Origin of the sequence: Hyunsoonleella flava (assembly GCF_004310325.1) — a bacterium.
In the GTDB taxonomy this organism is placed as follows: Bacteria; Bacteroidota; Bacteroidia; order Flavobacteriales; family Flavobacteriaceae; genus Jejuia; species Jejuia flava.
In genome coordinates this window covers 1-57,671 of sequence record NZ_SIRT01000013.1, presented here as the reverse complement: position 1 = coordinate 57,671, position 57,671 = coordinate 1, and the positions used below count along the sequence as shown (strand labels likewise).

The window sequence follows — 57,671 nt, the reverse complement described above, 5'->3', positions numbered from 1 at the left end:
GATTTTGTGAAATCTGCCTTTGAAGATGCCGATGTTTTAATTTATATGGTCGAAATTGGAGAACAAAATCTCAAGGATGAAGCCTTCTTTAAAAAAATAACCAATGCAAAAATACCAGTACTTCTTTTGCTAAATAAAATTGATACTTCTAATCAAGAACAATTAGAAAATCAGGTGCAGCTTTGGGCAGAAAAGGTGCCAAATGCAGAAATTTTTCCTATTTCAGCATTGCAAGGTTTCAACGTAAAAGAAGTGTTTAACCGTATTCTAGATTTACTACCGGAATCTCCTCCATTTTATCCAAAAGACCAGCTCACAGATAAGCCAGAACGTTTCTTTATTAATGAAAAAATTAGAGAAAAAATACTGCTTCATTATAAAAAGGAAATTCCTTATGCTGTTGAAATAGAAACCGAAGAATTTTTTGAAGAAGAAACTATAATTAGAATACGATCTGTTATCATGGTTGAACGTGAAACCCAAAAAGGTATCATTATAGGGCATAAAGGAAGTGCGCTAAAGCGTGTAGGCGTAGAGGCAAGAAAGGATTTAGAAGTGTTTTTTGGCAAGCAAATTCACTTGGAATTGTATGTGAAAGTGAATAAAAATTGGCGTAGTAATCAAAACCAGTTGAAGCGTTTCGGTTATAATAATAATAAGTAATGGTGCATCTAACGCTTTAAATTTAAACTATAATAATTACTTTTTGATTAGGTAACCTTTAGTTAACCTAAAAAATTAATATTTGTAAGTCTCAAAAAGTTAGTTTGGGTTAGTTAGTTTTTAAAGCTTTGGTTGATCCCCCTCAATTAAGGCTTTTTTTGTTGTAATACATTGTCCATTACATCCCTAAGCTGTATCATTTCTTTTTTACTAGAGTCTCTACCTATTCTGCCAGCGAAGTATAGAACAAACCAAATAATCACCATAAGTACCATAAGGCTTACTTGTATCATAAAGTCAGATTTTAAACTCCAGTTGGTATACGCCCAAATCCCAATAGCTATAAAAAGCGATGCTACTACAAAATGCAAAAACATAAACATGGTCCACACTGTCGGGTTTGGGCCATATAAACCATGTAATAAACTAGAACTTTGGTCAACCTCGTCAATCTCCAAATGTAGTTGGGGCGACCAAAAATGCTGGTCTTTCTTCGGGTATTTTATAAAAACATGATTATCAATTCTAGTGATGGTAAAGTCGGTTTGAGATGCTTTTAAATCTTCAAACCGCTTTAAAACCGTTTCGTTGTTTTCATTCAATTCAATTTTAAAGCGCGGCCTTAAAACAATGTCGTTAGTAGTTGGCATAATGTTTAGTTTGCTTCGTTAAATTACTGTTTTTTCTTCAATTTTATATAGTACCTTTGCACCCAATTAAAGAAGCATGGGAAATATAGTTGCTATAGTAGGAAGACCAAATGTTGGAAAGTCAACGTTTTTTAATCGTTTGATACAAAAACGAGAAGCTATTGTTGATGCAGTTAGTGGTGTGACTAGGGACAGGCATTATGGGAAAACCGATTGGAATGGAAGAGAGTTTTCCCTAATTGATACCGGTGGTTATGTTAAAGGAAGTGATGATGTTTTTGAAGCCGAAATTGATAAACAAGTGGAGCTTGCTATTGATGAAGCAGATGCCATAATTTTCATGGTGGATGTAGAAACTGGTGTTACAGGGATGGACGAAGATGTAGCGCGATTACTTCGTAAAGTTACAAAACCAGTTTTTTTGGTGGTGAACAAGGTTGATAACGGAAAACGTGCCGAAGATGCTGTAGAGTTTTATGCATTAGGATTAGGAGATTACTACACCGTAGCCAGTATTAACGGAAGTGGTACAGGAGACTTACTAGATGCGCTAGTTGAAGCACTACCAGAAAAAGAAGAAGTAATTGAAGAAGACTTACCACGTTTTGCTGTGGTTGGTCGACCAAATGCAGGGAAATCGTCATTTATAAATGCTCTAATTGGAGAAGATAGATATATTGTAACCGACATTGCAGGTACAACACGAGATGCTATAGATACTAAATATAACCGCTTTGGTTTTGAATTTAATTTGGTAGATACTGCGGGAATTAGACGAAAATCAAAGGTAAAAGAAGATTTAGAGTTTTACTCTGTAATGCGAAGCGTTAGAGCTATTGAGCATGCCGATGTATGTCTTTTGGTTTTAGACGCTAATAGAGGATTTGATGGACAGGTTCAAAATATATTTTGGCTTGCAGAACGTAACCATAAAGGTATTGTAGTTTTAGTTAACAAATGGGATTTGGTAGAGAAGGATCATAAATCGATGAAAGACTATGAAAAGGCAATAAGAAAACAGATGGAGCCTTTTACTGATGTACCAATTGTATTTATTTCAGCATTGACAAAACAGCGAATTTATAAGGCGATTGAAACTGCAGTTGAGGTCTATAAAAACCGTTCTAAAAAGATTAAGACCAGTCAACTTAATGAAGTATTATTACCAATAATAGACCACTATCCACCACCAGCATATAAAGGCAAATTCGTTAAGATTAAATATATCATGCAGTTGCCCACACCACAACCACAATTTGCATTTTTTTGCAACTTACCACAATATGTAAAAGATCCTTACAAACGGTTTTTAGAAAATAAACTTCGCGAGAACTTTGGGTTTACGGGTGTGCCGATAAGTGTTTATATGCGGAAGAAGTAGATTGTCCAGATTATTTATCGAAATTTTAAAATTCCACTTGGTGGACTAAAATATAAATGTATCTTTGTGTCATACTTAAATAGTACACTAATGCATTATGTATGATAGCAATCAATAATCTGTCTTATGGTTACAGTAAGCAAAAACCTTTATTTGAAGATTTAAACCTAAGCCAGAATAATGGAAATATAATAGGCTTGTTGGGTAAGAATGGTGCTGGAAAAACAACACTTTTAAAGCTTATTTCAGGATTATTGGAAATACAAAAAGGTGAATTGACGGTTAATGGTTTTAAACCTTTTAAGAGAGCACCTGATTTTTTGTCTAATATTTTTTTTGTAAGTGACGATCCCTTTCTTCCATCGTTAACTATTAAAGCTTACCTAAAAGTCTATGGTGCACTTTATAAGAATTTTGATTTTGAAAAAATGTACAAAATTATAGGTGCATTTGAGCTCAAAGCAGATAACAAGCTAAAAAATATGTCTTTCGGACAGCAAAAAAAGTTTATTATTGCTTTTGCATTGTCTACTAATTGTAGCATATTACTATTAGATGAGCCTACAAATGGGTTGGATATTCCTTCAAAAAAAATATTTAGAAAAGTATTGGTAGATTTTATTGAAGATGATCAATTGGTCATTATTTCCACACATCAAGTTAAAGATGTGGAAACCCTCATAGATAAAATTGTTCATATTGAAAATGGACGTATTGTTTTTGAAAAAGACGTATTCAAAATAACAGAGAAGTTTCAGTTTAAAACAGTAAATGCCATCAGTGGCTTATTAGATGTTAAATATTCTGAAAAATGTCCTGGTGGTTATAGGGTTATTATGCCTGTTATAGAAAACGAAGAAACAGAGCTGGATATAGAACTTTTATTTAATGCCATTTCCAATAATGTAGAAATTAATATATAAGCTATGGGTTTGCAAAAATATTTTAATTTAAATAGGTTTTATAAGTACTTAAAGTATGACTTGACTTTAAACGGAAAAACTTACGCACTAGCTTTGCTTGGACTATTTGTAGTTTTATTTATAGTAGATGTTTTTACATTGAGCACAGCAAGTTCTAGAGTGAATTTTAATAGAAACTATTACACTCCTATATTCATATTTTTTCTTATTTTAACGGGAGTAGTAAGTGCTGGTACATCTTTTTCAGCCTTGCGATCTTCCAAAACCAGCATACATTATTTACTTATCCCGGTTTCAAACTTTGAAAAGTTTATTGTTCAATTTCTTATTCGTATTGTGGGGTTTGTGTTATTGTTTTTACCGCTTTATTGGCTAACATTTAAACTTGCATATGGTTTTTATAGTCTTTTTGCGATAGTCTCAGAAAATGTTGAAAGTTACAATATGTTAAGCCCATTTCAATGGCAAGAAAATAAAGTGGATATATATATTCTTGTTTCTCTTGCCAGCGGATTGATTTTATTTGCTTTCTGTGGTGCGGCTAGTTTTAAAAAATATGCACTATTTAAATCTATTTTAACTTTTGCGCTATTTGTTTTAGCTTGGTTTTTATTGATGGTAATTCTGTCTCACATATTTTATGACCATGATTCTAAAGATTTATTAGAAATCAACTTAAGAAGTTATAAGCTTGAGGAAGGTGTTTATAATACTCAAATTTATGCTACGATTCTTTTTGCTGGATTAAGTTTGCTTTTATTACCACTAGCATACTTTAAATTAAAAGAGAGAGAAACCTAATATGGAGTTTAAGGAAAATAGAGGGATTTATTTACAGATAGCTGATAGCCTGTGCAATCAAATTTTAGACGGTAGGCTAAAACCTAATGATAGAGTGCCGTCTGTACGAGATTTAGCTGTGGAGTTAGAAGTTAATAGAAATACCGTTATGCGTAGTTATGCCCATTTACAAGACGAAGGTATTTTTGATAACAAACGCGGTGTTGGGTTTTTTGTGGCAGAACATGCCATTGAAAAAATAAAAGAAAAAGAGAAAACGTATTTTTTTGAAAACGATTTACCAGGTGTACTTCAAAAAATTAGACTTTTAAAATTAAACAGCTCTGAGCTAAAAAAACTCATACAGGAAATACATAAAAACGATTAGATGAAAACGTCAAAATATATACAAGTCGCTTTATTGATATTCATTTTTGCTACTACATTAGTGTTGTTTTTGGATGCTAAGACTATTACCATAACCCCAAAGTCACTGCATAAAGTAAAGGGCTATTATGACTCTAAATTGCTTGATGATTTTTCTGTGATTGTAGCCGAAAAAAACAGTAAATTCTGGATCAGAAATGATTCTATAAGTAGCGTTTATTACCAACATAGGGATAAGGATGGGCGCTCAAAATCAGATTTTGAATTTGAGTGTTTTAGTTTAAAGAATGACACCCTGTTTGTAAGTAGTGTAGATGAAAATTATTGGTTATATGTAAACACTCAATCTGTGAACAAAATTATTGGTAAAGAAAATTCAGAAATAGGATTATCCGGTTATTACAGTGATACCCTAAATATAACAATAACAAAAGCTAAAATTAAAGGTTCTTTAAGGAACGATTCCATAAACGTATTAAAAATTGATGCCAATAATCATTCTAATATTCTTTTTGGGAGAATCACAAGAAAAGTTATTGACAGCATTACCAAAGAGGAAAAATTCATACCACTTAATGACAAGTTAAAGGAAGCTGAGATTACTTTAAAAGATCATTCAACGATTAAAATAACAAAACCTCAAAAACTTATTATTGAATCTGATGATACTAGTCATTATACAATTTTCAATGGTAACTCCAACGGAAAAGAACTCATAACGACTTCGACATTAGAAATAGTTAATTAACATGCACAAATAAAACAAATTGAGATAGTTTTAGTATTAAAGTTAAATTTCACACAATTTATATCTTATTTAAGAATTTGTACACAAAATATCACTTATATTTAATGTCTATAAGATATTGCAGTTACTCCATAATGAAAAAATTAACCGTTCTATTATTGTTTATTGCCCTTTCAGGTTTTTCCCAAATACTTGAGCCGGTAAAATGGACTCCTTCCGTGAAAAAGATTTCTGAAAACGAATATGATATTGTGCTTACTGCTGATATTAAAAGCAGCTGGCATTTGTATTCACAACACCTTGCCGAAGGCGGGCCATTGCCCACAGTATTTAGGTTTGTGCCTAACGACAATTATGAATGTGAAGGCCAGCCATCAGAAGAAGAAGCCAAAGAAGTATATGAAGATGTTTTTGAAATGAACGTAAAATACTTTGAAAACAAAGCAGTTTTTAAACAGCGCATCAAAACGAACACTAAAAGGCCTTTAAAAATAGAAGGCGAGATCAACTATATGTCCTGTAACACCGAAAAATGTATACCAGGACACACAAATTTCGAGATATCAATCAAATAAACTATTAATTATGAAAAAACTCCTTTTTATCCTTTTTGTTGGGGTAATATCATCGCATATTTATGCACAAAAAAGCATTGAAAATCCAGAGTATGGGCTCGCCACATATCCAGGAGAAATTACAAAAATTGAAATGCTAGACACCACAACGGTTTTGCATTTCAAATTAAAAAAGTTGCCATGGGGTTACTTTCATTTGCATGAAGAATCATATATCCAAGATTTAAGCGGAGATAAAAAACTATTTACTACTAAGCTCACAGGAGCAAAATTCAAAAGAAATTTTTTTCCAAAATCGAGAGAAGTCACATATCAGTTATATTTTCCGCCTTTAAGCAAAACTGTTAAAACTATTGAGTTTGGTGTGGAAAAAGAACGTGGCGGTGGTATTTATGATATTGTAATACAAGAAGATGAAAATAGTATAATATTGCCAAAAGAGCTTAGAGGGAACTGGTTTTTAGCCGATGGTAGTAATCGTTGGGATTATGGGTTTAATTCGAAATATGCAATTGTAGACGGTATTGTTTGGAATTATAAATCTGTTGAAAGAAATGGTAAAAAATATACCATAACTCTAGAGAAAAATGGTGATATTAAAACTATAAATGCAAAATTAGGTAAAAACGAGATAGTAGGTTTTGGTAGTTCACCAAAATCACTTCAAGATTATAGTTTTAAAAGAGTATTTAATCCTGATTTTAAAACGAAAGGAGATGCGCCGTTTGAAAACATTGCGTTTGAAATAGGAGCCACTACATATTCGGGTATTATAAAAGGGTTTTCAGAAAAAATGAAACAAAAAACAGGAATGCTGTACGTTAATAACCCATTTAAAGGTAGTCAAGAATCTCATTTGGTTAAGATAAATACTGATGGAAGTTTTAAAGTAACATTTCCGTTAACACACCCGCAAACGGTATACGTTAAAATGCCTACGGGAATATATGATGTTTTTTTAGAACCTAAGAAAACAGCATTTCATTACATACATAATGACGAGTCTTTTTTTATGGGAGACAATGCAAGTGCGAATTCAGATTTGCAACAATTAAAAGGTATTAGGCTAAGGTTAAATAAGGAACAATACAAAAAAATGGGAGAAACGTCTCCTGAGGAGTATACACAATTGTGCCAAAAACTAAAGGGTGAATCTTTCGATAAGCTTAAAGCATTTCAAAAAGATAAGATCATTAGTGAAAAAGCACTGCAAATAAAAAGTGCAGAAATTGAATTAGGATTTTACAACATGCTCTTGAGTTATGATATGAATCGCCGTTCTATAGTTTCTAAAAATAAAAAAGCCAAAAAAGAGGAGGATAAAGTGCCGTACAAGGAGTTTGAGGTGAATGATAAATATTATCATTTTTTATCTCGTGATATTTTAGATAATAAGGCGTTGATCTTGTCGCATAGCTTTTACTTTTTCACGAATAGGTTAATTTATGCCCCTATTTTCAGAGAAGACCGAAACTTTAGTCAGCCATCAAAATCGGAAATAGCATTTTGGCTTCAAAAAGTTGGGGTAGAATTAACTGCTGAAGAATTAAACATGGCAGAATTGAGCAAGCAAATTGAAACTCCTGAAATGCTTGCTAAAAAAGAGAAATTTGAAAAGACTTATGGTGATACCCGACAAGCCTTCTATAAAAAATATAGAGAACATTTTAAGGATGCATCAGCATATTTAAAGAAACAAGACCAGCGCAAACACGACTTTATTCTTAATGTAGTAGACTATTTAAAAACCAAGGATATTTCAATAACAGAGAAGGAAGCTAAAATGGTAGAAGCGTTAAACGTTTTAAAAACACCTGTAGAAATTGAAGAAGAACGTTTGTTTAATAAACAATTTGCTAGTGCTATCAAGATGTTTAATACTAAATATATGGAGCATAGTTCTGAAATTTTTAGAGAACGGTTAAATAAAGTACGGGATGAAAAGATGCAAGCATTTTTTGGAACCCAAAATTCCTTTATGCAGGATGTAATGAGAATGCAAACCCTGTGTAAAAAGTTTGAAAATTACAAGTTTTATGAAGGTAATACGCTAGCTATTGCGCAGGAAGAGTTGCAAACCTCATTTTTAAAAGACTATTTGGCTTTTTGCAATCAGCAAATCAAAGAAAAGATAGAGCGCAACAAGACCAAAGGAGGATATACAGTACACAATGTGGAAAAAAGTGAAGGCGATGACTTATTTTCATCAATGCTTGAAAAATTTAAAGGGAAAGTAGTTTACGTAGATTTTTGGGCTACCTGGTGTGCCCCATGTAAATCTGGTATAAAAAGGATTGCACCATTAAAAGAAGAAATGGCCGATGAAGATGTCGTGTTTTTATACGTAACCAATCAAACCTCTCCTGAAGGCACATGGAAGAACGCTATCGCTAATATTAAAGGAGAACACTATCGAGTTTCAGACGATGAGTGGAATTATTTAGTGCAGAAATTTAATATTTCAGGAATCCCGCATTACACATTGGTGGATAGACAAGGAAATGTGGTAAAGCCAAAACTAGGCCACATGTCCAATAATGGTATAAAACGAATCTTAAAAGCGGAAATGGATAAATAGTGCTATTTCCTAGTGCAATAAAATAGAGTTTAAATAAAAAGGAGAGGTGATAATCTCTCCTTTTTTATGCGTTTATATAAAGTCTTATTATATCTGAATAGTTTTACCAACTCCCTCCAGCACCACCCCCAGAGAATCCGCCACCTCCACCGAAACCGCCAAATCCTCCACCAGAAGACCAACCACCTCCACCAGAACTACCACCCCAGCCACTAGAACCTTTGCGATAACTACCACGGCCCATATTGCTTAGGATAATAGCTTCTAGTAAATCACTACCATCAACACCCCCTGTTCTTCCACCGCTGCTGCCGCCGTTCCGTCGGTTTTTAGAAATAGCTAAAAGAATTATGATAAATACAAAAAAGAGAAAAAAGATAAGTCCAATTGGGATCCCATTGCTCTTACTCTTCCTTTTTGTGTTTTTATATTCACCACTAAGAACCTCGAAAATAGTGTTAGTGCCTTTGTCTAAACCTGAATAATAATCTCCTCTTTTAAATTCAGGAACAATTATATTTCTTATAATTTCCCCTGTTACACCTGCAGTCAGTTTATGTTCTACTCCATAACCTGGTGATATCCATATTTTTCTATCATCTTTGGCTAGAAGGATGAAAACACCATTATCTTCTTTTTCTTGACCAATTTCCCATTTTTGCCCCCATCTTGGCGCTAAAAGACCAATGTTTTCTCCTTTGGTTGTTGGTATGATAACAACTAGTATTTCAGTAGAAGTTGTATCGCTATAATTTTTTAGTTTATTATAAAGCGATTTAGATTCAAAATCTGTTAAAGTGTTGGTGCTGTCTATAACCGGAGGTATAAAACTTGGTTTCTTAGGAATATCATATTGCCCAAAAGCCTGCTGAAAAAAGCTAACCGACAGAAAAAAGAAAATGATTAAAAACTTTATTTTATAATTCAACTTTTAGATATTTCATTTGGTAACTCATTTTTATCATCACTGGCGTATGGGAAATGGTTTTTTAACTCTTTTCCAGCCATTAATATGCCTTGAACTAAACCCCTACAGAAGTCACCAGTTTTAAAATGACTTTGAATAGTATCCTTTGTGTTATTCCAGAAATCTTTGGGAACTACTCTATTTATTCCAGTATCTCCATAAATGGTAAAAGTGCGGTCTTCAACAGCAACGTAGATCAGAACTCCATTTTGAGCTTTGGTATTGTCCATTTTAAGAGCATGAAAAACTTCTAGGGATCGTTGATAAAGGTTTCCTTTAGAAGATTTTTCTATATGCACTCTTATCTCACCAGAGGTGTTTAATTCGGCCATTCTTATGGCTTCTATAATTTCCTCTTCTTCTAATGCGGAAAGGAAATTTTCTATTTTAGACATAATCGTTTAATTAAAGTCCATCTCCTCAACTTCCACAGGTTTATCAGCACCAACCTCTGATTCAAAATTTGGTTTTTCATCAAAGTTTAAAATACCCGCTAGAATATTTCCAGGAAATTGTCTTACATGGATATTGTATGGTTTTATAGCTTTATTAAAGCGCATTCTTGCTGTTTGAATTGTATTCTCAGTGCTAGTTAGTTCATCTTGTAGTTTTAAAAAGTTTTGATTGGCCTTAAGTTCAGGATACCTTTCAACTGTAACTAGTAAACTTTTTAATGCGCCGCTCAGGCCGCCTTGAACCTTATTATACTGGGCCAATTGCTCTGGAGCTACATTAGCTGGATCAATAGATATTGATGTAGCCTTTGCTCTAGCATTGATAACTGCTTCTAGGGTGCTTTTCTCAAAGTTAGCAGCACTTTTTACAGTATTTACCAAATTTCCAATTAGATCATTTCTTCGCTGGTAAGAAGTTTGAACGTTACCCCAGGCTTCTTTTACAGATTCATCTAGTCTTACAGCCATATTATTAAAATTCTTTCCCCAAGAATAAAGTCCAATGACTATAATTCCAATGATAATCCATGGCAAAAATTTCTTCATGATAATAGTTTTAATTAATATTTAGTGTTATTAGTTAGACTCAAAATTGATTGAAAAGTTACATCGTTTTTTTTTTGACTAAAAGTAATAAAATTAGGAGTAAGTAAAATAGTTTGGAGCAAGCAGTTTGCCTCTTTTTTATTGTTTTGTTTGAGGTGGCTATCTTAAAGATGATTCTTAATCTTAATCAACTGGCTTTTTATGCCCTCTAGCTTACTAACAATTTCAAAGTTGCTTAACGCTTGTTTTTTTTCTTCTTTCAAATGAATTTTAGCACCTTCTAACGTAAACCCGCGTTCTTTTACCAGATGATAAATAAATTTAAGGTTTTTGATATCCTCTGGTGTAAACTTTCTATTACCCTTAGCATTCTTCTTTGGTTTTAGAATATCAAACTCTTTTTCCCAAAAACGGATAAGTGAAGTGTTTACACCAAAAGCCTTAGCTACTTCGCCAATGCCGTAATATCGCTTTTCAGGTAAATCTATATGCATTAGTCGAGAGATTGGTTTTCTAAAGAAGCGTGCTCGAGCAATTTGCTAAATTCTTCAGCGGTTAAACTTCCGTAGTAAAAGTTAATCGGGTTAATGCGGTTACCATCCTTAAAAATTTCATAATGAAGATGAGGCGCTTCTGAGCGACCAGTGCTGCCTACAAAACCTATTAAATCCCCACGTTTTACTTTCTGGTTCTTTCTAACATTATACTTGTAAAGGTGTGCATACAAACTAGTATAACCAAAACCATGATCTATACGTATGTGTTTACCATAACCGCTGGAACCTGAATCTGCTCTTACTACTTTTCCATCACCAGAGGCATAAACTGGAGTGCCTCTAGGAGCAGTAAAATCCATACCCCAATGCATTTTTCTTGCCTTAGTAAATGGATCAGAACGCATACCATATCCAGATGCCATTCTGGTTAAGTCTTCATTACTTACGGGTTGTATTGCGGGAATAGCAGCTAATAATTTCTCTTTTTCCTCGGCTAAAATCGCTATTTCGTCAAGTGATCTAGATTGCACCACTATTTGCTTTTGTAATACATCCAAGCGTTTGCTTGTTTCAATAATTAATGATGAATTATCATAACCCTCTAAATTCTTATAGCGGTTTATCCCTCCAAAACCAGCTCGCCTTTGTTCTTCTGGGATAGGATTTGCTTCAAAATAAACGCGGTAAATATTGTTGTCCCTATCTTCTATATTTGCCAACACAGTTTCCGCTTCACTCATTTTTTTATTGAGTAAATCAAATTGCAATTGCATATTAGCAAGTTCTCGCTTAAGTTCTTTTTCTTTTGGAGATTCAAAATAATGGCCAGCAATAAAAACAAATAAAAAAGCAAAGAGTACCGAGGCCAATAAGAATACCATGATAAACTTAAAGGTATTACGTTTTTTGCGCTCTATTTTCCTATAGGAAAGTGATTCGGGGTCGTAATAATATTTTACCTTACTCATTACTTAAATTATGCTATTTTTGCAGCTAATTAGAGACAATAATAACACGTTAAATTTTATAGCTAAACGATTAAACCTACCAAAAAATTATGATTAGCCTAAGCTAATAATGATATAAAATAGGTGAGCTAACAAGAAAACTAAAAATATATGTTAGCGAGTAAAGATAAAAATTGTTTTACAAATACGGTAATTTAACGAGAAATAGCATGTTTATATAGATGAAATCTCAAGAAGTAAGGTCTAAATTCTTAAACTTTTTTAAAGATAAAAAGCATAGCATTGTACCGTCAGCCCCCATGGTATTAAAGGATGATCCTACCCTGATGTTTGTGAATTCAGGTATGGCACCTTTTAAGGAATATTTTTTAGGAAACGCCGAACCAAAAAGCAATAGGATAGCTGATACACAAAAGTGTTTGCGTGTATCGGGTAAGCATAACGATTTGGAAGAAGTTGGGTATGATACCTACCACCATACACTTTTTGAAATGCTGGGAAACTGGAGTTTTGGCGACTATTTTAAAAAAGAGGCCATTGCTTGGGCTTGGGAATTGTTAACCGAAGTTTATGGCATAGATAAAGATATACTTTACGTTACTGTTTTTGAAGGTGATGCAAAAGATGGTACCGATATGGATACCGAGGCTTATGATTTTTGGAAAGCTCATATAGCTGAAGATCGCATTCTAAAAGGTGATAAGAAGGATAACTTTTGGGAAATGGGAGACCAAGGCCCGTGCGGTCCATGTAGCGAAATTCATGTAGATATTCGTTCTGCGGAAGAAAAATCCAAAATTGATGGAAAGAATTTGGTAAACATGGATCATCCGCAGGTGGTTGAAATTTGGAATTTGGTATTCATGCAGTACAACCGAAAAGCTAATGGAGCTTTAGAAGTTTTACCTAATAAACATATTGATACAGGTATGGGCTTTGAGCGCTTGTGTATGGTTTTGCAAGGTGTACAGTCTAATTATGATACTGATGTGTTTACACCAATAATTAGAGAAATTGAAACCATTACTAACAAAAAATACGGAAAAGAAGAAAAAACAGATATTGCTATTCGCGTGATTTCAGACCATGTTCGTGCGGTAGCATTCTCAATAGCAGATGGGCAGTTGCCAAGTAATACAGGTGCTGGGTATGTTATTCGAAGAATTTTACGTCGTGCAGTGCGTTATGGGTTTACGTTTTTGGATAAAAAAGAGCCTTTTATTTATCGCTTAGTTGATGTGTTGAGCAAACAAATGGGAAAAGCTTTTCCTGAATTGAAAGCGCAAAAGCAATTAATAGAAAATGTGATTAAGGAGGAAGAGCAATCGTTTTTAAGAACCTTAGATCAAGGCTTAGTACTTTTAAATGGTATTGTTGAAGAGACTAAGGGTGATATGGTTTCAGGTGAAAAAGCTTTTGAATTATATGACACCTATGGGTTTCCAATAGATTTGACAGCTTTAATCCTTTCTGAAAAAGGACTAAAGCTAGATGAAAAAGGTTTTGAAAAAGAACTACAAAAGCAAAAAGACCGCTCCAGAGCTGCCAGTGAAATGTCTACCGATGACTGGACAATATTAGTAGATGATGCAGAAGAGGAATTTGTGGGGTATGATACCCTTGAGGCTAATGTGAAGCTAACCAGATATAGAAAAGTGTCTTCAAAAAAAGAAGGCGACATGTATCAATTAGTGTTTAACTTAACACCGTTTTACCCTGAAGGTGGTGGACAAGTAGGTGATAAGGGCTATTTAGAAGATACCCATGGCGATGTGGTTTATATTTTAGATACCAAAAAGGAGAATAATGTTATTATTCATTTCGCCAAAAACCTACCAAAACATATAGATGAAACCTTCAAGGCAGTGGTAGATACCAAACAACGCCATAGAACGGAATGTAATCATACAGCAACGCATTTGCTGCATCAAGCATTACGCGAAGTTTTAGGTGCGCATGTTGAGCAAAAAGGAAGTGCGGTACATTCCAAGTATTTGCGTTTTGACTTTTCTCATTTTTCTAAATTAACGGTTGAAGAATTGCGCGATGTAGAAAACTTTGTAAATAGAAGAATAGAAGGGAAGTTACCATTAATTGAAAAAAGAAATGTGCCAAAAGAGGAGGCAATTGCTGATGGTGCTATGAGTTTGTTTGGTGAAAAATATGGAGACACCGTCCGATCTATCCGTTTTGGCAAATCAATTGAACTTTGTGGTGGTACACACGTAGATAACACTGCTGATATTTGGCATTTTAAAATTGTATCAGAAGGGGCTGTGGCAGCTGGTATTAGGCGAATAGAAGCCATAACAAATGATGCGGTTAAAGACTTTTATCATGAAAACAACAGGGCGTTTTTTGAGATGAAAGACTTGCTAAATAATGCCAAAGAACCTGTTAAGGCACTTCAAAATCTTCAAGAAGAAAATTTCAACTTGAAAAAACAGATAGAGACTTTGTTGAAAGACAAAGCTAAGAACGTGAAAAATGAGCTTAAAAATGAGTTGCAAGAGATTAATGGTGTTCAATTCTTAGCAAAAAAATTAGATTTAGATGCTGGCGGATTGAAAGATGTAGCTTTCGAATTAGGGAGTCAGTTTGACAATTTGTTTTTGCTGCTAGCTACGGAGCAAAAAGGTAAAGCATTATTGTCTTGTTATATCTCAAAAGAATTAGTGTCAGGTAAAGATTTGAATGCAGGACAGGTGGTGCGAGAATTGGGTAAATATATCCAAGGTGGTGGGGGTGGACAACCATTTTTTGCTACCGCTGGAGGAAAGAATCCTGCTGGTATAGATGAAGCTTTAAATAGAGCTAAGGACTATATTTCGTAAATTTTGAACCTTCAAACCAAAATACCAGTACAAAAACAACCTAATTATCTAATAGATTACAACTCAAAAATTATATTATTAGGCTCCTGCTTTTCAGAGAATATTGGAAAAAAATTAGACTATTTCAAATTTCAAAACATCCAGAACCCCTTTGGAGTGTTGTTTCACCCTAAGGCGATTGAAACACTTTTGTCTAGGGCAATAAACGAAAAAAGGTATTTTGAAAATGATGTTTTTTTTCATAGTGAGCTGTGGCATTGTTTTGATGCTCATTCGGGATTAAGCGATATGTCTAAGGATAAATTAGTATCCAACCTAAATTCTGAATTAAAGAACCTCAGAAAATCAATAGTAAATACAACACATGTAATTATAACCTTAGGTACAGCCTGGGTATATCGTTTTTTAGAGTCAGATAAAATTGTGGCCAATTGTCACAAAGTGCCTCAAAAAGAGTTTAAAAAAGAATTGTTGTCAGTTGAAGATGTTTGCCAGTCTTTAGAAAATATAACATCATTACTTAAAAGAATTAATTCAAAGGCTACAATTATTTTTACCTTGTCTCCCGTTCGTCATTTAAAGGATGGATTTATTGAAAACACGCAAAGCAAATCGCATTTGGTTGCTGGGATTCATCAATTTTTGAATGAACAATCGTCAACTAATCATCAACAATCGTTCTATTTTCCTTCTTATGAAACTATGATGGATGAGTTGCGAGACTATCGTTTTTATGCCGAAGATATGATACACCCCAACCCAACGGCTATCAATTATATTTGGGAACAATTTAGGTCAGTTTGGATTTCAGAAGAAAGTTTTCAAATTATGGAAAAAGTAGATACGGTTCAGAAGGGACTTCAGCACAAACCCTTCAACCCAAATTCGAAAGCCCATAAAAAATTTCTACGAAAATTGGAAGTTCAAAAAGAGTCCATTTCTAAACGGTCTCCGCACATCAGATTCTAAGGTAATTGTTAAACTATAAATCAATCTTCGTATACACCTATAAATCAAAATATACGTAATTCTTCGTATTGATTCCCCTTCGTCATTGTTGCAGTTTTGTAATGTTATTAATCAATAAAATTATTCAACAATGAGAAATTTAAAACAAATTATGTTATTCGTAATGGTGGGATTATTACTAGCATTCACATCGTGTTCAAAAGATGATGATGGTAATGGCGGTGGTGCTGCCAATGGAGATGAGTTCGTAACCGTTAAAATTGACGGTGCAAATTTTTCTGCTTCAATGGACCCTGCATCTTTAATTAGTGCTGTCGTTAGCAATGGAGTCCTTGCAGTACAGGGGAGTACAAATGATGGGAAATATGTAACTATCAGAGTTTTTAACTACTCGGGTGCTGGAACTTATAGAACAGGTGACGCAGCTAGCAATGCCAGTACACTAATGTACGGAGAGGTGCTAACAGACCCAACAGATGGTTGGATTAGTAATGGTATTGTTGCTTTAGGAAATAGCGCGGCAACTGGTACTTTAACCGTTAATTCGGACGATGGCTCTACTGTGGAGGGGACTTTTTCTTTTACAGGTTACAATGGAAAAGATATGACTACAAAGTCTTTTACCGAAGGAAAGTTTAAAGCAGTAATAGAGTAAAACTTTTAGTGCGAGTACTCCAAAATTTTTGGGTACTCGTATTTATAAAACATTTTCAACAATGAGAAATATTAAAATATTTGTTTTTCTATTAGCTGGTACGCTAATGTTAAACGCGCAAAAAGCAGAAGCACCAGACCAGAGTTATGATCTTGGTGCAAAAATAGAAGAGATGACAATCTCAGACGGAGGAACGGTTATTTTGGCCACAAATGAAGGGTTGGCAGGCATTAAACCTGGGCAAGATGGTTTGTTGTTCAATTTTACCGATTACGGCAAAATAAACCCAGAAACAGAACTTGAAATAGTAACAGGTGCGCCTTACGCCATAGTAAGTAAGGCGGCATTTGGTGTTGGGATGGTTAAAAAAAGGTCTATAATAGACTATATATCTGGTGGTATAATTTTTAGTACAGAAAAAAATGGGTGGAAATCCGTTGGTATGACCAAGTTACTTATATCTCAAAACAGATTGATGGTAACGGGACAGCGTAAAGTAGGTAAGTTGTTTCCGCAGGCCTTAGTCATGTACGATTTATCTACAGGTAAAGAGTTGAGCCAATACATATTTAAAGGAACAAAAGCAGTTATGGGAATACCTTTAGTGCTTTCGGATGGTATTATTGTACCAACCACAAAAGGTTTAATGAAAGTTGATATGAACTCAGGGAATGTGCTTTGGGAAAACGAGTTGAAATATATCGGCTGGATGGTTGCAGATAAAACAGAAAAGGATATTTATGCCTTTGCAGCAACTTCAAATCGCAAGAACACAAAAATTTATAAGATAACCGCTAATGGTGCTTCGGCATGGGCAGATGAAAAAAAGGTAAAGGGTAATGTCACGAATTTTGAAATTTTACCACAAGGTTTGGCAGTAGTAAGTGATGTGGCCGACTCTGGAAAAAAAGGACTGGGCAAGTTGGCCTCTGCAGCAGCAGAATCTAAAATAACTTTACTAAGCGCTTCTACAGGAGATGATTTATGGGAGAAAGCGCCGAAAACCAAAGGGTATGTACAGCACTTTTATATTATGGATGATGGTATTCTCTTTGGGATTAAAGAAGGAGGCATTAACAAAGTATCCTTTGATGGGCAACCCCTGTTTAAAAAACCTTTAAAAACAGGGCCTAATATATTGACCATGGCAACAACACCCCAAGGTTTGATTTATATTACCTCGGAAGACGCCAATATTGTAAACCTTGAAACTGGAGATCAAGTTTGGCAAAAACCACTGAAGTTTAAAAGAGCCAACCTTGTATGCTCTGATTATGACAAGAAAGGCGATAGATATTTGATTTTAGCCGATGAAAAACTATTTAGTATTGATGCGAATTCTGGAACATCGGAATTATTGGCTGAAGCAGATTTTGAAGGTAAAGAGGATCCAACAGATATTGAAGTAAGGGATAGCGGTATTTTATTAACATCCGATCAAAATATGATGCTTTTGGATAGAAGTGGCAAAAAGATGTGGCATGAATATAAGCGAGCACCCGGGAAAAGTGCATTTGGAGCTATTTTGGCAGGTGCCGTGGCATTGGCCTCGGCAGCAGCCTCAGCCTCAGCAGCCTATGAAGCAGGTGGGGAGCGAAATTACATTGGACAGTATACGGCTAGGGGAGAACGATTAAACAATCTAGCACAAGGTATGGCAAATGTAAGTAATGCTTCTGTGCAGGAAATGCTAAAACGATTTAATGCCACCTCAGCAACTAAAAACGCTCAATTTGTGTTAACAAAATTGGATTCGGGTGTAGGGCTCGTAAAACTAAATAAAGATACTGGTAATGTAGAAAAAGAAATTTTGATAGAAGATAAAAAACCAGAGTATAAAGTAGATAAGTTCGGTGGTATGCTTTATTACAAGGCTACAGATAAAACTATTTACGCCTACGATCTAAAAAAATAAATCTTGTTGTTGAGATTTGTGATTGGGCGTGATAATCAGATTATTGCGCTTAATCTTTTTTTCTAACATTTGGTCGATAATTTAATAATCGTTTCACTTTTAATTGTAGATTTAAATTGCTATTAATCAGTTCATACAGAAAACATCAGTTACTTATTTTCAAGAAAAATTTAGGTGATTGGTGTTTTTTCTTTTTAGCAATCCTCTTCAATTTTTCGGTTAGCTTAAAGGTATTTTAATATGCTTACTAGTTTTATTGTTGCGGTTTTACTCGTGTTGTTAATCTTGATGTTTAAGGTTTTAATAGTTTCAAAAGATATGGTAGTTCGTTTTGAAGAAAGAAACAAAAGTCTTTTTGAAAGATACGTTCATCAAACCGAATTGCTAGATCAAAATAAAGAGCGGGTATATTTATTGAATTATCTACAAGATTCTATGTTTAAAAGGATTTTCAAGATTCTTAGGGAATTCGTTTCACTTCAAAAACCTATATTAGATAGGTAAGTATTGATATTATGAAAAATAAACTCCTCTTTATACTTTGTTTTTTAACGTTTATTAGTTGTTTCTCGCAACAAAATTTAAAACTAATAGATAGTTTAAAGCAGTTCCTCAAAACCAACCCCAATGATTCTGTCAAAATAAAAACATATAGTGATTTGTGCTGGTATTATGGACGTGTATCTAATGATTCTGCATTTCATTACGGGACTTTAGCATTGGATTTATCTAAAAAAACCAATAATAAGGTTGGAGAAGCACAAGCATATAACGATTTGGGGATAATTTATACCTACACTTCTGATTTTAAAACTTCTATGCAATTGTACAAAAAGGCACTAAACATTAGAAAAACACTTAATGATTCTATGGGTATTGCTAGTATTTACAATAAAATGTGTTATGTATATCACAAAACATTTCAAATGGATTCTTGTCTTACTTACAACCTAAAGGCATTGGATATTTACAGTGCATTGGGGAGCAAACAACATGTTTTTTTAAGTAAAGGCAATATTGCTGCTGTTTATGAGTCTATGAAACAATATGATAATGCTCTAAAATTTCATTTTGAAACTTTGGAGCTATCAAAAGAAATTAATGACTCTTTGGGGCTGGCCAACATTTATCTAAACATAGGCAATACATATTTGTCAAAAAAAGACACCATTACTGGGGTAGATTATTATAAGAGGTGTATGCGTATTTCAGAATTAAACGGGTATGATAATACACTTGCTGTTGTTTGTTTAGATTATGGAGTGATTTTAGAAAGTCAAAAAAAATATGGCGAAGCATTAAAGCTGTATAAGAAATCTTATGAGTTAAGCGAAAAGACAGATGATGCAATTGGTATGACAAATGCAATGCTAAACTTAGGGAATATGAATACCCTTGAAGGTAATTATAAGGATGCCAAAACAAAACTCTACCAGGGGTTAAAACTGGCGAAAATGCTAGATTCCAAAGAAGACGAATTAAAAGCATATGAATTTTTATTGCATTATTATTCCAAAAGAAGAAATTCTGATAGTGTAATTCACTATTATGTTACCCATAGAAGTTTAAAAGACTCTATTTACAGTAACCGAGTTACTAAGGAAATTGCCGATGTTCAAGAAAAGTATAATACAGCAGAACGAGAAAAAGAAATTCAGTCGCAACGCGCAGATATTGCGGAAAAGCAGCTTAATATCAACAAAAAAAACACGCAGTTAATAGGTCTAGGTTTAGTAGCTGTTTTACTTTCAATTCTTGGGTATTTGCTATATAATCAACAAAAATTAAAAAATCGTCAACTCCAAAAAGAAGCAGAATTAAAAGAAGCTATTGCGCGAATTGAAACCCAAAATAAGCTTCAGGAACAACGCCTAAGAATTTCCAGAGATTTGCATGATAATATAGGTGCGCAACTCACGTTTGTCATTTCCTCCATTGAAAATTTACAGTACGGTTTCAAAATTAAAAATGAAAAATTAACTGATAAATTAAAAGGTATCAGTGCCTTTACTAAAGACACCATATACGAGTTGCGTGATACCATTTGGGCAATGAACAAAAGTGAAATTTCTATTGAAGATCTAGAAGTTAGAATTTCAAATTTTGTAGAAAAGGCTAACGAGCATAGTAAAGATGTAAGCTTTAAATTTAACGTAAGTGAGAACGTTTCCAAGGAAACTATTTTCACTTCGGTAAAAGGGATGAATATTTATCGTATTATCCAAGAATCCATTAACAATGCTTTAAAGTATGCTCATGCAAACCACATTGGTGTAAGTATGAATGAAGTTGAAGGCAAGCTAAATGTACAGATTACTGATGATGGCAAAGGATTTAATGTTGAAAACATTGAACAGGGCAATGGGCTAAACAATATGAAGAAACGCGCTAAAGAAATCAACGCCAAAATTAAAATAGAAAGCGCAGAAAGTAAGGGAACATCAGTTACATTAGTTGCCTGATATAAAATATACGTTATTTTGCGTACTGGAGTACTGCAATTAAAATATCATATTTATACCAAATTAAAAATGATGACAATAAAAACAGCCATTGTAGACGATAATAGTTTTTTGATTTCAGCTGTAAAAGAAAAGTTGTCTTTTTTTGAGGGCGTATCGGTAAAATTTACTGCAATTAATGGCTCTGAGTTGTTGGAGTTATTGAATGAAAATCATAACCTAGATGTGATTTTAATGGATATTGAAATGCCTGTGCTTAATGGTATAGAGGCTACCGAAATTGTAAAACAAAAGTATCCGCACATTAAAATTATTATGCTTACGGTTTTTGATAATGACGAAAATATCTTTAATGCTATTAAAGCTGGTGCTGATGGGTACCTTTTGAAAGAAGTAAACCCCGAGGACTTACATAATGGTATTGTTGAAACATTAAATGGCGGTGCCGCTATGAACCCATCAATAGCACTTAAAACGCTGAAGTTACTACGTAATCCAATCCAAATTCAAAACGAAAAAGAAAAGGAGGATATTACACTCACTACTAGAGAAACCGAGGTTTTGGAACAGTTGAGCAAGGGCTTAAGTTATAATTCAATTGCCGATAATTTAATACTCTCAACTGGTACCATTAGAAAACATATTGAAAATATTTATAAAAAATTACAAGTACATAACAAATTAGAGGCGGTACAAAAGGCAAAAAAGAACAACTTAATATAAAGATTGATTAACGTTTATTTAATTTAAAGGTCAAAACATAATTTTATATTTGGCTTGTTATTTAAAAATAACACAAGATGCATTGGTTAGACTTCAACGTCGAAGGAAACTGATGTTTTTTTATGCCTAATGTTCATCTATAGCATTGTTTTTCAAATTATTTCTAAATTAGGGGATGCGAAAAATTCTATTTGGTGTTGTTGTAACACTAGTTATACTTTTTACTTTCAAATATTGTGAAGACAAAAAAGAAGAAAAAATACTTCTTAAGGAAAGTTCATCATTAATCAAAGAACAGGTAGATAATGTTGGGAAATTAGTGGTAACCGAAGGGCATTTCAGCGAGGTGTTTACTTATAAAAATTCTAAGGATGTTTTTGGAGATTTATTATCGGCTGAAAAAAAAGCTTTAGTTGTTGTTAATGCAGAGGTTACTGTGGCTTACGATTTAAGCAAGATTGAATATGATATAAATGAAACCACTAAAATATTAACGATAACAAACATTCCAACAGAAGAAATTAAAATACATCCAGATTTAGAGTATTATGATGTTCAGGCAGATTATTTAAATCCCTTTGAAGCAAAAGATTATAACAACATTAATAAGACCGTAAGACAAGCTTTGTCAAAAAAAATTGAGAATTCAGATATTAAGACCAATGCTAAGAATAGATTAATAAGTGAACTGTCTAAATTTTATATTCTAACCAATTCACTTGGGTGGACTTTAAAATATGATGAAACACCAATAATTGACCGAAATGATTTAGAAGCTATTAAGTTATAAGTAGTTTTAAATCTGCTAGTCCACCACCATTTACGGCTTCAATATTATAAAACTTTAAAAGTTTAGTGGCGCGTGCAGAACGAGCACCGCTCTTACAATGCGCTATTACAGGTTTGTTTAATTTTTTTAGATCATCTATATGGTCTTTTAAGTCGCTTAAAGGTATATGAATAGCATTTGTTATGTGTCCTTCTTTCCATTCACGTTGCGTTCTAACGTCTAAAATAATAGCGTCACGTTTTAAAAAATCTTTAACTTTTTGTGCGTTTCTTTTAAAGAAAAAACTTAGTAAACCCATCCGTTTTGCTTTTGGTAAAGTTAATTAATATTTAATTATTTGTTGATTGTAATTGGCGGTTAGTTAGATATTTTTTGGGTATCTTCAACTTTTAAAATAATATATATTTATGAATCCTTATGTTACCCTATCCATAGCGAATCACGTTGGATATATTGAGTTTTTTCATCCCAATAGAAACTCAATGCCTAGTGATGTGTTGCTTAAATTAACGCAAACCATAAAAGATGCAGGAGAACATGATGATGTAAAGGTTATTGTTCTAAAAAGTGGGGGAGATAGAACATTTTGTGCGGGAGCTAGTTTTAATGAAGTGATATCTATTGAAGATGAAATACAAGGAAAAGCATTTTTCTCTGGATTTGCGAATGTGATTAATGCGATGCGAAAATGCCCAAAGTTGATTATTGGTCGTGTGCAAGGAAAAACAGTAGGCGGAGGCGTTGGTTTGGCTGCTGCTACAGATTATTGTTTAGCAACAAAGTACGCATCCATTCGGTTAAGTGAATTAAGTATTGGTATTGGGCCTTTTGTGATAGAGCCAGCTGTTTCCCGAAAAATCGGAAAAATGGCAATGTCTCAAATGACTATTGATGCCGAAACTTTTTTTTCTTGGGAGTTTGCTAAGGATAAAGGTTTGTATGCTGACGTTTTTGATACTACCGAGGATTTGGATATAGCCGTTAAAAGTCTAGCTGAAAAATTATCAAGTTATAACCCGGAAGCGTTGGTCGAAATGAAAAAAGTAATTTGGAAAGATACCGAAGATTGGGATACGCTTTTAGCTGAACGTGCAGAAATAAGCGGTAAATTAGTATTAAGCAAATTTACTAAGAACACCTTGAAACGTTTTAGATAGACTAGTGTTTATCTGTTATGGCTTTTCCTAATCTTTAAGTCTTTCGTTTTAAGATTTAAGCACTAATTTTAGAGTTGATAATTTCCAATCCATCATCTATCAAATGCCCAAACTCAGGATTGTTTTGTTTTATGTTTTCTAAATGCGATACTATTTTTTTTGCAAGCTCGGTTTCGTTATCCAATTGCGATAATTCGTAAAGTTCAATAGGGAGCAACCAATCATTAGGGTGGTTTTCAATAAGCGCTTCTAAAACTTTGGTTCTCGAAGTGGTATTATTACTACCCTCTCTGTAATCTCTAACCTGCTGGTACAATGCTTCAAGAGCTATTCGTTCTTTAGATTTTTTTATATGAATGGTTTGCGTTGAAGGCACATGGGTAATTAAATCAAAACTACTAAAATCTGCAGGTCCTGAAAATGCCGAAACTACTTCCTTTCCAACTGCCATATCGTAGATGCCCCATTCTGGCTGAAATAAAACAGATTCTTTGTACCTAACTGAGCAGTTTTTAAAGCTTATCAAGATTATTTTTCCCTTTAAGTTACGTTTGCCCGTGATTATTTCGCCAGAAACTTTAATACCGCCTTCAAATTCTAGGTTTACGGTTTGCCCTTCATAAATATCATAGGCGGCTAAATCCCGAGGACTCATGTCTTCTATTGATATATTGATGCCTCTTAGTTTTCCAATTGGAGCACCAAAACCATCACGATGGGTATCTGTACCATGTCCCACTAGCTCCTTTTCCCTGTAGGCTAAAGCTGTTTTACCAGTAGTTTGAATGTAAATGGGTTTGCCTTCATGAGCAATCACATTGTTGAATACCCCAGAAATTTGTAAACCAGTGCTGAGCTCTACAGAACCTAATGCTTTGGAATCAATCAATTTATTAACTCCGGAAAGCCCACCTCGTCTTAATGCCATGGTATTGGCAAATTCTTCTAAAATTAAACTTAAATGTGCAAAATCGGGAGTTACAAAAAGCTGTGGTTGGGGTTTTGTAATGTCAAAATTCTTAAATGTGGCATTTATATTGTATGGCAATTTTTCAACTTCATCGGTCATGCACCATGCGCTTTCACCTATAGATGATAGTAATCCAGCGCCATAAATTTTAGGGTTATCAATACTACCTATTAATCCATATTCTACGGTCCACCAATGTAAATTTCGTATTAGTGCCATTTCACTAGGTTCGCCCATATTTTCTTGTAGTGATTCTACCTTTTTTTCTGCAGAAATAATGTCCTCTTTTTTAGAATTTGGTGCTTCTTTAATGATAGATAAGTGGCGCACAGCTTCATATAGCTCATAATCTTTTGCTGATGAAATAGCTTTACAGCCTATTTCTCCAAAACGTCTTAAATACTCGGCATATTCAGGATTAGCTATAATTGGCGCGTGTCCTGCGCCTTCATGAATTATATCTGGAGCAGGCGTGTATTCTATATGTTCTAACTGTCTGATATCGCTGGCAATAACCAGTACATTATACGCTTGAAACTCCATAAAGGCATTTGGGGGAATAAACCCATCAACCGCAACAGCAGCCCAACCAATATCCTTCAAAATCCGGTTCATGCCATACATGTTTGGAATGCTATCTATTGAAATACCAGTTTGTTTTAAACCTTCTAGATAGGAATCATGGGCCACCGTGCTTAAAAAATTCACATTTTTACGCATTACATACCTCCAAACAGCTTGGTCTATGGCAGAATAGTCCTCATAGTTTTGCGGTTTTATAAATTGTTTCAAATGCTCAGGTAGCTTTTGAAGTATTTCGTTAGACTCAAATATCTCCGACATCTCTAAAATTTATATGTAAAACACTCTTAAAAATACGAATTATTCATCAAAATTGCATTTTTTTAACTTTTTTTCAAAAATTAGATACTTGGTTAGAGGGGAAAGTAGCTAGGAAGATTTCCATATATTTAAGCATAACTTCAATAGCTTAAACATGTATACCAGACGTATTTTTCCCATAAAAGGTGTGATAAGATGGACACGCCGCCATATTTTTTTGTTTCTTTTACTGGCGCTAATTCCAGTTGTTTTATTCGATATTGTTGGTTTAAAATGGTTACATGTTCCATGGTTACCTTTGGGGGCTTTGGCCACAGCAGTTGCTTTTATTGTTGGATTTAAAAACAACGCATCTTATGACAGGCTCTGGGAAGCCAGAAAAATTTGGGGTGGTATTGTTAATAGTTCTAGGTCTTGGGCTATTATGGTGAAAGATTTCATTAATAACGATCACGCAAAGACGAAACGCACTGATGAAGAGTTGAAGGTAATTGTAAGGGAAATGATACACAGGCACGTAGCGTGGTTAACTGCTTTACGATATCAATTGCGAAAGGATAAGCCTTGGGAGATGCATCTGAAGAAAGGAAAATCAAATAAGGAATTTAGAGCAAATCATTACAAGGTTTACGAAGGTGTTGAGCCTATAGAAGGAGCCATAAAGCCCTATATATCTGAAACAGAGTACAAAGAAATATTTGCCAAAGGTAATCAAGCATCACAGTTGCTAGGTATTCAGTCTAAACGATTAAGAGAATTAAAGCAAGAAGGATTGATAGAAGATTTTAGACATATGGAAATGGCAAATCTATTAGTTGAATTTTATACGTTACAAGGTAAGTGTGAACGCATTAAGAACTTTCCTTATCCAAGACAATTTGCCACTCTTAATTATCTTTTTGTTTGGATCTTTATAATTCTACTTCCTTTTGGAATCATGGAAGGTTTTGAAACTATTGGAGATCATATTCTAGAGGATTTAGCAAATCATAAGTCTCATACTTCGCTTGGACATCAAATACAGGAGTTTATCGCAAAACATTTTGTTTGGTTTTCTATTCCCTTTAGTGCGTTAATTGCTTGGGTGTTTCATACCATGGAAGCTATTGGAGAAAATACCGAAAATCCTTTTGAAGGAGGGCCAAACGATATACCTATTACCGATATGAGTAGGAGTATTGAGATAGACATTCGTCAACTTATTGATGATACCGATATCCCAAAACCTTATGAATGGAAAAATGATATTGTTATGTAAGTGATATTTATCATATTTTCATTTCGGAATTATCGTACTTTAGCGGCGAACTTAAAACCAAACTTATGAGAATTTTTAAAGTAGCTGTTTTATCAGTTATTATTGCATCAGTATTTAGTTGTGCTTCAAGATATATTGCCATTAGCCCAAGTACAATCAACTATGTTTCTGAAAACAAGTCAGAAGGTCTCAAATTGGAATACAAGTATGACTTGTTAGATAAAAAATATGCTAAAAAAGAAGAAAAGAAGGGCGTAAAATTAGTTGCCGTAAAAATTACTAATAATACTGAAAGTGATTTAGTTTTCGGTAAAGATTTTACTTTAGGTTACGCTAATGGTAGTGATGTGCACGTAATGGATTTAGAAACAACATTTAGATTATTAAAGCAAAGTCCTGCAACCCACTTATTTTATTTATTGTTAACCCCAGTTAACCTTTACACCACAGAAACAAGTAATGGTGTTCAGGAAACTACAAGTTCCACTCCAATTGGATTGGTTCTAGGTCCTGGATTAGCAGCTGGAAATATGATTGCAGCAGGATCAGCCAACACAAAGTTTAAAACCGAAATGCAGGATAACAATGTTTATGGAGCTACTATTAAATCTGGGGAAACTAAAGTTGGTTTAGTGGGTATCAAGTCCTATTCATACGATGCTTTAAGCATTAAATTCAACTAGTTTTAAATTACAAATAAACATAAAAAAAGCGACTCTCATAGAGTCGCTTTTTTAATTTATTTTGCTTCAGCTTCTGGAGGATATTGTTCCATAATCTTGGTGACAAACTCCTTAATGCGTTGTTCTTTTTTCTCTGATTTTCGTGTAAGGAAACCTGTGCCCATACCTTGCCAAATCAATTCCTTTTTCTTCGCATTGATTAAATCAACAAAAAGAACACCTTCGGTGCGCGTAGAAACTGCAGGTTGATTCCAGCCCCAGCCGCCCCAGCCCCATGGACCCCAGCCGCCCCAACCCCAGGCACCCATGCCCCAGGCGTTGTTGTAGACGTCAACACGTTGATTGGATTTTGTAAATATGCTGATAAGAACATCTGGGTCTTCAGACTTTGTAAAGCCTTTTGCCAAAAGTTCTGCTTCAATGGCGCGTAAAATTCGGCGTTTGTCAATATCATTAATTTCTGCTTTATCAATACCTGTTTTAAAAAACGCAAATGTTTTAAACTGGTTGAAATCTGTTTTTCTGTCGAAATCTGTTGAAACACGCACAGAAGAACATGAGGTTGCCAATACAAGAAGGGCAATAAGCGGTAGAGTTTTAAAAATTTTTTTCATAACAGTTATATTTATTTTGAATCTTAGTCACACCAAGAGTTATCACTAACTTTAATAGGTTTTTAGCATCAATAATCATACCATAAATAGTAGAATCCTAGCGTTTTATGGAGTTGGTCTTTTTATTATATCCATAAGGACAATGCCTGCATCCACTTTCACAACAATATCCTCGTTTTAAGTGGTATTGTTCGGTAAAACAACGGTAGCCTTCAGGGGTAAAGTAATAATCGCCTTCTTCAATGGGAATAACCTTCTTCATAGTTTTACAAAGATAATGTAAAATCAACATATTCTTTCTGTGATGTTTTACATCAAAATTTCCATAAATTGTCGTGTTCAATATATTGGGAATCCTAAAAAAGGTTTCTTGGATTGATTTTTGAGTTACAAATGTTATGATTCTTATTTCAAAATACATCGTTCCGAAAGGTTACACGGGCATTGCTCTATATCCGTTTATTTTTTTAGTGAATTCAAAGTTGAAATTGAATAAGACTCTAATCAATCATGAAAAGATTCATTTAAGACAACAACTGGAGCTGTTAATTGTGTTGTTTTATGTTTGGTACATCATCGAGTTTTTGGTGAGACTTATGCAATATCGTCAATGGAATATCGCCTATAAGAACATTTCTTTTGAGCGCGAAGCCTATATAAACGAGCATAATACTACTTATTTAAAAAACAGAAAATTTTGGGGTTTTTTGAAGTATCTTCGTGTTGAATGAGCTTTGATTTTGAACATACTATCAATCAAGAAATCGCACTTGATAAAACAGTTGGGGTACGTCTATTTTTGAAACGAGAAGATCAACTGCACGCATTTGTTTCAGGAAATAAGTATCGAAAACTAAAGTACAATTTAAAAGAAGCTGATAAAAAAGGTTATAGCACATTACTCACCTTTGGCGGTGCATTTTCAAATCATATAGCTGCGGTGGCAATGGCTGGAAACATCTTAGGTTTTAAAACCATTGGTGTAATTAGAGGTGACGAACTTCAAACGGATATTGAAAAGAATCCCACATTGCGTTTTTCTCAGGAACATGGTATGCAACTAAAGTTTATTTCGCGACAGGATTATCGAAATAAGACTTCTAACGCCTTTATACAATCGTTGAAGAATGAATTTCAAGATTTTTATTTAATACCAGAAGGAGGGACTAATGCATTAGCTGTTAAAGGGTGTGAGGAGATTTTATCTGGCAAGGATAAAGATTTTGATGTTATATGCTGTCCCGTTGGTACCGGTGGTACAATTTCAGGCCTTATCAATTGTTCAAAACCTAGTCAACAAGTTTTGGGTTTTCCAGCTTTAAAAGGTTCGTTTTTACATAAAGATATTAGTAAATTTGTACAGAAGACCAATTGGGATTTAATTACCGATTATCATTTTGGGGGATATGCCAAAATAAATACAAATTTGATTGCTTTTATCAATCGATTTAAATCTGAGAATAATATCCAGTTAGACCCAGTGTATACAGGAAAAATGATGTTTGGTATTTTTAGCTTAATTGAAAAAGGATTTTTCCCTAAAGGGTCAAAAATATTAGCTATTCATACAGGAGGTTTGCAAGGTATAGATGGAATGAATATGGTTTTAAAGCGAAAAAAATTACCCTTAATACAAGTTTGATGAAACGAATTCTAATTATAATATCAATTAGTTTTTTTGTGTTTAGCTGCGGCTCAAAAAAAACAGTGGTTACAAAAAAGTCTAAAAAGGAACCTACCGAGAAAGTAGTGGTTAAAAAGAAGGCACCTGATGAAAAGATTGAAGTAGAAACCAAGGGGTCCAATATGACTCCTACTGAAGCTTATATTGAAGCTTATAAAAGTATTGCACAAAAAGAAATGACGCTGTACAATATTCCTGCAAGTATTACTTTAGCTCAGGGTATTTTAGAATCTGCTTCTGGAAAAGGTAGACTTTCGGTAGAAGCAAATAACCATTTCGGTATTAAATGCCATACATGGACTGGGGCTAAAATTTATCACGACGATGATAAAAAGGGCGAATGTTTCAGAAAGTATAACAGTCCTAAATATTCCTTTAGGGACCATTCCTTGTTTTTAACCTCCAGAAAGCGATATGCTAGCCTTTTCGATTTAGATGTTACAAATTATAAGGCTTGGGCAAGGGGCCTAAAAGCAGCAGGTTATGCTACTGATAGGCAATATCCCAAAAAGTTAATTGGTTTGATTGAGCGTTATGAGTTGTACAAATATGATGATGAAGTTTTGGGGCGCAATCCTTCAGAACGAAAATTTGATGATACTGTTGAAGTGGATAAAGCATTTCACGTTGTAGCAAAAGGCGATACATTATACAATATTTCAAAACGTTATAACTTGACCGTTAAAGAATTGCAAGCTTTGAATAATATTAAAGGAACGAACATTGCAATTGGTCAAGAACTGAAAGTAAAATAGAATAAATTCCAAATGATTTATAAACGCAGTAGTGCATTATTTGCCGAGGCTGAAAAGGTAATCCCTGGGGGTGTAAATTCCCCAGTAAGAGCATTTAAAGGTGTTGGAGGGACACCGATTTTTGTAAAAGAAGCCAAAGGTGCTTATTTGTTTGATGAAGACGGTAATAGGTTGATAGACTACATTAATTCCTGGGGTCCGATGATTTTAGGTCATGCTTTTGGCCCTGTGGTGGATGCGGTTGTTGACAAAGCTAAAAAAGGAACTTCCTTTGGAATGCCAACAGAGATTGAAACCAAAATTGCAGAATTAGCAGTTTCTATGGTGCCTAATATTGATAAAATTCGTTTTGTGAATTCTGGTACAGAAGCTTGCATGAGTGCTATTCGTTTGGCGCGTGGTTTCACTGGAAAGGACAAAATCATAAAGTTTGCAGGGTGTTATCATGGGCATTCCGATTCGTTTTTAATACAAGCAGGTAGTGGTGCAAGTACTTTTGGAACACCAAACAGTCCTGGAGTCACACAAGGTACAGCAAAAGACACGTTGCTCGCTAATTATAACGATATTGATAATGTAAAAGCTTTAATTGAAAGCAATAAAAATGAAATAGCTTGTATTATTATTGAGCCAGTTGCTGGTAATATGGGGTGTATTCCGCCAAGACAAAATTTCTTGGAAAGTTTAAGAGCTTTGTGCGATGAACACAATATTCTTTTGGTGTTCGATGAAGTAATGACAGGCTTTAGATTAGCCAAAGGAGGTGCGCAAGAGCTTTATGGTATTGATGCCGATATAGTGTGTTTTGGAAAGGTGATAGGTGGTGGTTTGCCTGTTGGTGCTTTTGCGGCCAGAAATGAAATCATGGATTATTTGGCTCCTGTGGGTCCTGTGTATCAAGCGGGAACATTAAGTGGAAATCCTTTGGCAATGGCTGCTGGTTTGGCAATGCTTAATGCTTTAGATAATGACGCTGAAGTCTTTGACAGACTAGCCCAAAAAACGGCATATTTACATAAAGGTATTTCCAAAGCGTTACAGGAAAACGCGGTAAAAAATACTATAAACCGTGTAGGTTCAATGATTTCTGTACATTTCGATGAAAATCCTGTTTTCGATTTTCATACTGCAGCAAAAGGAAACAATGATACTTTTAAATCCTTCTTTCATGGTATGCTAAATGAAGGTGTTTACATCGCACCCAGCGCATTTGAAACTTGGTTTATCACCGACGCATTATCTTATGAAGATTTAGATTTTACGATAAATGCAGTTAATGAGGTAGCAAAACGGTTATAAAAAAACACCTCCAGTTTGGAGGCGTTTTCAACTAAATAAAAAATCACTAATAAATAAAACTCAAACTTTATTTATGCTTTCTTGCGTTTTTTGCCTTTAAACTTGTCTTTCATTTTAGTTTGTCTTTTGGCCATCATACGCTCCCATCTTGTATATTGTTCATCGTTTAAAATGTTTTTCATTTTAGCTTTGACTTCAATCATATGATCTAATCTTTTATTAGCCATTTCTAAACGTTGTTCTTTCGTGGGTTTTTGAACTTCTCCACTTTCTCTTTTAGCTTTTCTCTCAGCCATGTGAGCCTTTCTTAATTTGGCATTTTCTAGGTTTATTTCATAAATGTCTTCTTGTTGAGCATCAGTTAAATCTAAAGCCAAAGTCATTTTTTTGGTTTGAAGAGTGGCCATATCTTCAGGACTCATATCCATTCCTTTTTTTCCTTTATTAGGACCTTGGGCGGATGTAATTTGAATTGCGCAAAGCGTCATTACAACTAAAACTAGTTTTTTCATGATGATGTTTTTTTTGAATGTTTGGTTCTTTGACTACAACACTTCAAAATAGTTTAAAATAGAATTTGATTTTAACGGAAGATTAACAAAAATCAGTAAGTTTTATTTCTGGATAATAGGAATGGCTAGAGAAATACCCGTCTGAAAATCAGGAGCATTATTTACCTCAAGATCTTGCTTTATAAAAAGTGAGAGTTTGTAATTTCGTCTACCATAGGTGTAAATAAAATTCCAATCAAGAAGCGTATGGTATAGCGTTGCCACTCCGTTTTGCCATCCGCCATTAATTTCTCTCCATTTTCCTAGCAATTTGTAGTACCCTTCTTCTTCCTTTTGGTTGAACCTGGTTTGTATGTGATGGTTAATACCAAAAGCATGGTAGTTTCCACTTTCGGTATATTTGGTAAATTCTGCATGAATCTCGAAACTGCCTAAGTATGTATTGTTTCCCAAGTCAATGTTATCACTTTTAAAATTGATGAAATTTTTATGCAAAACACTTGCGCCTAAGCCAAAGTTAATTTCGTTTTTATTTTTCAGGATAAGCCGTTTAACACCGTTTAAAGAGATACCGTAATCCAATGCGCTATTGAATTTTGAAGTGTTGAGTCCTAAATGACTTCCAAAATTAACGTAAATGTGCTTTTTGTCGTTTCTTAGGAAGGAAGGATAGTAAAAATGATTGAACTCCAAACCTCCAACAAAGAAGTCGTTGGCGTTAAGTTGAAGTGTTCGCCCATTTCGGTCTTCATATCGAAAGTTTACTTGGTTTAAACCATAATAGCGTCTTCCAAAAGGGTCTTCTCCTCCAGCAACATTGCTATGAAACCATTCTATAGTTTCATCACTTGTAAATAAGGAAAAGGGGTGCTTTCCTTTTGTGATAACATAGCTTCTAAGTGTTAGCCCAATTTCATGTTCTTTTGATATTGGAATGTTATAATTAACCCTAAACTCTTTAATTACGGCATCAATCACAATATTCATATAATCTGCGGGCGTAGTTTCTTGGTTTTCAAACTTAAAAACCCTCCAACGCTCATACCAAACATTTTGACTCATTTGTCTTCTTATATTGGGGTCTTTAGGAAAATAGGCTTCAACAAAGGGATGAAAATGATTTCCGCTAGTGTAATTTATTGAAATGGTACTGTTTTGGGGTGGCGCAATTTTAAAATTTTGGTTTATTCTACTACTAAAAATTCCAAACTGATGCGTGGACAAAATACTTGGGCGGTCAATACCATTTTTAAAGGAAATACTATCACGCTCCTGGGCAAATAGGCAAATAGAAAGCAATAGAGAAAAGAATATTGAGGCATTTTTAAACATTGCGTAAATATACTGTATTTTAGGTTTTTGCTTGCGAAAGGGCAATAAGTTCCATGGTGGTATTATAAAGCGAAGTTTTATGCATTTTACTTTTTAGCCAAGCGTAAAAGCTCATGACGAATATATCTTCTTGTTCCGGTTTTACCCAATCGAAAGAAGTCTCAACCTTGTTTTTAAATGCTTCTGAAGTAATCTGCTCGGGCTTATTTAAATAATCCTGTACCAAGTTCATGTAAGTAATGGCGCGATGTTGATTTATAGTTTTTAAATAGTTAAAATGGTGTCTTTTAAAACTCAATAATTTTGACTCAACTAAATTAACATGTCCTAAATCGATATGTAATAGTATTTCCATCAAGTTCTTTTTTATAACCCATTCGTTGCCTGCTTTTTCGGTATACCAATTATCGCTATGGTAAAACTTAGAGAACAGTTGATGTGCTTTTTTTAGTTCTTGGTTTTGAAAATAGAACATAATCAGGCTAAGTCGAATATCTAAAACCGATTCTGTATCAGGATGTTTTACATTGGCCAGCGGTTCTAAAAGCATAATCGCCTTCTCTTGACGTTTGGAGAAATTGTAGTTTAAGCTTAAAAGCAAATTATATTTTAGCTTAAAAGTGTTGTAATACTTCTTTTTGTGCTGCAACATTAGTTGGTGCATTTGGTCCAAATAAGCTTGTGAAGCTTCAAATTTTTTATTTCTGAACAAGGTATTTGCAATATGATATAAAATTTGAATGTGATAATAGGGCTGCTTTTCCTTGTCTTTATAGTTTAAAATAGATTGATAGGTTTTTATCAAAAACGATTCAATATTGAGATAATCATTGGATGCAAAAGCTGAAACAGTAACGATGGTAATGAGCTGATACAGCGATTTAAAGGATAACTTATCTAGAATATTCAGATTGAATTCACTAAGCGTATTCTGGAGCATGGTTTGGAAATCTGAATGGTCTCCATGGGACAGTTTATATTTTAATTTTGAATATACAATGTTTAGTTGGTCTTCCAATAGGTGCTTTTCTTTGTTATTGTTGAACTTTTCAATCAAACTGTCTAAATCCCTTGTAGGGCTTGCATAAGCAAACTGAATTTGTGTATGGTAAATTTCGTTAAGTAGTGGGAATAAGTGGTGTTCTATAGCCATAACTTCAGCTTTTTTTAAGATGCTAAAGGCAACCTTGAATTGTTTTTGCTGCAAATAGTTGCGGGCAGCCAAAATATATTTTATCACTTCCATTTGAAGTGAGTTCTCATCTTCTAAACTAGAGTTGGCCGAAAAATGGATAATGGATTGGAACAAACGTTTTCTTAAAGCATGATAAGCGTCGTTGCTTTTAGTGCCGTAAAGTTTAAGACAGACGTCTTTTGAGTTTAATTCGTCATTTCTTAAAAGTTTAAAGAGCTGGATATTTTTAGTATCCTGCCGTTTGTTCTTTTTCTCTAAAAACGCGATAAAACGCTGTTGTTCTTCCTTTGAAAATGAGGAAACCATAGTGTTTAAGTCATTCATTTAATCATCAGTAAATTTTAATAAAAGTATTAAAAAACGGACATACTTGTTTATTAAATTTAAAATATATCGTCAGTTTTAATTAAAAATTGTTTTTAAGTTTTCAATGTGTTGGTGCAATTTTGTGTCATCATTAAAACAAAAATTATGAATTATCAAACAACAGTTTCGGTTGATGAAGATTTGAAAAGTTCTAAATCGAAAAAAGAAAAGAAAGTATTTGATCAAAAACCAACGTCAGCATTTATCGGAGCATCTTGGTCTGCGCTATTAATAGGAATGGTGTCTTATTGTACAGGATTGTGGAACGCAGATATGATGCTTAACGAAAAGGGCTACTACTTTACAATCCTCCTATTTGGATTATTCTCGGTTATTTCAGTTCAAAAAGCTGTACGTGATAAAATGGAAGATATTCCAGTAACTGATATTTATTATAGTATCAGTTGGTTTACAACGATTACATCAATTGTCCTTTTAGTTATTGGGCTATGGAATGCGGATTTATTACTGAGCGAAAAAGGATTCTATGGCATGTCTTTTCTGTTAAGTCTATTTGCAGCTATTGCAGTTCAAAAGAATACTAGGGATGTGCAATATATTGATAGAAATATAGGGGAAGATGAGTAATATTCAATATAAAATCAAAACAAAAATTAAAAGGGTTGTTTTGATGGTTGGTTAGTAACCCAAAGCCTCGTAACTTTTATAGCTGCGGGGTTTTAAACTATTTCAAAAGTGAAACCAAAACTTACTACAGATTTAATAAAGTTTTCCAAAACTACGTTAATTTCAGAAAGAAGACGCATTTTAGAAATAGCTGTAGTAATCCTTACTGCGATTGGAAAATTTGTTTTTATGGATATTTTGGACTGGAGATTGCCCTATGTGGTAATCGCTGTCTCTGCTTGGAGTATCTACATCTATCATAGATATTCAAAAGAAAAAAATATTTTAAGATATTGGGGTTTCAGAACGGATAACTTTAGAATGGCAATAAAATTAATGGCGCCATTCGCTGTAATTGCTGTGGTCTCCTTTTTGATTATTGGCTATTGCCAAGACACTTTAAACCTTACATGGCATATTTTACCGTTATTGGTAACATATCCTATTTGGGGAAGTATTCAGCAATTTTTAACTATTGGTTTAATTGCTGGGAATCTTAATCATTTAAAATTGAATAAAATACTTGTTGTTTTTGTTACGGCAGTTTTGTTTTCGGTAGTGCATTATCCGTCAAAATGGCTAATGGTAGGTACTTTTATTTTAGCCTTGTTCTATGGTTATGTGTATCTAAAAGTGAAAAATATTTATGCTATGGGTATTTGTCATGGTTGGTTAGGAGCTTTGTTTTATTATACTGTTGTAAACCAAGACCCATTTGGAGATATATTTTTGAAATATTTTATCTAAAACTAAATTGCGTATTTTAGTAAGCAAACAGGTTTTTAATGGCATATTGGATATCTATTCTAATAACAGTTCTCGTAATTTATGTGGTGATAAGTATCGCGTTGTACTATTTGCAGGATTACTTATTGTTTAAGCCAGAAAAACTCCCAGACGATTTTCAGTTTTATTATGAAAATCAGAATATAGAAGAGCATAATCTTGAAACTAGAGACGGCGCCGTGATTAACGGCTTGTTGTTTAAACCCAAGGAAAAGGCCAAAGGTATTGTGCTGTATCTTAAGGGTAATTCCAAAAGCATAAAGGGTTGGGGAAAGTTTGCGGTAGATTTTACGCGTCATGGTTACAATGTATTAATGGTGGATTATCGTGGTTTTGGCAAAAGCACAGGTAAGCGTTCTCAAAAGGCCATCAAAAGAGATTTGCAACGTGTGTATGATAAAATAAAAGAGTACACAACAGAAGATAGAATTATACTATACGGGCGCTCTTTAGGTTCTGGTTTTGCAGCGAAATTAGCATCAATGAACAACCCAAAGCTATTAATTTTAGATGCACCTTACTACAGTTTAACTAAAGTTACAAAGCGTTACGCGCCCTTTATGCCTCTGTCTATTTTAATTAAGTATCCATTGCCTACATACAAATGGTTAAAGTATGTGCAATGTCCCATACATATTATTCATGGTACAAATGACAAGCTAATTCCTTATAAAACAAGTATAAAATTGTCGAAGGTAAAGCCTAAGTTAACGAAGCTGCATACGGTTATTGGTGGCGGACATAAAAATCTAAACACTTTTGAATCCTATCATTTGATGATTCATGATATTTTAACCAATAAACCCCAAGATATCGATTTATCAACCACAAGCATTCATGTTAAACACAGTTCAAAGCCCACTAAAACGAAAGCTTAAAAGGCTAATAGTCGTTTTAATAAGTCTATATGTTATGATTACCACAGCATTGTATTTTATGCAAGAAAAACTATTGTTTTTGCCAACGGTTTTGGAGCAAGATTATCAATACCAATTCAATTATAAATTTGAAGAGTTGAATTTTGAAACGGATGACGGGGCTTTGTTGAATGCCATTCATTTTATGGTTGAAAAGCCGAAAGGCATTATTTTATACTTCCATGGGAACGCTGGCGATTTATCTCGTTGGGGTAGAGTTACAGAATTTTTTGTTGAAAGGGGTTATGATGTTCTGGTGATGGATTATCGCACTTATGGTAAAAGTAAAGGTGATTTGAGTGAACATGCGTTTTACAATGATGCGCAATTGTTTTACGACTATATTTTGAAGCATTATGAAGAACCCGAAATTACGGTTTACGGACGTTCCTTGGGAACAGGTATAGCCACTTACATTGCATCAAAAAACAACCCAAAACAGCTCATTTTAGAAACGCCATATTACAGTATTGTAGATGTTGGAAAACATAGATTCCCTTTTTTGCCAGTCGAAACCTTGCTGAAATATAAGTTCCCGACGTATGAATTTATAAAGGAGGTTAATTGTCCTATTACAATGTTTCATGGAACTAGCGATCAAGTGATACCCTATGAAAGTGCTGAGAAGTTATTTAGATCAACTTGGAAAGAAAAGCAAACTTTAATAAAAATTGATTTAGCAAATCATAACAATATTATTGAGTTTGAAGGGTATCATAACACTATAGAAAAAATATTGCCATAGCCTTAAGATATTGAAATACAAATCCTAACAAAATCCTAAAATTCAATAGCATTACGTTAAACATTTCTAAACTGTTGTAAGGAATCGAAAAAAATATCGTCTATTTGTATCAGTTTAGTTTAAGTTTAGTTTAGTTAAAAGAAAAGCCGATGATTTCGCTCTGAAACATCGGCTTTGTTTTTTGCTTTGTGGTTGAAGTTTAAACCACTCCTACGAACAGACCATCATCCGTTTTTTCCACCTTTGCCAAACTATTTTTCGTCAGTTCTTTAATAGACTTATCCCATTTTTTGTTTGATAAACCAGATTGTGATTTTAAATCTGCCAACTCTAGTTTTTCAGCCTTAGTTAAAATTTCCAAAACAGCTTTAGAGTCATCACTAATCGCTAAAGGTTTTTTCTCTGGTTTCATTTGTGGGAAGAACAATACTTCTTGAATAGACTGATTATTAGTTAAAAACATAATTAACCTATCCATACCAATACCCATCCCAGATGTTGGAGGCATTCCGTATTCTAAAGCGCGCAAAAAGTCGTAATCGATAGTTGCCGTAGCTTCATCATCCCCTTTTTTTGCTAATTCTAATTGATGCTCAAAACGTTCACGTTGATCGATAGGGTCATTTAATTCGCTATAAGCGTTTGCGATTTCCTTACCGCATACCATCAATTCAAAACGCTCTGTTAATTCTGGGTTTTCTCTATGCTCTTTACATAACGGACTCATTTCTTTTGGGTAATCCGTTATAAACGTTGGTTGTATATAGTTGCCCTCGCATTTTTCACCAAAAATCTCATCTATCAATTTGCCTTTGCCCATGGTGTTATCTACTTCAATACCCAAATCTTTAGCAGCTTGACGAATCTCATTCTCAGACTTTCCTAAAATATCAAATCCCGTAAAATGTTTTATGGAATCTGCCATTGTAACTCTGGCATAAGGCGCTTTAAAATCAATTTCATGTTCTCCGAACGTAGCTTTAGTAGTGCCATTTACGGCAATAGCACAGTGCTCCAATAACTGCTCGCAAAAATCCATCATCCAGTTGTAGTCTTTATAGGCTACGTAAATTTCCATTGCTGTAAACTCGGGATTATGTGTACGGTCCATACCTTCGTTTCTAAAGTTTTTAGAAAACTCGTATACACCATCAAAACCACCAACAATCAAACGTTTTAAGTATAATTCGTTAGCTATTCTCATATACAATGGAATATCCAATGAATTATGATGTGTAATAAATGGACGTGCGGCAGCACCTCCAGCAATAGGTTGTAACACAGGAGTTTCTACTTCAAAATAGCCTGCATCATTAAAAAATTGGCGCATGGCGTTGAACAACTTGGTACGCTTTACAAACACATCTTTTACATGTGGATTCACTACCAAATCTGCATAGCGCTGTCTGTATCGTAATTCAGGATCGTTAAATTCGTCATAAGTATGCCCTTCACCATCAGTTTTTGGTAATGGTAAAGGTTTTAAGGCTTTACTTAACAAAGTGAAATCTTTAACCATTACGGTTTTTTCACCAACTTTTGTAGTAAACAATTCGCCTTCAATACCTATAAAATCACCTATATCTAATAGCTTTTTGTAAACATCATTGTATTTGCTTTTATCGTCTCCCGTGCAAATTTCATCACGATTAAAATACACCTGTATTCTTCCTTCGCTATCCTGTAATTCAGCAAAACTTGCACTTCCTTGAATTCTGCGAGACATCAATCTACCTGCAATAACCACTTTTTTACCTTCTTCAAAATCAGATTTAATATCTTTTGAAGTTTGTTTCACAGGGAATAAATCTGCTGGATAAGGGTTAATGCCTAGGTCTCTTAATTTTGTGAGTTTATCACGTCTTACCAATTCTTGTTCTGAAAGCTGCATGCTACATTAATTTTTAGCCCTACCGTTTTGGCAGGCGGGTGCAAAATTACATTATTTACAAGAATAAGAATAAAAAAACCGCTAGTTTTCTGGCTCTAGCGGTTTAATTTCAGTGTATTTAGTTTAGTTGGATTTTATTACTTGAAGATTTTCAACCAAATCCCTGTTTTCAGGAAACAACTTTACAGCCCTTTTTAATACTGTAATAGCTTCTTCTTTCCGTTTATTAGCTCCAAGAACATTTGCCAAACTCATATAGGTTCTTGGTTTATCTGGGAAAAGCATATTGTTTAGTTTAAATACGGCAATGGCTTCTTCCTTATTGTTAATGGTGTAAAGTATGTTGCCATAAGTGTTTAGCTCAAACATATTGCTTACTTTGCCATCAAAGGTTTTTACCAGTTTTTTGCTTCGTTTTTTTAAACCGTTTAATCCATCATGTTTAAGAATGTCATCTACCGTTGATACAATTTGATAGTTACTCTTGTAATTATTTGATGTTACTATTTTTAAAATATCTTTTTCTAAGGATTCCACGGGATGCTCTACGATGCGGTTTACCTCAATTCCATCTTTGTAAAAAATAAATGTTGGCACGCGATGGATGTTTAATCCCGCTTCTTCGTGATTTGGACTTTTTTTATACATACCCCGTTTTCGCCCCAGCGCAATAACTGAAAGTTGATTTTCAGGAAAACTGCAGGCTTCTAAAATTTTATAGAACCTAGGCACTTCGCGTTTACTATCACCACACCAAGTGCCCATAAATAGTTTTATGGAATACTCGTTCAAGGCTTTACCTATAGCATTGATGGTAGTTTCATCTAAGGAATAATCATCATAGTTTTTATAAAACCAGCTTTTATAACTTGAAGATGTTAGTCCTGTTTTATCAATTTTGCCCAATAAAAAAGGCGATTCCCCTTCTATTGAGATTTCTTTGTTTACTTCCTGTGCGTGCAACGAAACGCCAACTGCACAACTAATAATCAATAAAATAATATATTTCATAACATAAATTATTTAACAGCTACAGTATTTTTAGAAATCACATTGCCTTTAATCCTTAGACGCTTTTGGGGCTCGCTGGCATTTGAAATGATAGTGATGGACTTTGAAAATTTCCCAATTCTGTTGGTAGCATATTTTATGTTAATCATTGAAGATTCACCAGGAAGAATTGCGGCTTTTGAATAGTAGGGTACTGTACAACCGCAGGTTGTCTTTACATTTGATATTACTATCGGGGCAGTACCGCGATTGGTGAATTTAAAGGTTCTTAAGCCGTCATCATTTTGTTGAATGGTACCGTAATCTATCACTTCTTCCTCAAAAAGAAATACGCCAATATTTGCATTGGAAGTTTGTTCTTGTGAAAAGCTAAAGTTTGCAATTAAAGTAAATAATAGAAAAGTTAACACTGTAGCTTTTTCAATACTTAGGGTAGATTTAAAATGTGTCATAATGTTTGTTTTTTGATTGTTCATCGATAGCAAACATCATGATTACATGTAAAGAAGTAGTCCTATTTAGGGGTTGAAATCGGTACTAGTACTAGGGTTGAATTTTGTAACTAATTGTTAAACAAGGATTTAATTTCGTCTCTGGAATTTGTATTAAGCTTTTTATAAATATTGTTTACATGTGTTTTTACGGTACTTACGCTTACAAAAAGCGCATCAGCAATTTCTTTATTGGTATGTTCTTTTAATATTAAATCTAATACATTTTGCTCTTGTTTGGTAAGTTGCTCCTTTATACTATTCTGCTTTTTTTTCTTGTTGATTTTATATTTAGAGATAAACCAAAAGTTCAAAATTAAGGATAAAACTAGAAGCGGAACTAACACATAAATCCAATTGAAACCTGAAGTTTCTTTATTAGGCGGTGTCGCAATAAACTTATCTGAAGCAATTTCAGCTTCATACTGTTTAGTATAGGATGTATTCGGGTAGGTGGTCTTTAATCTTTCCAGCAAATTATCATAATAGGTATTGGCTTTTAAATCTTCTAAATAGTAATTGTGAAATGGACTTCCTCTCTCCGATAAGAAGGCATAAATATATAATTCTGCAAGTGGTTCATTTAAGTTTATCCCAAAATCTTGTAGCGTTTTAAACCACTTTTTATTGTTGAGGTCCCTATTTGCTTTACTTCTAAACTCAGAATAGGCAAATTTCATTTCTTCTTTTAAAGAGTCTATTTTTATAAAAGCTGCTGTTTTAGGGTTGGTAGCATCAATGTCACAAAACATTTCAGCGTCGAAAGACAAGGGGAAACTTATGGTATCTGTACTTTTTGCAATAAATAAAATATCCTTACTGTCTGTGCAATGCCCATCAAAATGGTTACTGTCTTGGTTAAAGCTTTCGCAATTATCAACATGTAATTTGTAAATGCGTTGTTCGTCATCTAATTGATTGCCTAAAAATTGAAAGTAACCATCAGCGTCCGTTGAAACTTTAGATATAATTTGTTCATTGTCGATGTTCTCTAGGGTGCGATAATCTTCAATTATTGATAAATACACATCACTCTTCCAGCGCTCAGTATCCACATATCCATTAAAATTGTGCTGTGCGAAACTGCAAGTAGCAATACAAAAAAAGAATATTGTTACGTGTAAAAATCTCATTTTACTAATCTACTATATTTTCAATTAATCCAAAACCGAAATGTGGTAACTTTAAAATGTAACAAAATGAAACTGATAGCGTCAAATAAATAATCATCAATCATTAATAAAATTTCTATGAGTATCTGGAGAGTTATACTTTCTATTATTTGCCCACCTTTAGCAGTACTTGACAAAGGTTGTGGCTCTATTGTTATTGTGTTTTTGCTATGGCTTTGTGGATGGGTTCCAGGGGTTATTGCAGCCTTGGTTATATTGAATAATCCTAAATCTTAAACCATAAAAATATCGTAATTTTGCAGTCTATGAATAAAACAATTGAGCTGCAAGATTTAGGTTTTAAAGATTACAAGGACACTTGGGATTACCAAGAAACCTTGTTTAAGGCCATTGTTGATACTAAGGTTAAAAATAGGAGGGAAGATGCGAATCTTGAAACCCAAAATCATTTTTTATTTGTAGAGCATCCTCATGTTTACACGCTGGGTAAGAGCGGAGACTTGTCTAATTTACTTTTAAATGAAGAACAACTCAAAGAAAAAGGTGCTACGTTTTACAAGATAAATAGAGGGGGCGATATTACTTATCATGGGCCGGGGCAAATTGTAGGCTACCCTATTTTAGACTTAGAAAATTTCTTTACTGATATCCATAAATATCTTCGATTTTTAGAAGAAATGATTATTCTAACTTTAGCTGAGTATGGTTTACAAGCCGAACGAAGTCCAGGAGAAACAGGGGTTTGGCTAGATGTAGGTACGCCTTTTGCACGTAAAATTTGCGCTATGGGCGTTAGGGCCAGCCGATGGGTAACCATGCATGGTTTTGCGCTAAATGTAAATGCAGATCTGGGGTATTTTGATAATATTATCCCTTGTGGCATTCGTGGTAAAGCCGTTACGTCTTTAAATGTAGAACTTGGTGTTGAAAACGTAGATGAAGCTGAGGTAAAAGAAAAACTATTAAATCATTTTTCTACGCTTTTTGAAGCTGAGTTTTTAATTCCATCTGCATGAAATTAAAAAAAGGGATCAAGATAGCATTATTGGTATTAAGTTGCGTAATAGTAATATTTGTGTCGTTTGCAACTTACAGCATTCTCATAATTGAAAACGCCAAATTTGAATACGAAATGCTTTTTTTATTGGCGATAATTCTCGGGGGCGTTTTGAGTATAGTGTATCAAATAAAAACTATGCAGTTTTACAGCTCAAAATCTAAAAAACTGGAGCTTACAGGAAAATTGTTTTGGATTGGGAATATCTTGTTTTCATTAACCTTATTCTGCTTTTCACTTTACTTTTTATATTTCATCTATAAAAGTTTTGAAAGTTTTGAGGGTAACATGCGCACAAGTATGGTATTAACGCTTGTAATCACAATTTTAATATTACTCGTTGCTGTATTTTTAGCTCTAGAAGCAAGTACACTTTATAAAAGAATATTACATCAAAAAGAGCGTGATTATGTGGATTCTATTGAAGATATCAAGGGGAATCAAGATGGAGATTTCAACTTTTAGTGTTTTTTGGTTACTTTGTATCTAGCACATCGAAACTATATAATTCGCTCACAGGTATGCCGTTATAAGTTATGCCCTCAATACGTATCACATATTTATTAGTTGTATCTCCTGTGTAGAAATTTAATGTATACGGGGAGTTATTACTAATTTTAATATTTGGTTCCCAGTGCAAAGTTTTGCGATAATCGGGTTTTTTATGCTCTGGTTTTGCAACAGCATAGTTGGGTTTGTAGAATTCTCTTGTTTTATAGAAACCTGGAATTTTAGGATTACTGAAATTAGATAGTTCTTTTGGTTTTTGCTGTATTTCATCACCTCTTTTGGTGTATATAGCTATCACGCCACCAATTCTATCAGGACCCAAACCACCATAAATAGTAGCTTCAGATCCTCTAAGAACATCAATAAACAAGATATCGTTAATAGGAATAGTTTGAACACGACCGGGGGAGGTTCGAATACCATCGAGTACAAAAAGAACTGCGTCCCCTCTTATTGAGACCGATTGATTTGGAAAGGTACCAAAAACTCGAACTCCAGCTACATACCTTAGCATATTGAATGTGGGGGACCCTGGACCTAACCCTGGAATAGAGTCTGGAATAAGTCTTCTACTTGCCTCTCCGTGTAATGTTCTAGCATTCATTTTTTTGGTTAAAAGTTCTTGCGGTTTTAGTTTTTTTCTCGCTTTCACAACAGTCTCATCTAACTTAATAATGCTAGGATCGTATTCAAAATCTGATGTCAATTTTTTTTCAACCGTTTTAGGATATGGTTTAGAATAGGTATTGACTAGTTTTTTTGTGTGTACCTGACTTTTTCTGATATTTTTAATTTTTACCTCTGGATAATACGGCTCTAGGTATATAGATAATCGATCTCTATTCTTTTTTGATATTGGGATGCTATTGGCGTTAATAACAGTTTTAATGCTATCCTGAAAAATGAAAGGACCAAAACTAAATTCACCCTTTGCATTAGTTAGTTTTTGTTCTTGAACTAACTCGTTTGCAACAATATTTAATGTTACTTGTGCCTTTCTAGGTTGTTGTTTTTTTTTGAATGCTGTAGTGGTGCCGTTTATCATAATTCCTTTTTCTGGAGGGAAAGATACCGCTGTAGAGTCATTTTCATCCATAAGAGACTTCCAAGTAAACCTACGCCATCCATGAGTAAGCATGAGCAAATCCAACAAATATTTACGTCCTTTTTCTTTCTGGAAAAAAAAGTTTGGGTTTGAAATTGTACCGCCCAAATCAGAATTTAACAACAGCCAGGTTTTTATATTGTCCGTGTTTTTTAGTGTTTCTTTTTGCTCGAATACACTCATTGAAAAATCGCCGTTGGACGTTTTTCCATCAGTCTCAACCAAAGTAAAGTCAATATTAACTTTTTCACGCAAATTATAGTTCTGTTTATTTGTTTTTATTGATAATTTTAAATCGTTTTGAGGATTATCAATAAAAGTAAGACGCTCACTTACAGGTTCGCCGTCTGGTGCAAACAACGTAAAATGAGCAACGCCATCTTGTAGTTTTGAAGTGTATAGTTTTATGATATTTAAGTTTTTATCATTGGCCTTTAATTTTTGTTTAAAGATGATATCACCTCTAATATGACCAACCAGAAAAGCACCGTTAAGACCATTAGCAATATTTGTAGAGGCCGTTATGTTTATATATTCTCCCCAGTTTGCGACGCGCAAAGCATAACCCTTTAATATGGGCGAGGGAATCGGATAGTCAAACATCTCACCATCAATTGGTATCTGAAGATGGTATTTTATATAGGGTTTTACTTTAATGGAGGTCCAGCCCAAGCCAAATTCATAACTATTAAAATAGGAAACAAAGTTACCGTTCTCGTCTAAAATTTTCCCCTCAAGTGCAAGACCGTTGCCTTCAGAATCAGTGACTTTTACGCCCAAAACACATTCTAGACCTGTTATGAGGTCTCCACCTTCAGGAAAGAATTGAACAATGGGTTTAGTTGTATCTAAATTGGTTACTTCTTCTTTTTTGTTTTTTTCATGCGCTACTTTTTCCTCTGATATTTTGTCAAACAAATATTTAATATCGCGCTGTAGTGATACAATAGGTATTTCCTTTTGAAAAAGAATTTCTTCTTTATCATTCAACATATATTTTGTGTAAGCACGAAGTGTGTAAGTACCTTCTTGCATTACCTCTGGCAGCTTTATATCACTCGAAGTTCCAGTAGATTCCACGTATAATTTTTGCTGGGTTATGATGTTATTTTTAGAATCGATTAATTCTAAATAAATCACCTTGCTCATATTGCTAACTGTATGCGTTATACCATTTAGCAAATACGTTTTTAGCCAAAAATTGTTTCTCCACTGGTATAGGTGTCTTTATCTGTTTGCACATACACTTTTTCAGGAGGACTGTTGTTAGTGTAAAAGGAAAGGTTGTTTATTATATCTTGTAGCCTATTATTCTCTTGAGCAGAAATTCCAAAAATGAAAGATAGTAGAATGACCACATGTAGAAAAATATTTAATTGCCCAGATTTTTTCATAGATACTTCACTATGTGAGTAGATAATAAAGTTAACTGAAAAAATCTCAAATGTTATGGTTTAATACTTCTCTGGCACAAAAGTTTGATAATTCATTGGCGGACGTACATAACCTTCATAATCTGGTAATTCAGGAAGTTCAATAGGTTTAATGTCCATTTTTTCATAAGGTATCTTGCTTAAAACATGGCTAATACAATTTAAGCGTGCTTTCTTTTTATTATCTGAATTCACCACATACCATGGTGCTTGTTTCGTGTCAGTATGCGCAAACATTATATCCTTAGCTTTGGAGTATTCCAACCATCTGGAACGTGATTCTAAATCCATCGGGCTAAATTTCCAACGTTTTAATGGGTTTGATATTCTATTTTTAAATCGACGCTCTTGCTCTTCATCACTCACAGAGAACCAATATTTTAGCAAAATAATTCCAGAGCGTACCAGCATACGCTCAAACTCTGGACATGATCTTAAAAACTCTTCATATTCATCATTGGTACAAAAGCCCATAACTTTTTCAACGCCTGCTCTGTTGTACCAACTTCTATCAAAAAGTACAATTTCGCCAGCAGCCGGTAAATGGTATACATACCGTTGAAAATACCATTGCGTTTTCTCTTTTTCGGTGGGAACACCCAATGCCACCACTTTACATACTCTAGGATTTAATGGCTCGGTAAAACGTTTTATGGTACCGCCTTTTCCAGAAGCATCTCTTCCTTCAAAAACAATCACCACTTTCAGACCTTGTTTTTTCACCCATTCCTGTAAGTGTACTAATTCTGTGTGTAGTTTCGCTAGTTCTTCGTCGTAATTGAATTTTTTGCTTTTAGACATAGTCGTATTTTTGATAAACACAAGTTACTAAAAAACAAAAAAACACTAAGAAATACTTAGTGTTTTTAGGAGCGAAAAGCTAATTTATATAGATTCTTATTTAGTTTTTTAAAGCATTCCATTCTTCTTCGGTGGCGTACGATTTTTGGTATTCCATAACACCCAGCCACTTTCCATTGCGTTTTACAAAAAGCATTTCAAAATGAACTCTATACTGTACTGCATTTTCACCATTGCTGTCTGATGATGTATAAACGAAAATGCCTGTTTCATGGGCTGTTGTGTCATCTCCTATTCTTTGGGAAAAACGAAAGACCACATCACTTTTATTTTTACCAGATTTAGTATCAAGAAACCCCTGTTTCCAGCCAGCCAAAGCTTTCGAAATAGGAATAGAGGTTTTGTTTTTTCGTGAAGCCATTACAACTACAGCATCTTCATGATACGTGGCTGCGTAACCTTCAAAGTCTCCCTCGCGAACGGTTCTTGAAAGTTCTGCCCAAAATTGGTCCAACTCCGCTATGCGTAGCGAATCTTTATTTATTTCTAAAGTTATTTTATTCTTGGTTAAAGCTTGGGTTCTCGGGATATTTGCTACGATAACAAATACAAAAATGAGCAGTGTTTTTTTCATGAATTTAAATTTAAGATATAAAAGTAATGCAACAAGTTCGGCAATTTAAAGCAGAAGCACAAAAACTAATTTTCAGCATTAAAAAATACTTTGTAGTAATGCATTTTCTTTTCTTCGTCATATCCGCGTTCTAAATATTCAGTTGAGGCATCTGGGGCATCAATATCTAATTTTATTTGAATGTTAGTGTCAAGCTTAATATCAGTTTTTATTTTACGTTTTTCTTTGTTTACAACTGCTTCAGCTACATCAAATTGATTTCTAATGACCAAATTCTGTTCGCCTTCAAACTCTTTTTTATAGGTGTCAAACTCTCTTTTGTGCTTGTCTTCTTCAAAAAGCTCATCTTTAAATCGCTCTACATTTACAATTTCATTCTCTTTAAAAAAGTCGATAGTTTTTGCTAAAAAGCTATTTTGCTCTTGTGCACCGTAAGTAGTTTTTATAATTTCAGATGAAAAATCTTTACACAACTCTATATATTGCTGTGTATGGCTATTGGCATCGTCTGCATATTTTATGTTCAAGAAATGATTTGTCCAATATTGTGCATCATAGCTATTATTGTCAACACTAAAAATAATGTTGCCTTCTGCATCGCTCTGATTTAAAATCAAGCAACCTTTGTCAACTTTTTTAGAACTTATACCTTTTTGTACCAAAACATCATAACTGTTGTTTTCCAGATAGGTTTGAAAGAAATTCACCTTACTTTCAATTTTAAAAATCCCAACGGCATTGGTGGTAATGTCTCTAAATTCAATACCTTCAAATAGCACAATTAAAACATCACCAGTTTTTATATTTGCCGAATTTGATTGCTCGTATAGGTGCATTACAATGTGTTTGGATACGTCAATAAATGCATCGTCCTCATTGAATAGTTGTGCGGCGTAAGTGTTAATTTCGTTTAAGGAAATATTTGCATGATGATTAAAACGATAGCTTTGTACTGCACTTCCAAAAGGTTTTAATAGAAATGGTAGCATCAAATCGTAGCTGGCTTCATCAAAATCTACTGTTTTTTCAGAAAAGGCATTTTTGGTATCATTATGTTTATTGCCAACTTTATGGATTATAAATTTTGAAATAGAAGCGTTTTTTCTTGAAATCATGTGTATGTTATTGAGACTGCAATAGTATTAAATTAAGTTGAAATTTGAACAAAAAAAGGCGCCAAAGCAAAAGCACTTTGACGCCTAGATTCGAGGACTTGTATTTTGGTGGTTAAAATTATTTGCTAATGCTGGTAAGCTCAGAGTACCCCATTAGTTTTCCTTTTTTATTATACGATTCAGTTTTTACAACACCTACGCCTTCTGCAATCCACTCTTTTATGGTGAATGATGTTTTTATGCCCATTTTCACTTCAGAATCATAACTTAGTGCATAGCAGTTGAATGTTCCGGCAGATGTAGTAACGCTCTCTTTGGAGTCAACCGTTCTGTTTATGATATCCATAGTCATCTTCATATTCATACCGCCCATATTTATCGTCATTATCATATTGGCATCTTTTAGTTTTTTACCAACATCTAAATCGTTTGGTAACTCAATGTTGGTACCAGATACATCAATATCCATGTCTTTATATTGCTGTAACATTTCTGGGCTTATTAACGATTTAAAATCTATGGAAATACTATTGCCTTCGCACATTATGTCATAAGATGTGGTCGTAATTTCTTTATCTTTTTCATCAAAAATTACAGCTTCAATAGTTGCAGTATTTCCATCAATATTTGAAACTGTATATTTTACAACACCTTCTTTTTTACCTTTCTTGTTATAGTTGGTAATTTCAAACTTAGCGCCTTCCTTAAAAGGGTAATAAACGCTACAAGCATCTTGCCCGATGGCAAAAAAGTTAACCAGTAACGCGCATATTATTGTAATAAAAAGTTGTTTCATAGTTATATTGTAATAAATTCCACGCGTCGATTTTGTGCTTTTCCATCAGCAGAACTATTATCACCAACGGGCTCGCTTTCGCCCTTCCCGTCGGTTTCAAGTCTATCTGCTGAAATGTTATAGATGGTCACTAATGCGTTTTTCACAGCTTCAGCCCTAGCTTTAGATAGTTTTAAATTAGCCTCATCAGAACCATCTGCATCAGTATGTCCTACAATCTTCAATTTTATACTGTCGTCCTGCATTAAAACTTGGGAAATTTGGCGAACAATGCCTAAAGATTGCGGTTGTATATTGGCAGAACCAGAGTCGAACAAAATACCGTTGGTGGATATTTTTCCTTCTGAAAGTAGTTTGCGTCTTAAATCCACACCGCCTTCTGCTACTTTTAAATTTGAAATGTAAAGATGCTCTTCGCCATCTTTTAGATTATTCAAATGAAACTTCAGATATTTCAGTAAATTTTCTTCTTGAATGAATCTTGGTATATCCATATATTTTGTTTGATTCATCCATAATCTAAATCGTTTTTTGGTAACTGAAATAGCGATATGTGGCTGATTTAAAATTTCTTTTCTAATATCGGCTTTAATATCGGTGTTGATGTCGCCACCACCATTTCTAAAATAATTTTTTGCCCTAAAAGAAAATGCAGCATATTGGCCTAATGGAATTGTAACGAATGCATGATTAGAGCCAGGATTAAACTTATCATTATCACTAAGATATACTGATAATCTCGCAGTTGATGAGGTTTGTTTTCCAACCCCTTTGGTTAATATATCAAATTCGATAGTGTAGTCTTCTGGTAAATCTTTTACATCTGGCACGTAAAACACACCATATCCAGTTTTTAGCTCAAACCACTTGCCTTTATTAGCTATTTTAACAACTTCACCTGAAGCGTTTGTATTCCATTTACTTGGGAAATCACCAATAAAATCTTTGGAAAAATCATCAAAAAATAAAAGTTTATCGCCAGGTACAAAATCGTATTTGCTGTACACTTCTAAATCGTCAGATATATTTTTATCTTCTTCAGCTTCTTCAGAAGTATCGCTATCATTACTTGAAGTATTGTCGGTGGAGTCGCTTTCTTCAGAGGTTGTATCTTCTTCTGATTCTTGGTCCTTTTTATCCCGTTCACGCTGTCCTAAAAGCAATTCTTTAGCTGTCTTTATGCTATATTTTAGGGCTTTTTTGGCTTTGTTGATTTGTAAAGTTGCTTTCGCTTGTTTTAGGGCATTGGCACCGTCCAAATCACCTAAAATATCAGGAGCACTGTCACTCAACCCTTGCAAATCGTCCAGTGCATCCTCTAAAACATCAATATCTTCGTCGTCCAGTGGCGTTCCCGCTTCGGCGTAGCCATCGTACTTATACACTTTATCATAAATATCAAAAGATTCCTGTACAAATCTATCAACGCTACCAATTCCTACTCTGCTTTTAGGACGTTTAATTTGTTTGGTCTGCGCTTCAAGTGTTGGAATTACATGCAGGAATAGTATTCCAAAAAATAAAATGCTTTGTGCATTTTTCAGGAATTTCATTGACAAGGTTTTGATTAATAGCTGTGCTAAATATAGAAATTAGTTTTTGAGTAGCAAAAGGCTTACGGAAATTTAATCAACATTTAAATGTTAATTATGTTATTGTAAATAAGCTAGTTAATTTCATAAAGAATGATGCTGTTAGCATCGCCTTTGGTAACAAACTCTAAATTTCTATCCCTATCAATATTATCCAAGCTAATTGAAGAGTTGCCATAAACAGGGAAATTTGGAATCATCTTTCCTTGGCTATCGTATAGATGTACTTTTTTGGACTGCAAGTCGGTTATGGCCACATAAATTTTATCATTGATATAAAAAATATTTGGTCTGGTGTAATTACCATAATCCAATTCTAGTTCTCTACTCTTTATGCCCAATTTATTGTCATGAAATGTAACCCGTGTTTTACTTGTAGTTTCTAAATTATGATTGTTAGTTAGTCTTAAATCTACAAGTGCTACATTGCCTCTAGTGTCAACACTCACAAGTTTTCCATCTTTTGTGGTAGTGGTAAATTTGTTCTTATAAACAAATACAGGTTCGTTTGAATATGCGTTTGTAGATTTTGGAGATACTCTCGTTTTACCAACTCTATCCAATATATGAAGCTTGTTTTCAGTTTTTATAACCAAATAATCTCTGGTACCAATTCTAAAGTGTTTTGGTTGACTTATAATGTTGCCATTCGCCTTTTTAAAAGTAAATCCTGATACCGTTTTCCCTCGTGCATCATACATTAGTACATTTTTACCTTGTGTGACCAATAGGCGGTAGTTTTTGTTTTTGTCGTAATCGAAAACTGAAAGTGGTTGCGTAATAGCATCATTGAATTTTAAAGGGAATGGCGCAACGTCCCTCCCTTTTCTGTCAACAACATAAACTCTATTTGCTGTAGCGAAAGCCAATTGCAATCTTCCGTTTTTATACATATCAATCTGTTCCACTTTACCAAGGATGGCACTGTTTAGCTGTTTTTTCCACACTATTTTTCCTTGGTTTGAAATTAAGTAAAGTTTGTTGTTCAGGTCTTGTACCACAATTTCTTTTTGTTTGGTGATATGATTCGCAACAAATTGTGGTGTGTTTAAAATATCAGTATCCAATTTTAAATTGAAATTTTCTGAAATGGAATTTTGCACACGTTTCCGCTTGCCCTTTATCAGTCCACCATGAATATGGGCAAAATCTGTGTCGTATATAAATTGAATTGCCGAAAGATTATAGTTTTTAAAGTTATACCGTGCTCCTATATTCTTTTCAACTATAGTTTTTAAAAGCTCGGGTTTTGCAACAAATATCAAGGAGCTTTCACTACTTAAGTTTTCACTAAGTTCTTTAAAGTAGCCGCGATTCCCCAAAGTGGTTTTGTTCTGGTAACTGGCAATAATGTTTTGTAGAAGATCTACGGAATCTGCAAAAACAAAATAATTGTCTATGATACAGTAGTTTGAAGGTTGAATGTTATTGATAAATGGAGCAAGTGTTTCTAAAAATATGCCAGATTTAGAAAACTCAAAGATCTTAATGTCACGAAAGGTTTCAATGCTATTTTTATCACTTAATAATGCGTCTTGAGTTGCAATAGCATCAATAGAATTTAAAACAATAGCACGTTTTTCATCTTCATAAATAACACCAACTTCAATAATGCTGTTGAATAGTTCGATGTTGTCAAAAATGGAATCTTTGTTGTGATATCGGGAGATGTTTTCTCTTAAAACTTGAAAATCATCAAACGTAAAACTCAAAAAGCCATCACTATTTCCCGGTGTGATATTTTGTATTTGATTTTCTTGAGGGACTGTGTTCTTGAACAGATCAATGACTTTTTTTGAAGAATCTATTGATTTTGCAATACCATTGATGAAAATGTTATCCTGGGAAATTTCGGTATCTAAAGCTAAAAAATCACTTAAACTATGTGCGTTCAATTCATCTTCAATAAAAAATGAAGGTGATAATTTACTGTTTGTATTACATAGTATTGAAATGTTTTCATCTTTGCTGGTAACATCATATAGCTTTTTTAAGCCAGAATTTTTATCAGAAAGGTTTAGGCACTCATTAATCAAAACCTTAGAAGAAGATAAAATAAACGTACTATCAACTATTGTGTTGAAAAAAACAGCATCTTCAAGCGTAGATTTCGTGATACTATGGGACTTGTATTTGAGTTCTTCTTCAATGTAATTTTTTAATGAATCCGTTTGAAATAGTATTTCAGAATACTTTGTAATTAAGGTATACTCCAGACTATCTCTTTTTTTTGAGATACATATTAAAACATCTCCACTAGGATTAAGATTAGAAATTGAATTTAGTTTAGCTTGTAAACCTTTATAAGTATCACTTTCGGATAATAAATTTAAAAAGCTATTATTTTCAATAGCACTTTTTAAACTCTCGAGATTTGTTGTTTTTAAAATAATTTCAGAATCGTCCGGCACAAAATCAATTAATTGATGCCGTTCATTTTTAGAGTTTGTACAGCTTAATACAACAAAAAGTAGGAGGGAACACAAAAAAAATCTCATGGAATCATCAAATTTCCGCTAAAATATAAAATGAGCCATAAAAAAAGTTGATACCACCAATATGTTTATTAACGAATTATGAGCAAGATTTAACAAGGAATATAAACTCACAAATCCAATTTTAGTTGTTCGGGAAGCAGCCTGAAAGATTTTCTATGATATTTAGTAACGCCATAGGTTTTTATCGCTTCCCTATGCTGTTTCGTTGGGTAGCCTTTATTCTGCTTCCAATTGTACATTGGGAATTCTTCATGGATTTTGTTCATATAAGCATCACGATAGGTTTTTGCTAAAACTGATGCTGCGGCTATACTTAAATATTTACCATCGCCTTTGATGATGGTTTCGTGTGGAATAGTGTGGTAAGGTTTAAATTTATTACCATCTACTATGATAAACTCCGGTAATGTTTCAAGATCATCGATAGCCCTGTGCATTGCCAAAATTGACGCATTTAGAATATTAATTTTATCAATCTCATCCTGAAACACATGAGAAACACCAAAACACAAAGCATCTTTTTCAATAATTGGTTTTAGAGCATCCCGTTTCACCTCACTTAACTGTTTAGAGTCATTAAGTATATCATTTTTAAAGGCATCGGGTAAAATTACGGCAGCTGCAGTTACAGGGCCTGCTAAACAGCCACGGCCAACTTCGTCGGTACCGCATTCATAAGTGTGCTTAGTGTGCTTAAAAATTAGCATGAATCAAAAGTATTATGAATAATTTAATATATCAACTAAATAATTTTTTCATTTTACCACGTTATCATATTTTGTATTTACATTTGCAACGTTTTTAAAATTCTTATGCAGAAGTTAGCAATCGTTTTATTTTTTGTGCTATGCTCTACTGTGGTTTTTGGTCAGACCGACCCCGAAGAAAAACCGCCAGTTAAGGATTCTGATTCAACTGTTGTTAAAGTAAAGGACAGTGCTTCAATTGCTAATCAAAAGAAACAACGCAAGGAAAGTCTCCTTGGCAAGTTAACCAAAGGCAATGATGAAGATGAAAAAGCTAAGATTCAGGACTACCTTATCATCTCCCATGATAACGACACTACTTTTGTAGACACCACACTTACCATTCAAAAAGAATACAAATTCAACTATTTAAGAAGGGATAATTTTGGATTGATGCCATTTTCTAATTTAGGACAAACATATAATAGCTTAACCTTTGATTTTCAGAACACCAATCTTTTACCAAATTTTGGAGCCAGGGCGAGGCATTTTAATTATATGGAGGTTGAAGATGTTTATTATTACAGGGTACCTACACCGCTAACAGAGCTTTTTTATAAAACGGCATTTGAGCAAGGGCAATTGGCCGATTCTTTTTTTACGGTAAACACTACACCGCGATTCAATTTTTCAGTTGCATATAAGGGTATGCGCTCTTTGGGGCAATACCAACATATTTTAACAAGTACGGGTAATTTTAGGTTTACCACTAATTACAAAACTAAAAACAACCGTTATAATATGAGAGCCCATATTGTAATGCAAGATTTGCTAAATCAAGAAAATGGCGGGCTAAGAGACGATATGGTAGAAAACTTTGAGCAAGGTGTGCCAGAGTTTTTAGACAGAGCCATTATTGAAGTTAATTTTGAAAACGCCGAGAGTATTCTAAGAGGCAAGCGTTTTCATCTAGACCATAGTTTCAATATCTTTAATAAGGTAGTAAAAAAGGCACTGCCTAAAACCCTTAACGATTCAACATCTACTTACAAGTTAAGCTTAAATCATATTATTTCTTTCGAGGATAAATCGTTTCAATTTGATCAAACTCGCCAGAATTCTATTTATGGAGAGGCTTTTACAAGTTCAAATTTTAGAGATCGTGTAACCTTAGAGCGTTTGTACAATCAATTCGAAATCAATTATTTAAATAATGAATTAGGTCACTTCAGTGTAAATGTCAGCAATACACATTACAATTACGGGTACAACAAATTAGTAATATTCAATGATCGCACGATAACAAACCGTTTAAAAGGAAACATTTATGCGGCAGGAGGGAAATACCGAAAGTTCTATAGGGGTTTTAATATACAAGGAGAAGCAGGTGTAAATATTGCTGGAGACTTTACTGGTAATTATATAAAAGGAGAGGCGTCATATAATGTAACTGATGATATTTTTGCCAAAGTTGCCATAAACCATAGCTCACGAGCGCCAAATTTTAACGCATTATTGTACCAAAGTAACTATCAAGACTATAATTGGCAAAATGGCTTTAATAATATAGAGATCCAGCAGTTGGCATTTCAAATAAAGTACAAGCAGTTTGTAAATCTTTCTGTAGACTATTCCACAATTTCAGATTACGTCTATTTTAAACAAGATGAAAGTATCACCGAAACGGAAGCAATTAAAGCATTCCAAAATAATGGTACTATCAATTACTTAAGGGCAAAATTGGAGAATGAAATAAGAGTGGGAAAATTTGCCTTAAACAATACAGTGTTGTACCAAAATGTGCAGAATGGTAACAATGTGTTAAATGTGCCACAAATCACTACACGAAATACGCTCTATTTCAGTTCAGATTTGTTCAAGAGAGCCATGTACTTGCAAACGGGCGTAACGCTAAATTACTTTACTAAGTATTATATGAATGGCTATAACCCAATTCTGGCCGAATTTTATGTGCAAAACGAACGGGAGTTCGGAGAGTTCCCTAGGCTGGACTTTTTTATAAACGCTAAAATCCGTCAAACACGTATTTTCCTAAAAGCAGAACATTTTAATTCCGCCTTAACAGGTTATAACTATTATTCTGCTCCCAATTATCCATACCGGGATTTTACCATAAGGTTCGGTATCGTCTGGAACTTTTTTATGTAATATTTTTTTAATTTTCAGGGCGTTCCCCTCCTTTGGGGTCGGGTCGGGCTTTCACTACTCAATCCCTCCTGCGTCGGGGATTTCAAACATGCCGTTCAATCCCTAACGCGGGCGTGCTTACCGGGGCCATTGCAGGGAGTCAAGGTCGGCGCGTCTCCTTTGCGTCTCAGCGCCTTTGCGAGAATATATAATAGGATAGGCCATTTTCGATGGCGCTATAGAACAAAACGAGGACGTGAGCACCTGCTATATTCAAGAGCAGCACAAAAATATTTTCCACTCTAAACATCAGAGAACAAGCACATTAAAAAGGGGCGGTAAAATAGTTTAAAAAAAGATCAAAAAATGCATTGTTCAATTAAAAATGTGTGGTATGTTTGCACCCGCAAAAACGGCGAAGGTCGTTTTTTGGAGTTCATCCGCAGGATGTTTTGGGATTGTGGAATAGTGTTAAAAAAATATTTCCAAAAAATTTTTCAAAAAGTATTGTGGGGATAAAAAAAGGGTTTTATATTTGCACCCGCTTTGGGAGGAAAGTCC

General features: G+C 34.1%; 56 protein-coding genes (1 of these 56 running past the window's edge). 30 read left to right on the top strand and 26 right to left on the bottom strand.

The genetic code is table 11. The annotated features are described in order from the left end of the window. Positions 1–663: the 3' portion of a GTPase Era gene (gene era / locus EYD45_RS13765; RefSeq protein ID WP_130965138.1), read on the top strand. The gene continues 225 nt to the left of window position 1, outside the view; only the last 663 of its 888 coding nucleotides appear in the window; the start codon falls outside the window, past its left edge; the stop codon is at positions 661–663. Positions 664–809: 146 nt separating this feature from the next. Here the strand turns inward: era and EYD45_RS13760 are convergent, their stop codons facing one another. Next, positions 810–1,313, bottom strand: a complete 504-nt coding sequence (locus tag EYD45_RS13760; protein WP_130965137.1) for a GTP-binding protein — start codon at positions 1,311–1,313, stop codon at positions 810–812. Between the two features lie 76 nt (positions 1,314–1,389). On the opposite strand from EYD45_RS13760, the gene der reads away from it, so the two are divergent. From der to EYD45_RS13725, 7 genes are all read left to right on the top strand, one after another. Further along, complete coding sequence (gene der, locus EYD45_RS13755; RefSeq protein WP_130965136.1) at positions 1,390–2,694, top strand: ribosome biogenesis GTPase Der; 1,305 nt, start codon at positions 1,390–1,392, stop codon at positions 2,692–2,694. Between the two features lie 101 nt (positions 2,695–2,795). Further along, positions 2,796–3,617 carry an ABC transporter ATP-binding protein gene (locus EYD45_RS13750; RefSeq protein ID WP_130965135.1) on the top strand — a complete coding sequence of 274 codons (822 nt, stop codon included), beginning with the start codon at positions 2,796–2,798 and terminating at the stop codon, positions 3,615–3,617. Between the two features lie 3 nt (positions 3,618–3,620). Continuing rightward, positions 3,621–4,418: a hypothetical protein gene (locus EYD45_RS13745; protein ID WP_130965134.1), complete on the top strand. Its 798-nt coding sequence runs from the start codon at positions 3,621–3,623 to the stop codon at positions 4,416–4,418. A gap of 1 nt (position 4,419) precedes the next feature. Then, positions 4,420–4,785: a GntR family transcriptional regulator gene (locus tag EYD45_RS13740; protein ID WP_130965133.1), complete on the top strand. Its 366-nt coding sequence runs from the start codon at positions 4,420–4,422 to the stop codon at positions 4,783–4,785. Continuing rightward, a complete protein-coding gene (locus EYD45_RS13735; RefSeq protein WP_130965132.1) occupies positions 4,786–5,532 on the top strand; it encodes a hypothetical protein in 747 nt (248 codons plus the stop codon). A 134-nt stretch (positions 5,533–5,666) separates the two neighbouring features. Then, positions 5,667–6,107, top strand: coding sequence for a protein-disulfide reductase DsbD domain-containing protein (locus EYD45_RS13730; protein WP_165453939.1), 441 nt, complete (start codon positions 5,667–5,669; stop codon positions 6,105–6,107). 10 nt (positions 6,108–6,117) lie between these two features. Then, positions 6,118–8,685: a TlpA family protein disulfide reductase gene (locus EYD45_RS13725; RefSeq protein ID WP_130965130.1), complete on the top strand. Its 2,568-nt coding sequence runs from the start codon at positions 6,118–6,120 to the stop codon at positions 8,683–8,685. Positions 8,686–8,788: 103 nt separating this feature from the next. On the opposite strand, the gene EYD45_RS13720 is transcribed toward EYD45_RS13725, so the two are convergent. The 5 genes from EYD45_RS13720 to EYD45_RS13700 form a co-directional block, all read right to left on the bottom strand. Then, positions 8,789–9,613 (bottom strand): TPM domain-containing protein, encoded by an 825-nt coding sequence (locus EYD45_RS13720; protein ID WP_233702658.1) that lies wholly within the window; start codon positions 9,611–9,613, stop codon positions 8,789–8,791. Continuing rightward, positions 9,610–10,047, bottom strand: a complete 438-nt coding sequence (locus tag EYD45_RS13715; protein WP_130965129.1) for a TPM domain-containing protein — start codon at positions 10,045–10,047, stop codon at positions 9,610–9,612. The genes EYD45_RS13720 and EYD45_RS13715 overlap by 4 nt, the downstream gene beginning before the upstream one ends. A 6-nt stretch (positions 10,048–10,053) precedes the next feature. Next, on the bottom strand, positions 10,054–10,653 hold the full coding sequence (locus tag EYD45_RS13710; RefSeq protein ID WP_130965128.1) for a LemA family protein: 600 nt from the start codon (positions 10,651–10,653) through the stop codon (positions 10,054–10,056). A 164-nt stretch (positions 10,654–10,817) separates the two neighbouring features. Beyond that, complete coding sequence (locus tag EYD45_RS13705) at positions 10,818–11,147, bottom strand: MerR family transcriptional regulator (protein ID WP_130965127.1); 330 nt, start codon at positions 11,145–11,147, stop codon at positions 10,818–10,820. After that, a complete protein-coding gene (locus EYD45_RS13700; RefSeq protein ID WP_130965126.1) occupies positions 11,147–12,118 on the bottom strand; it encodes a M23 family metallopeptidase in 972 nt (323 codons plus the stop codon). Before EYD45_RS13700 ends, EYD45_RS13705 begins: the two co-directional genes overlap by 1 nt. Before the next feature lie 221 nt (positions 12,119–12,339). Between EYD45_RS13700 and alaS the strand changes: the two genes are divergently transcribed. The 7 genes from alaS to EYD45_RS13665 all read left to right on the top strand — a co-directional run bounded on the left by alaS (position 12,340) and on the right by EYD45_RS13665 (position 22,466). After that, complete coding sequence (gene alaS / locus EYD45_RS13695; RefSeq protein ID WP_130965125.1) at positions 12,340–14,952, top strand: alanine--tRNA ligase; 2,613 nt, start codon at positions 12,340–12,342, stop codon at positions 14,950–14,952. Positions 14,953–14,955: 3 nt separating this feature from the next. Continuing rightward, positions 14,956–15,921, top strand: a complete 966-nt coding sequence (locus EYD45_RS13690; protein WP_130965124.1) for a GSCFA domain-containing protein — start codon at positions 14,956–14,958, stop codon at positions 15,919–15,921. 130 nt (positions 15,922–16,051) lie between these two features. Beyond that, on the top strand, positions 16,052–16,576 hold the full coding sequence (locus tag EYD45_RS13685; protein ID WP_130965123.1) for a DUF6252 family protein: 525 nt from the start codon (positions 16,052–16,054) through the stop codon (positions 16,574–16,576). A 61-nt stretch (positions 16,577–16,637) separates the two neighbouring features. Next, positions 16,638–18,491 carry an outer membrane protein assembly factor BamB family protein gene (locus tag EYD45_RS13680; RefSeq protein WP_130965122.1) on the top strand — a complete coding sequence of 618 codons (1,854 nt, stop codon included), beginning with the start codon at positions 16,638–16,640 and terminating at the stop codon, positions 18,489–18,491. 515 nt (positions 18,492–19,006) lie between these two features. Continuing rightward, the gene (locus EYD45_RS13675; protein ID WP_130965121.1) at positions 19,007–20,953 is read left to right on the top strand and encodes a tetratricopeptide repeat-containing sensor histidine kinase; all 1,947 of its coding nucleotides are present in this window, start codon (positions 19,007–19,009) and stop codon (positions 20,951–20,953) included. A gap of 72 nt (positions 20,954–21,025) precedes the next feature. Next, positions 21,026–21,676, top strand: a complete 651-nt coding sequence (locus tag EYD45_RS13670; protein ID WP_130965183.1) for a response regulator transcription factor — start codon at positions 21,026–21,028, stop codon at positions 21,674–21,676. A gap of 175 nt (positions 21,677–21,851) precedes the next feature. After that, positions 21,852–22,466: a DUF4230 domain-containing protein gene (locus EYD45_RS13665; RefSeq protein WP_130965120.1), complete on the top strand. Its 615-nt coding sequence runs from the start codon at positions 21,852–21,854 to the stop codon at positions 22,464–22,466. Here the strand turns inward: EYD45_RS13665 and EYD45_RS13660 are convergent. Next, positions 22,456–22,764, bottom strand: a complete 309-nt coding sequence (locus tag EYD45_RS13660) for a rhodanese-like domain-containing protein (protein WP_130965119.1) — start codon at positions 22,762–22,764, stop codon at positions 22,456–22,458. The genes EYD45_RS13665 and EYD45_RS13660 overlap by 11 nt on opposite strands. A gap of 109 nt (positions 22,765–22,873) precedes the next feature. Between EYD45_RS13660 and EYD45_RS13655 the strand changes: the two genes are divergently transcribed. Next, entirely contained in the window at positions 22,874–23,623 is a 750-nt protein-coding gene (locus EYD45_RS13655; RefSeq protein WP_130965118.1) for an enoyl-CoA hydratase/isomerase family protein, read from the top strand. A 55-nt stretch (positions 23,624–23,678) separates the two neighbouring features. Here EYD45_RS13655 and EYD45_RS13650 read toward each other — a convergent pair whose 3' ends face one another. Further along, the gene (locus tag EYD45_RS13650) at positions 23,679–25,436 is read right to left on the bottom strand and encodes an aromatic amino acid hydroxylase (RefSeq protein ID WP_130965117.1); all 1,758 of its coding nucleotides are present in this window, start codon (positions 25,434–25,436) and stop codon (positions 23,679–23,681) included. 154 nt (positions 25,437–25,590) lie between these two features. On the opposite strand from EYD45_RS13650, the gene EYD45_RS13645 reads away from it, so the two are divergent. Together EYD45_RS13645 and EYD45_RS13640 are read left to right on the top strand one after the other, a co-directional pair. Continuing rightward, positions 25,591–26,694 carry a bestrophin family protein gene (locus tag EYD45_RS13645; protein WP_130965116.1) on the top strand — a complete coding sequence of 368 codons (1,104 nt, stop codon included), beginning with the start codon at positions 25,591–25,593 and terminating at the stop codon, positions 26,692–26,694. 65 nt (positions 26,695–26,759) lie between these two features. Further along, a complete protein-coding gene (locus EYD45_RS13640; protein WP_130965115.1) occupies positions 26,760–27,377 on the top strand; it encodes a hypothetical protein in 618 nt (205 codons plus the stop codon). Between the two features lie 56 nt (positions 27,378–27,433). Here EYD45_RS13640 and EYD45_RS13635 read toward each other — a convergent pair whose 3' ends face one another. Then, complete coding sequence (locus EYD45_RS13635; RefSeq protein ID WP_130965114.1) at positions 27,434–27,991, bottom strand: DUF4136 domain-containing protein; 558 nt, start codon at positions 27,989–27,991, stop codon at positions 27,434–27,436. 97 nt (positions 27,992–28,088) lie between these two features. Next, positions 28,089–28,253 (bottom strand): DUF5522 domain-containing protein, encoded by a 165-nt coding sequence (locus EYD45_RS16760; RefSeq protein WP_165453938.1) that lies wholly within the window; start codon positions 28,251–28,253, stop codon positions 28,089–28,091. Positions 28,254–28,479: 226 nt separating this feature from the next. On the opposite strand from EYD45_RS16760, the gene EYD45_RS13630 reads away from it, so the two are divergent. Genes EYD45_RS13630 through hemL form a run of 4 tightly spaced genes read left to right on the top strand, consistent with a single transcriptional unit; the run spans position 28,480 to position 31,729 of the window. Continuing rightward, positions 28,480–28,722 (top strand): hypothetical protein, encoded by a 243-nt coding sequence (locus tag EYD45_RS13630; RefSeq protein ID WP_317127938.1) that lies wholly within the window; start codon positions 28,480–28,482, stop codon positions 28,720–28,722. Then, on the top strand, positions 28,719–29,633 hold the full coding sequence (locus EYD45_RS13625; protein WP_130965112.1) for a 1-aminocyclopropane-1-carboxylate deaminase/D-cysteine desulfhydrase: 915 nt from the start codon (positions 28,719–28,721) through the stop codon (positions 29,631–29,633). The genes EYD45_RS13630 and EYD45_RS13625 overlap by 4 nt, the downstream gene beginning before the upstream one ends. Next, positions 29,633–30,430, top strand: a complete 798-nt coding sequence (locus tag EYD45_RS13620; RefSeq protein ID WP_130965111.1) for a glucosaminidase domain-containing protein — start codon at positions 29,633–29,635, stop codon at positions 30,428–30,430. Before EYD45_RS13625 ends, EYD45_RS13620 begins: the two co-directional genes overlap by 1 nt. Before the next feature lie 12 nt (positions 30,431–30,442). Beyond that, positions 30,443–31,729, top strand: coding sequence for a glutamate-1-semialdehyde 2,1-aminomutase (gene hemL / locus EYD45_RS13615; protein WP_130965110.1), 1,287 nt, complete (start codon positions 30,443–30,445; stop codon positions 31,727–31,729). A 71-nt stretch (positions 31,730–31,800) separates the two neighbouring features. Here hemL and EYD45_RS13610 read toward each other — a convergent pair whose 3' ends face one another. The 3 genes from EYD45_RS13610 to EYD45_RS13600 all read right to left on the bottom strand — a co-directional run bounded on the left by EYD45_RS13610 (position 31,801) and on the right by EYD45_RS13600 (position 35,092). Further along, complete coding sequence (locus tag EYD45_RS13610) at positions 31,801–32,241, bottom strand: Spy/CpxP family protein refolding chaperone (RefSeq protein ID WP_130965109.1); 441 nt, start codon at positions 32,239–32,241, stop codon at positions 31,801–31,803. Between the two features lie 102 nt (positions 32,242–32,343). Further along, a complete protein-coding gene (locus EYD45_RS13605; protein WP_130965108.1) occupies positions 32,344–33,573 on the bottom strand; it encodes a hypothetical protein in 1,230 nt (409 codons plus the stop codon). A 19-nt stretch (positions 33,574–33,592) separates the two neighbouring features. Continuing rightward, positions 33,593–35,092 (bottom strand): hypothetical protein, encoded by a 1,500-nt coding sequence (locus EYD45_RS13600; protein WP_130965107.1) that lies wholly within the window; start codon positions 35,090–35,092, stop codon positions 33,593–33,595. 147 nt (positions 35,093–35,239) lie between these two features. On the opposite strand from EYD45_RS13600, the gene yiaA reads away from it, so the two are divergent. The 4 genes from yiaA to EYD45_RS13580 all read left to right on the top strand — a co-directional run bounded on the left by yiaA (position 35,240) and on the right by EYD45_RS13580 (position 38,209). After that, a complete protein-coding gene (yiaA, locus tag EYD45_RS13595; RefSeq protein ID WP_130965106.1) occupies positions 35,240–35,722 on the top strand; it encodes an inner membrane protein YiaA in 483 nt (160 codons plus the stop codon). A 108-nt stretch (positions 35,723–35,830) separates the two neighbouring features. Further along, positions 35,831–36,508, top strand: a complete 678-nt coding sequence (locus EYD45_RS13590; protein ID WP_130965105.1) for a CPBP family intramembrane glutamic endopeptidase — start codon at positions 35,831–35,833, stop codon at positions 36,506–36,508. Between the two features lie 38 nt (positions 36,509–36,546). Next, on the top strand, positions 36,547–37,425 hold the full coding sequence (locus tag EYD45_RS13585) for an alpha/beta hydrolase (RefSeq protein WP_130965104.1): 879 nt from the start codon (positions 36,547–36,549) through the stop codon (positions 37,423–37,425). 34 nt (positions 37,426–37,459) lie between these two features. Next, entirely contained in the window at positions 37,460–38,209 is a 750-nt protein-coding gene (locus EYD45_RS13580; RefSeq protein WP_233702657.1) for an alpha/beta hydrolase, read from the top strand. A 199-nt stretch (positions 38,210–38,408) separates the two neighbouring features. Here EYD45_RS13580 and lysS read toward each other — a convergent pair whose 3' ends face one another. The 4 genes from lysS to EYD45_RS13560 all read right to left on the bottom strand — a co-directional run bounded on the left by lysS (position 38,409) and on the right by EYD45_RS13560 (position 42,735). Further along, positions 38,409–40,100 carry a lysine--tRNA ligase gene (lysS, locus tag EYD45_RS13575; protein ID WP_130965102.1) on the bottom strand — a complete coding sequence of 564 codons (1,692 nt, stop codon included), beginning with the start codon at positions 40,098–40,100 and terminating at the stop codon, positions 38,409–38,411. Between the two features lie 123 nt (positions 40,101–40,223). Continuing rightward, positions 40,224–41,111: a hypothetical protein gene (locus EYD45_RS13570; RefSeq protein ID WP_130965101.1), complete on the bottom strand. Its 888-nt coding sequence runs from the start codon at positions 41,109–41,111 to the stop codon at positions 40,224–40,226. Between the two features lie 8 nt (positions 41,112–41,119). Continuing rightward, the gene (locus EYD45_RS13565; protein WP_165453937.1) at positions 41,120–41,563 is read right to left on the bottom strand and encodes a DUF1573 domain-containing protein; all 444 of its coding nucleotides are present in this window, start codon (positions 41,561–41,563) and stop codon (positions 41,120–41,122) included. A gap of 110 nt (positions 41,564–41,673) precedes the next feature. Further along, the gene (locus EYD45_RS13560; protein WP_130965099.1) at positions 41,674–42,735 is read right to left on the bottom strand and encodes a helix-turn-helix domain-containing protein; all 1,062 of its coding nucleotides are present in this window, start codon (positions 42,733–42,735) and stop codon (positions 41,674–41,676) included. 117 nt (positions 42,736–42,852) lie between these two features. Between EYD45_RS13560 and EYD45_RS13555 the strand changes: the two genes are divergently transcribed. Genes EYD45_RS13555 through EYD45_RS13545 form a run of 3 tightly spaced genes read left to right on the top strand, consistent with a single transcriptional unit; the run spans position 42,853 to position 44,257 of the window. Next, positions 42,853–43,011 carry a YqaE/Pmp3 family membrane protein gene (locus EYD45_RS13555; RefSeq protein ID WP_130965098.1) on the top strand — a complete coding sequence of 53 codons (159 nt, stop codon included), beginning with the start codon at positions 42,853–42,855 and terminating at the stop codon, positions 43,009–43,011. Positions 43,012–43,040: 29 nt separating this feature from the next. Further along, the gene (lipB, locus tag EYD45_RS13550) at positions 43,041–43,751 is read left to right on the top strand and encodes a lipoyl(octanoyl) transferase LipB (RefSeq protein WP_130965097.1); all 711 of its coding nucleotides are present in this window, start codon (positions 43,041–43,043) and stop codon (positions 43,749–43,751) included. Beyond that, positions 43,748–44,257: a hypothetical protein gene (locus EYD45_RS13545; protein WP_130965096.1), complete on the top strand. Its 510-nt coding sequence runs from the start codon at positions 43,748–43,750 to the stop codon at positions 44,255–44,257. The genes lipB and EYD45_RS13545 overlap by 4 nt, the downstream gene beginning before the upstream one ends. Before the next feature lie 10 nt (positions 44,258–44,267). Here the strand turns inward: EYD45_RS13545 and EYD45_RS13540 are convergent, their stop codons facing one another. From EYD45_RS13540 to EYD45_RS13500, 9 genes are all read right to left on the bottom strand, one after another. Continuing rightward, a complete protein-coding gene (locus tag EYD45_RS13540) occupies positions 44,268–46,556 on the bottom strand; it encodes a TonB-dependent receptor (RefSeq protein WP_130965095.1) in 2,289 nt (762 codons plus the stop codon). A gap of 41 nt (positions 46,557–46,597) precedes the next feature. Continuing rightward, complete coding sequence (locus EYD45_RS13535) at positions 46,598–46,801, bottom strand: hypothetical protein (RefSeq protein ID WP_130965094.1); 204 nt, start codon at positions 46,799–46,801, stop codon at positions 46,598–46,600. Between the two features lie 60 nt (positions 46,802–46,861). Then, positions 46,862–47,641 carry a polyphosphate kinase 2 gene (gene ppk2, locus EYD45_RS13530; RefSeq protein WP_130965093.1) on the bottom strand — a complete coding sequence of 260 codons (780 nt, stop codon included), beginning with the start codon at positions 47,639–47,641 and terminating at the stop codon, positions 46,862–46,864. 100 nt (positions 47,642–47,741) lie between these two features. Continuing rightward, positions 47,742–48,275 (bottom strand): YybH family protein, encoded by a 534-nt coding sequence (locus tag EYD45_RS13525; protein WP_130965092.1) that lies wholly within the window; start codon positions 48,273–48,275, stop codon positions 47,742–47,744. A gap of 65 nt (positions 48,276–48,340) precedes the next feature. Next, positions 48,341–49,390 carry a nucleoid-associated protein gene (locus EYD45_RS13520; protein WP_130965091.1) on the bottom strand — a complete coding sequence of 350 codons (1,050 nt, stop codon included), beginning with the start codon at positions 49,388–49,390 and terminating at the stop codon, positions 48,341–48,343. 118 nt (positions 49,391–49,508) lie between these two features. After that, positions 49,509–50,186: a TapB family protein gene (locus EYD45_RS13515; protein ID WP_130965090.1), complete on the bottom strand. Its 678-nt coding sequence runs from the start codon at positions 50,184–50,186 to the stop codon at positions 49,509–49,511. 2 nt (positions 50,187–50,188) lie between these two features. Beyond that, positions 50,189–51,739, bottom strand: coding sequence for an OmpA family protein (locus tag EYD45_RS13510; protein WP_130965089.1), 1,551 nt, complete (start codon positions 51,737–51,739; stop codon positions 50,189–50,191). 113 nt (positions 51,740–51,852) lie between these two features. Beyond that, positions 51,853–54,276, bottom strand: coding sequence for a ribonuclease HII (locus EYD45_RS13505; protein ID WP_130965088.1), 2,424 nt, complete (start codon positions 54,274–54,276; stop codon positions 51,853–51,855). Positions 54,277–54,383: 107 nt separating this feature from the next. Further along, positions 54,384–54,983: a ribonuclease HII gene (locus EYD45_RS13500; protein WP_130965087.1), complete on the bottom strand. Its 600-nt coding sequence runs from the start codon at positions 54,981–54,983 to the stop codon at positions 54,384–54,386. 105 nt (positions 54,984–55,088) lie between these two features. Here EYD45_RS13500 and EYD45_RS13495 point away from each other — a divergent pair, with 105 nt between their 5' ends. Beyond that, positions 55,089–57,131 carry a putative porin gene (locus tag EYD45_RS13495; RefSeq protein WP_130965086.1) on the top strand — a complete coding sequence of 681 codons (2,043 nt, stop codon included), beginning with the start codon at positions 55,089–55,091 and terminating at the stop codon, positions 57,129–57,131. Positions 57,132–57,671 lie beyond the last annotated feature (540 nt).

Coding starts and splice junctions, on each gene's coding strand:
- EYD45_RS13650 (WP_130965117.1), bottom strand. CDS start 25,436: ATGTCGGAGATATTTGAGTCTAACGAAATACTTCAAAAGCTACCTGAG.
- EYD45_RS13495 (WP_130965086.1), top strand. CDS start 55,089: ATGCAGAAGTTAGCAATCGTTTTATTTTTTGTGCTATGCTCTACTGTG.
- EYD45_RS16760 (WP_165453938.1), bottom strand. CDS start 28,253: ATGAAGAAGGTTATTCCCATTGAAGAAGGCGATTATTACTTTACCCCT.
- EYD45_RS13735 (WP_130965132.1), top strand. CDS start 4,786: ATGAAAACGTCAAAATATATACAAGTCGCTTTATTGATATTCATTTTT.
- EYD45_RS13645 (WP_130965116.1), top strand. CDS start 25,591: ATGTATACCAGACGTATTTTTCCCATAAAAGGTGTGATAAGATGGACA.
- EYD45_RS13705 (WP_130965127.1), bottom strand. CDS start 11,147: ATGCATATAGATTTACCTGAAAAGCGATATTACGGCATTGGCGAAGTA.
- EYD45_RS13540 (WP_130965095.1), bottom strand. CDS start 46,556: ATGAGCAAGGTGATTTATTTAGAATTAATCGATTCTAAAAATAACATC.
- EYD45_RS13555 (WP_130965098.1), top strand. CDS start 42,853: ATGAGTATCTGGAGAGTTATACTTTCTATTATTTGCCCACCTTTAGCA.
- EYD45_RS13745 (WP_130965134.1), top strand. CDS start 3,621: ATGGGTTTGCAAAAATATTTTAATTTAAATAGGTTTTATAAGTACTTA.
- EYD45_RS13585 (WP_130965104.1), top strand. CDS start 36,547: ATGGCATATTGGATATCTATTCTAATAACAGTTCTCGTAATTTATGTG.
- EYD45_RS13570 (WP_130965101.1), bottom strand. CDS start 41,111: ATGAAATATATTATTTTATTGATTATTAGTTGTGCAGTTGGCGTTTCG.
- EYD45_RS13620 (WP_130965111.1), top strand. CDS start 29,633: ATGAAACGAATTCTAATTATAATATCAATTAGTTTTTTTGTGTTTAGC.
- EYD45_RS13580 (WP_233702657.1), top strand. CDS start 37,460: ATGATTACCACAGCATTGTATTTTATGCAAGAAAAACTATTGTTTTTG.
- EYD45_RS13685 (WP_130965123.1), top strand. CDS start 16,052: ATGAGAAATTTAAAACAAATTATGTTATTCGTAATGGTGGGATTATTA.
- EYD45_RS13525 (WP_130965092.1), bottom strand. CDS start 48,275: ATGAAAAAAACACTGCTCATTTTTGTATTTGTTATCGTAGCAAATATC.
- EYD45_RS13665 (WP_130965120.1), top strand. CDS start 21,852: ATGCGAAAAATTCTATTTGGTGTTGTTGTAACACTAGTTATACTTTTT.
- EYD45_RS13535 (WP_130965094.1), bottom strand. CDS start 46,801: ATGAAAAAATCTGGGCAATTAAATATTTTTCTACATGTGGTCATTCTA.
- EYD45_RS13660 (WP_130965119.1), bottom strand. CDS start 22,764: ATGGGTTTACTAAGTTTTTTCTTTAAAAGAAACGCACAAAAAGTTAAA.
- alaS (WP_130965125.1), top strand. CDS start 12,340: ATGAAATCTCAAGAAGTAAGGTCTAAATTCTTAAACTTTTTTAAAGAT.
- EYD45_RS13700 (WP_130965126.1), bottom strand. CDS start 12,118: ATGAGTAAGGTAAAATATTATTACGACCCCGAATCACTTTCCTATAGG.
- EYD45_RS13625 (WP_130965112.1), top strand. CDS start 28,719: ATGAGCTTTGATTTTGAACATACTATCAATCAAGAAATCGCACTTGAT.
- EYD45_RS13635 (WP_130965114.1), bottom strand. CDS start 27,991: ATGAAAAAAATTTTTAAAACTCTACCGCTTATTGCCCTTCTTGTATTG.
- EYD45_RS13750 (WP_130965135.1), top strand. CDS start 2,796: ATGATAGCAATCAATAATCTGTCTTATGGTTACAGTAAGCAAAAACCT.
- EYD45_RS13710 (WP_130965128.1), bottom strand. CDS start 10,653: ATGAAGAAATTTTTGCCATGGATTATCATTGGAATTATAGTCATTGGA.
- EYD45_RS13715 (WP_130965129.1), bottom strand. CDS start 10,047: ATGTCTAAAATAGAAAATTTCCTTTCCGCATTAGAAGAAGAGGAAATT.
- EYD45_RS13515 (WP_130965090.1), bottom strand. CDS start 50,186: ATGAAACAACTTTTTATTACAATAATATGCGCGTTACTGGTTAACTTT.
- EYD45_RS13640 (WP_130965115.1), top strand. CDS start 26,760: ATGAGAATTTTTAAAGTAGCTGTTTTATCAGTTATTATTGCATCAGTA.
- EYD45_RS13520 (WP_130965091.1), bottom strand. CDS start 49,390: ATGATTTCAAGAAAAAACGCTTCTATTTCAAAATTTATAATCCATAAA.
- EYD45_RS13610 (WP_130965109.1), bottom strand. CDS start 32,241: ATGAAAAAACTAGTTTTAGTTGTAATGACGCTTTGCGCAATTCAAATT.
- ppk2 (WP_130965093.1), bottom strand. CDS start 47,641: ATGTCTAAAAGCAAAAAATTCAATTACGACGAAGAACTAGCGAAACTA.
- EYD45_RS13505 (WP_130965088.1), bottom strand. CDS start 54,276: ATGAGATTTTTTTTGTGTTCCCTCCTACTTTTTGTTGTATTAAGCTGT.
- EYD45_RS13510 (WP_130965089.1), bottom strand. CDS start 51,739: ATGAAATTCCTGAAAAATGCACAAAGCATTTTATTTTTTGGAATACTA.
- EYD45_RS13675 (WP_130965121.1), top strand. CDS start 19,007: ATGAAAAATAAACTCCTCTTTATACTTTGTTTTTTAACGTTTATTAGT.
- yiaA (WP_130965106.1), top strand. CDS start 35,240: ATGAATTATCAAACAACAGTTTCGGTTGATGAAGATTTGAAAAGTTCT.
- hemL (WP_130965110.1), top strand. CDS start 30,443: ATGATTTATAAACGCAGTAGTGCATTATTTGCCGAGGCTGAAAAGGTA.
- EYD45_RS13680 (WP_130965122.1), top strand. CDS start 16,638: ATGAGAAATATTAAAATATTTGTTTTTCTATTAGCTGGTACGCTAATG.
- EYD45_RS13545 (WP_130965096.1), top strand. CDS start 43,748: ATGAAATTAAAAAAAGGGATCAAGATAGCATTATTGGTATTAAGTTGC.
- EYD45_RS13600 (WP_130965107.1), bottom strand. CDS start 35,092: ATGAATGACTTAAACACTATGGTTTCCTCATTTTCAAAGGAAGAACAA.
- lysS (WP_130965102.1), bottom strand. CDS start 40,100: ATGCAGCTTTCAGAACAAGAATTGGTAAGACGTGATAAACTCACAAAA.
- lipB (WP_130965097.1), top strand. CDS start 43,041: ATGAATAAAACAATTGAGCTGCAAGATTTAGGTTTTAAAGATTACAAG.
- EYD45_RS13670 (WP_130965183.1), top strand. CDS start 21,026: ATGACAATAAAAACAGCCATTGTAGACGATAATAGTTTTTTGATTTCA.
- EYD45_RS13740 (WP_130965133.1), top strand. CDS start 4,420: ATGGAGTTTAAGGAAAATAGAGGGATTTATTTACAGATAGCTGATAGC.
- EYD45_RS13560 (WP_130965099.1), bottom strand. CDS start 42,735: ATGAGATTTTTACACGTAACAATATTCTTTTTTTGTATTGCTACTTGC.
- EYD45_RS13500 (WP_130965087.1), bottom strand. CDS start 54,983: ATGCTAATTTTTAAGCACACTAAGCACACTTATGAATGCGGTACCGAC.
- der (WP_130965136.1), top strand. CDS start 1,390: ATGGGAAATATAGTTGCTATAGTAGGAAGACCAAATGTTGGAAAGTCA.
- EYD45_RS13605 (WP_130965108.1), bottom strand. CDS start 33,573: ATGTTTAAAAATGCCTCAATATTCTTTTCTCTATTGCTTTCTATTTGC.
- EYD45_RS13730 (WP_165453939.1), top strand. CDS start 5,667: ATGAAAAAATTAACCGTTCTATTATTGTTTATTGCCCTTTCAGGTTTT.
- EYD45_RS13565 (WP_165453937.1), bottom strand. CDS start 41,563: ATGACACATTTTAAATCTACCCTAAGTATTGAAAAAGCTACAGTGTTA.
- EYD45_RS13760 (WP_130965137.1), bottom strand. CDS start 1,313: ATGCCAACTACTAACGACATTGTTTTAAGGCCGCGCTTTAAAATTGAA.
- EYD45_RS13655 (WP_130965118.1), top strand. CDS start 22,874: ATGAATCCTTATGTTACCCTATCCATAGCGAATCACGTTGGATATATT.
- EYD45_RS13725 (WP_130965130.1), top strand. CDS start 6,118: ATGAAAAAACTCCTTTTTATCCTTTTTGTTGGGGTAATATCATCGCAT.